This is a genomic window from Lentzea sp. NPDC058436, from assembly GCF_042721515.1.
Taxonomy (GTDB): domain Bacteria; phylum Actinomycetota; class Actinomycetes; order Mycobacteriales; family Pseudonocardiaceae; genus Lentzea.
The window spans coordinates 115,344-171,624 of record NZ_JBHXLF010000003.1; the positions used below are offsets into that span (position 1 = coordinate 115,344).

Here is a 56,281-nt window from a genome sequence, read left to right on the forward strand (position 1 = left end):
CGAGGAGGTCGGCGTGACGGGGCGTGAAGCCGCCGTTGCCGCCCACGTAGAGGTTCCAGCCGTTCTCGGTGGCGATCACGCCGAAGTCCTTGCCGCGCGCTTCCGCACACTCACGAGCACAACCGGACACAGCCGACTTGAGCTTGTGCGGCGACCGCAGCCCCCGGTAGCGCAGTTCCAGCTCGATCGCCAGGCCGACGGAGTCCTGCACGCCGTAACGGCACCAGGTCGTGCCGACGCAGGACTTCACCGTGCGCAACGACTTGCCGTACGCGTGCCCGGACTCGAACCCGGCGTCGACGAGCCTGCGCCAGATCTCGGGCAGCTGGTCGACGGTCGCGCCGAACAGGTCGATGCGCTGGCCACCGGTGATCTTGGTGTAGAGCCCGTAGTCGCGGGCCACCTCACCGATGACGATCAGCTTCTCCGGCGTGATCTCGCCGCCGGGGATGCGCGGCACGACCGAGTAGGTGCCGTTGCGCTGCAGGTTCGCCAGGAACCTGTCGTTGGTGTCCTGCAACGACACCTGCTCGGTGCCGAGGATGTGCCCGTTGCCCAGCGACGCCAGGATCGACGCCACGGCGGGCTTGCAGATGTCGCAGCCGCGTCCGCTGCCGTGCTTCGAGATCAGCTCGGAGAACGTCGTGACGCGCGTGGCCTGGACGATCTCGAACAGCTCCGCGCGGGAGTGCGTGAAGTGCTCGCACAACGCCTTGGACTGCTCGACACCGCACTCGGACAACAGCTTCTTGAGCATCGGCACGCACGAACCACAACCGGTGCCGGCCTTGGTGCACGCCTTCAGCTCGGCGACGTCGCACGCCACCCCGGACCCGATCGCGTCCGTGATCGTCTGCTTGGTCACCGCGTGGCACGAGCACACCTGCGCGTCGGCGGGCATCTCGACGTCCACGGCTCCGCCGGGCTGCAGGAGAGCGGCCGGAACCTCCTTGCCCACCAACGGTCGTAGCGACAGGTACGACGACGCGTCACCGACGAGCACGCCGCCCAGCAGGATGCGGGCGTCGTCCGACACCACGAGCTTGCTGTAGGTGCCGGCGACGGCGTTGTTCACGACGACTTCCAGCGCGCCCTCGGTCACGGCGTGCGCGTCGCCGAACGACGCCACGTCCACGCCGAGCAGCTTGAGCTTCGTCGACACGTCGGCGCCGGGGAACACCCGCGCACCACCGGAAAGCTGGTCAGCGACCACCTCGGCCATCGAGTAACCAGGAGCGACGAGACCGTAGGTAACGCCCTCGACAGCGGCGCACTCACCGATCGCGAACACGTGCGGGTCGGCCGTCCGGCAGGCCGCGTCGACCAGGTAACCCCCGCGCGGGCCCAGCGGAAGCCCCAGGTCGAGGTCGGTGCGCGGCCGGATGCCGGCGCTGAACACCACCACGTCGAGGTCCAGTTCCAGGCCGGAGGCGAGCTTCGCGATCAGCCGCGACCCGTCGCGTTCGATCGAGGAGGCGGACGTCCCGGTGTGCACGGTCAGGTCGAGCTTCTCGACCAGCCGCTTCAGCAGCCCGGCGCCACCGTCGTCCACCTGGATCGGCATCAGCCGCGGCGCGAGCTCCACGACGTGCGGCGAGATTCCCATGCCGCGCAACGCGTTGGCAGCCTCCAGCCCCAGCAGGCCGCCGCCCAGCACCATGCCGGACCGCCTGCCGGGACGCGAGGCCGCCTCGACCGTCGCCCGGATGTCGTCCAGGTCGTCGATCGTCCGGTAGACGTGGCAGCCAGGCAGGTCGCGGCCGGGCACTGGCGGCACGAACGGCACCGAACCCGTGGCCAGCACCAGGGCGTCGTAGGACACCTCGACACCCGACTCACCCACCACGACCCGGCGTTCGCGGTCCACCGACACGGCCTTCTCGCCGAGGCGGAGCTCGCAGCCCGTCAGCGCGGGCAGCTCCAGGTCGGCGGAGGTCCAGGTGTCCACATAGGACGACAGCGCGACCCGGTCGTAGGCGGGGCGGTTCTCCTCGCCGAACACCACGATCCGCCAGGACGAGTCACGGAGGATCTCGACGAGCCGGTGGCCGACCATGCCGTTGCCGATCACGACCAATGTCTGGGTCATCGGGTATCCCTCCTTCGCCCGGTATGCTCACCGGGCGGCGTGTCATCCCCAGGTCCGCCACATTGCGCGGGTGTTAAAGGAAACTCTCTTCGCAGATCAAGCGGTGTGCGTCACACGCCGGCGTAGGCGAGCGACGGCCGTTCGGCGAACACGTTGCGCCGCAGGTAGAACCACCACGTCGTACCGAGGCACAGCCCGTAGAAGACGAGGATCGCGGTCAGCGCGGGCGTCAGGGTCTTCGAGCCCTCCAGCGAGAACTTGAAGACCAGGTTCACCAGCACCCCGCCGGCCGCGCCGATCGCGCCCGCGATGCCGACCACGGCGGCGGCCTGGCGCTTGGCGGACTTGTCGTCGTCGGACTGGGTGCGGAAGATCGCCGGGATCATCCGGTACGTCGAGCCGTTGCCCACGCCCGCCAGCACGAACAGCGCGATGAACGAGCCGAAGAACAGCGCGAAGTTCTTGGTGTCCACGCTGACGATCACGCCGAGCGTGCCTGCCGCGAGCCCGAGGAACGTCCAGAGCGTCACCTTCGCACCACCGACCCGGTCGGCCAGCCAGCCGCCGAACGGACGGGCGATCGACCCGATCAGCGCGCCGAGGAACGCCAGCGCCACCCAGCCCTTGTAGTCCACGAAGCTCAGCTTGATCAGCGACGGGAACGCGAACGAGTACCCGATGAACGACCCGAACGTGCCGATGTACAGGAACGACATCACCCACGTGTGCTGGTTGGACAGCGCGAGCTTGTACGACTGCCCGTCAGGCTTTGCCTGCGTCAGGCTGTTCATGAAGAACCACGCGAAGGCCGTCGCAACCACGATGAACGGCATCCAAATCAGCGCCGCGTAGGCCAGGTTGATCCCGGTGCCGAGGGTGATCACGAACGGCACGACGAGCTGCGTGATCGCGACGCCGAGGTTGCCGCCGGCCGCGTTCATGCCGAGCGCCAGGCCCTTCTTGCCCTCCGGGTAGAAGAACGAGATGTTCGCCATCGAGGACGAGAAGTTGCCGCCGCCCAGGCCCATCGCGGCCGAGGTGAGCAGGAAGAACCAGAACGGCGTGCCCGGCGTCGACACGGCGTAGGCGAGCATCGTGCACGGGATCAGCAGCAACCCGGCGCTGATCGTCGTCCACAGCCTCCCGCCGAACTTGGGCACCGCGAACGTGTACGGCACCCGCAGCACCGCGCCGACCAGGTTCGGCACGATCAGCAGCCAGAACTGCTCACCGACGCTGAAGTCGAAGCCGACGGAACCGAGGCTTACCACCACGATGCTCATCAGCACCCACACGCTGAACCCGAGGTTCTCCGCGAAGATGCTCAGCGCGAGGTTCTTGCGGGCGATCCGCTTGCCGGTGGACTCCCAGAACTCGGGCTTCTCCGGCTCCCAGTGGTCGATCCAGCTCATGAACGTCCTCCACAAGGGTTCGGCGACTGCCGAAGAAACTAGGAACCGCGCATTACCAAGGGGTTCTGGCCCGTGACGGCGGAGGCAACTCCGCCGCACATCACGCAGAGGCCGGCTGTGAGGCCCCGAGCCAGTCGAGCAGCCCGCACACCGCGTCCTTGCACCCACCACAGCCGGTGGTCGCCCGCGTGGCCTCCGCGAGCTGCGGCAACGACTCCGCACCCGCCCGCCAGGCCGACACGATCTGTCCTTTGGAGACGGTGTTGCAGCGGCAGATCACCGCGCTGGACGGCAGGTCGGCCGGCGACGCGGCCTCCGCGGGCAACGCCCGTCCGAGCAGCAGCGCGAGCCGGTCGGTCGGCGCGGGGATGCCGCGGTCGTAGAGCTGGGTGATCGTGGCGGCCGCGTCCGGCGCGCCGAGCACGATCGCGCCCGCCACCCGGTCGTCGCGCAGCACGAGCTTGGCGTACCGGCCGCGCGAGGGTTCCTGGAAGCACAGGACCTCCGAGTCGGGGCAGTCGACGTCGGTGTGCACGTCCCCCAGCGCCGCCAGGTCCACGTCCCGCGCCTTCAACCGCGTGACGACGGACGTCCCCCGGTAACGGGCGGCGGGGTTCGCGCCGGTCAGACGGTCGGCGAGCACGGCGGCCTGGTCCCACGCGGGCTGCACCAGGCCCGACACGGTGCCGGGGTGCTGGGCGCAGTCGCCGATCGCGTGGACGCGCGGGTCGCTGGTGCGCAACGCGTCGTCCACGACGATGCCGCGATCGACCGTCAGACCAGCTTTCACCGCCAACGACGTCTCGGCGCGCACACCTGCGGAGACCACGACGAGCTCGGCGGGCACGTGGCTGCCGTCGTCGAGGATCAGGCCGTCACCGGGGAGGTACTTGGCGGCCATGGCGTTCAGCCGGAACTCGATGCCGAGGCCACCGAGGGTGCGGGCGAGGACGCTGCCGGCACCGGGGTCGAGCTGGCGTTCCATCAGGTGGCCGACGGGGTGCACGACGGTGACGAGGCAGCCGCGCCCGGCCAGGCCACGTGCGGCCTCGATGCCGAGCAGGCCGCCGCCGAGGACGATGACAGGTGCGCCCCGGTGGGCTTTCGCCTCGATCTCGGCGCAGTCGTCGAGGGTGCGGAAGGCGACGACTCCGGGGGCGAGTTTCCCGTCTTCGAGGAGGCCTTCGGCGGGCGGGACCCAGGGGGTGCTGCCGGTGGCGAGGACCAGTGCGTCGTAAGGGATGGAGTCACCGGAGTCGAGCTTCACCGCTCGTGCGGCGCGGTCGATCTCCAGCACCGCACACCCCACCCGCAGGTCGACGTCGTGCTCCGCCGCCCACCTCTCGTCGTGCAGCCGCGTCGACTCCGGCGTCATCGTCCCCGCCACCACCGTCGACAGCAGCACCCGGTTGTACGCGGCGTGCGGCTCGGCGCCCACCACCGTCACCGACACGTCCGGGTCGCGGCGGCGCAGTTCGTCCGCCAGCCGTGCCCCTGCCATGCCGTACCCGACGATCACGACTCGCCTCATGCCGGCTCCAATCGCACAGCGCAGACCTTGAACTCGGGCATCCGGCTCGTGGGATCGAGCGCGGGGTTGGTGAGCAGGTTCGCCCGGCCGTCACCGGGGAAGTGGAACGGCAGGAACACCGCGTCGGGACGCATGCTCGGCACGCACCGGACGACCGCGGTCACCGTTCCGCGCCGCGACACGACGTGGGCCGGGGCACCGGCCACGAGGCCCGCGCGCACCGCCGTGTCCGGGTGGACCTCCACGTACATCTCGGGAACGGCGGCCACCAGCTCGCCGACGAGTCGTGTCTGCGCGCCCGACTGGTAGTGCTGCAACACGCGTCCGGTGGTGGCCTGCAACGGGAACTCGGCGTCGGGCGGTTCGGCGGGGCCGCGGTGGTCGACCGGGACGAACCGCGCCAGGCCGTCGGCGTGCGCGAACCGGTCGAGGAAGAGCCGTGGTGTGCCGGGGTGGTCCACCGAGGGAACCGGCCAGTGCAGCTGCTCGGATTCGAGGCGCTCGTAGGTGATGCCGGAGTAGTCGGAGAGCCCGCCGGCGGACGCGCAGCGCAGTTCCTCGAAGACCTCGACGGGTTTCACCGGGAACTTCTCGCCCACGCCGAGCCGGGAAGCCAGGCCGTGCAACAGCTCCAGGTCGCTGCGCACACCGGGAGGTGGGTCAAGTGCCTTGCGGCGCCGGATGATCCGGCCTTCGAGGTTGGTCATGGTGCCGTCCTCCTCGGCCCACTGCGTCACCGGGAACACGACGTCGGCCATCGCGGCGGTCTCGGACATCACGAAGTCCGCCACCACCAACAGGTCCAGCGCCTTCAACCGGTCCTGGACGCCGGACGCACGCGGCGCCGACACCACCGGGTTGCTGCCGAACACGAGCATCGCCCTGATGTCCTCGGCGACCAGCAGCTCGTAGGCGCTGCGACCTGGTCCGGGCAGCTCCGACACGCCCCAGACGTCCATGATGTGCCGCCGTGCCACGGGATCGTCGATCTTGCGGTAGCCGGGCAGCTGGTCGGCCTTCTGCCCGTGCTCACGCCCGCCCTGGCCGTTGCCCTGCCCCGTCAGGCAGCCGTACCCGGAACCCGCGCGCCCGGGAAGTCCCAGCGCCAGCGCCAGGTTGATCCACGCCGAGACGGTGTCGGTGCCGGACGCGTGCTGCTCGGTGCCGCGCCCGGTCAGCACGTACGACCGCCCGGCCAGCATGTGCACGGCGGCGCGTTGATCGGCGGCGGACACACCGGTGACGCGTTCGGTCTGCTCGGGCCACCACTGCGCCGCCACCCGCCACGCGTCGTCGAAACCCGTGGTGCGCGAGGTGATGTACTCCTTGTCGATCACGCCCTCGATGACCGCCGTGTGCAGCAGTCCCAGTGCCAGAGCCAGGTCCGTGCCCGGCGCGGGTTGCAGGTGCAGCGTCGCGCGTTCGGCGGTGGGTGTGCGGCGCGGGTCGATGACGATCAGCCGCGCGCCCTCCAGGTGCCGCAGGAACGGCGGCATCGTCTCGGCGGGGTTGGAGCCCGCCAGCAGCACGGTGTCCGCGGAACGCAGGTCCGTCAACGGGAACGGCAGCCCGCGGTCCAGCCCGAACGCCTTGTTGCCCGCGGCCGCGGCGGACGACATGCAGAACCGGCCGTTGTAGTCGATCTGCGAGGTCTTCAACGCCACGCGCGCGAACTTCCCGAGCGCGTAAGCCTTTTCGTTCGTCAGCCCGCCACCGCCGAACACGGCGACCTCGTCGGGCTCGTACGAGGAGATCCGCGACGCCACGAAGTCCAGCGCCTCGTCCCACGACACGGGCCGGCCGTGCAGCAACGGCGTGGTGAGCCGGCCGGGATGGCGCAGCAGCTCGCCCGCCGTCCAGCCCTTCTGGCACAGCCCACCGGGGCCAGGTGTCACCTGGCCGTCGATGACGCTCATGGAGCACTGCAGCGCGCAGTAGGGGCAATGGGTCACGCCGCTGACGCTAGGAAGCGCGCGTTAACCCGATGCTCCGCAATGTTTCGTACCTGCTAATTGGCCCGCTCAGAGCAGGGACGTGACGTGGTGAGCAGCACGTTCCAGACCGGCGAAGGACTGTGGCGTCGACAACGGGTGCAACGCGTGCACGGCCAGGCGGAACAGCATCGCGCGCAGCAGCGCCTGCTCCCACTCGGCCTGGTGGCTCCAGCGGTGGAACAGCCCGGAGTCCGCGCCGCCCCACGCGACGGCGTCCACCGCGACCACGGCCGCGGCCCACTCGGCGGGGCGCCAGTACGCGGTGAAGTCGATGACGGCCGGCGGCGCGTTGCCCGCGAACAGCACGTTGCCGAACAGGTCTCCGTGCACGACCTGCGGCTTGAGGTTGAGCGGCTTCCGCCGTTCCTTCAGCAGCTCGAACAGCCGTCCGCCGAGGTCGGCCTCCAGCGGCACGTCCTCCTCGCCCCACGCCTTGCGGTCGGCGACGGCGAACACGTCCGTGCGGGTTTCGAGGAACCGTGGCTTTGCGAGCTCGGCCGTGGCCTGGTGCAGGCGCTGCGCGACGGCGATGACCTCGTCGTGGCGCGCCTCGGCCCGGCCGGCGAGGAACTTGGTGGCGGACCAGCCGCCGACGACGTACCGGCCGTCGGTCGATCTGAGCGGCCTGCCGATGCGCAGGTGGTGCACGTCGAGGCCGTCGAGGGTCTTGGCGATCCAGGTGGCCTCGGCGGGCTTGGGCGCGGGCCGGATCGTGGCGTCGCCGCACCGCCAGGCGGGGCCGCCGTCGATGAGCTCTGGCTCGGCGTCACGTGCCCCGAACGCCGCACGCACGTGCGCTGGGGGCGGTTCGGGGGACCGGGTCACGGTCGGGCACGCTACCTGCTTAGACCGTCCGGGTGGTGGATCACGGCACGGCGTGATTCGCGCCGCCACCCGAAAAGCCGAACGAGTGATGGGTGCTTTCGGGGCCGAAAGCCTCCGAAAGCACCCATCGCCGTTAGTACGTCGGCAGGCTCGGGTCCACCTCGCGGGCCCACGCCAGCACGCCGCCACCGACGTGCACGGCGTCCTTGAAGCCCGCCTTGTGCAGCGCCGCGAGCGCCTCCGCGGAACGGGCACCGGACTTGCAGTGCAGCACCAGCGGCTTGTCCTGCGGCAGCTCCGAGAACGCCTCGCCCGAGAGGATCTTGTCCTTCGGGATCAGCACCGAGCCCGGGATCTTGACGATCTCGTACTCGTGCGGCTCGCGCACGTCCACCAGCAGGAAGTCCTCACCGGACTCCTGCTTGTGCTTGAGCTCGAGCGGCGTGATCGTGTTGCCCGCGGCCGCCTGCTGCGCGTCCGTGGACACGACACCGCAGAACGCCTCGTAGTCGATCAGCTCGGTGATCTTCGGGGACTCGGGGTCCTTGCGGATCTTGATGGTCCGGTACGACATCTCCAGCGCGTCGTAGACCATCAAACGGCCCAGCAGCGGGTCGCCGATGCCCGTGAGCAGCTTGATCGCCTCGGTCACCATGATCGAGCCGATCGACGCGCACAGCACGCCCAGCACGCCGCCCTCGGCGCACGACGGGACCATGCCGGGAGGCGGCGGCTCCGGGTAGAGGTCGCGGTAGTTGAGGCCCTGGCCGTTCGGGGCGTCCTCCCAGAAGACGCTGACCTGGCCCTCGAACCGGAAGATCGAACCCCACACGTACGGCTTGCCCAGCAGCACCGCGGCGTCGTTCACCAGGTACCTGGTGGCGAAGTTGTCGGTGCCGTCGAGGATCAGGTCGTAGTCGCGGAAGATCTCCAGCGCGTTCTCGGAGTTGAGGTGCGTCTGGTGCAGGTTCACCTTGACGAACGGGTTGATCTCGGCGACCGAGTCCCTGGCGGACTCCGCCTTCGGGCGGCCGACGTCGGACTGGCCGTGGATCACCTGGCGCTGCAGGTTCGACTCGTCCACGACGTCGAAGTCCACGACGCCGAGCGTGCCGACCCCGGCCGCGGCCAGGTACAGCAGTGCCGGGCTGCCCAGGCCGCCCGCGCCGACGACGAGCACCTTCGCGTTCTTCAGCCGCTTCTGCCCGTCCACCCCGACGTCCGGGATGATCAAGTGGCGGCTGTAGCGCGCGACTTCTTCCTTGGTCAGCTCCGCGGCTGGCTCAACGAGCGGCGGAAGCGCCATGCTGGTCCTCCTCGACGAATGTCTCCGTATCCGAGACAACGTCTACCCTGCCTCGACTCTTCCCGGTTGGAAAGCTGTCTCAGCCTGCGGGAAACGCGTTCGGCGTGCACACCTTGCCGTCGGCCGGCACCACGTCCTGCCCGGCGTTGAGCTGCGAGACGAAGTCGTTCGAGACGCCGAACGTCTGCTGCATCATCACGGGGGCCGGCGCGCCGTTCTCCGCGCAGGCCGCGTGGCCGCTGCCGAGGGCGTGCCCGACCTCGTGGTTGATCACGTAGGTCCGGTATCCGGCCAGGTCGGAGCCGTAGACCATGGCACCGCGCACCCAGCGGGCGACGTTGATGATCACGCGCTTCTGACCGGGGTTGAAGCAGGAGGTCTCGAACGGGATCTCCTTGCCGCAGAGCGTGTGCGTGGTCTTCGTGGTGGTGAGCGCCACGAAGAAGTCCGGGTTCTGGTTGGCCTCGACCCGCTGCAGCGCGACCTGCTTGGTGCCGACCCAGCTGCGCGGGTCGGACAGGATCCCCTCGACCGTGCGCGCGAACGCGGCCGCGTCGTCGTTGTAGTCGGACGGCTTCACGCCGTCCTCGATGGCGATCGCGTACTTGCGGAACTTCGGCGCGTTGCCCTCGCCGACCCTGGGCCCGCTGCCGCCGACCACCTTGAACGTGCCGACGCCGTCCTCCGAGAAGGCGGGGCCGCCCGGCAGTTCGGCGGTCGGGATCTTCAGGTCCGGCTTCTTGCCCGGCACCTCGGACGCGGGCGCCTCGGGCGTGCTCACGGGCGTCTCGGCGGCGTTCGTGCTGCCGCCGTCGCCCCCGGTCGCGGGCGCCTTCGGCTGCACCGTGTCGAGCACCACGAGGGCCGTCAGGACGAGCAGGACCGGGATCGCGTAGATCCGCCACCCGTAGTTGGCGACGAGCTTCTTCACACCGCGCTTCTTGCGGGGCCGCCGCATCGCCTGGGTGGCGTCCGGTTCCCACGCGGCCGCGAGCGGTTCCGCGCTGGTCCGGCGCTCGCCGCGGCGGTAGCGGTCAGCGGGCGGAGCAGGTCGTCCTCGCTCGGGGGCGCGATTCACGTGGTCCAGGGTCCCACATCCCCCGTATGGCCGTCGTTCATCACCATGTGTTGCGGTCGACCGCCTCCCACATGCCCAGGACGGCCCTCGCCACGGTGGCGGGCCGTTCCATCTGGGCGACATGGCCGGTCTTGGCGAGCACCAGCAGTCGTCCCTTCGGCAGGGCGCGCGCCGTCCGAGGACCCTTCTGCACGCTGACGAGCCTGTCGTTCTCGCCCCAGAGCACCAGCGTCGGCGCCTGCACCAACGGCAGCAGCCGCCACAGCGACTTCGCGCCGGGCGTGAGCCAGCTCTGCACGAGACCGACCGTGCTGCGGTTGAGCGCCTGACCCGCCCACTTCTGCCGGGCGCGCTCCTCGTTCTCCCTGATCGACTCCTCGATGCGGTTGTCCGGCACGACGCTCGGGTCGGCGAAGCACAGCTTCAGCATCTGCCGGGTGCGCTGGTGCGGGGTCAGCTTCGCGAGCTCACGGCGGACCCTGGCACCGACCAGCGGCAGCACGGCGAGCGCCATCCGCGGGTCGGACATGCGGTCGAGGCGCGGCCGGAAGTCGGGCACGGCCGGGGAGACCAGCGTGAGCGTCTTCACGAGGTCCGGCCTGCCCGCGGCGACGATGACCGAGATCGCGCCGCCCATCGAGTTGCCGAACAGGTGCACCGGCTGTGAGAGCGTTTCCAGGTATTTGGTGACGGTGCGCGCGTGCGTGGCGAGACTGAAGTCGTAGCCAGGAATCGGCTCCGAACGCCCGAACCCGGGAAGGTCGATCGAGTGGCCGGTGACGTGGTCGCGGAGCTGGGCCGCGAGATCTGTCCAGTTCGTCGCGGACCCGCCAAGACCGTGCACGTACACGGCCTCCGGACCGTCACCCGGAGTGTGCCTCACATGCACCTCGTGACCGTCTAGCTGCTGAAACTCTCCTGGCCACGGCGTCTGCGACGTGTCCAGCGGCGGCAGCGCGACGGTGGACAACGGGGCGGGAATGAACGTGCTCACCAGACCAGGATGCGGGAAATCGGGCCGAGATGGTTCCCGCATGTGGGCTACCAGCGAGTAAGGTTGCTCTCAGCCTCGGTCAGGCAACCCCTCTCCGACGGCGCATCACTCGTGCTGGAGGCACCATGACGGAGACGGCGCAGAGCGCACCCGCTGGAAGGGGCGTTCGACTGCCGCGCACCGCCCGCCGCGCGCAACTGCTGGCAGCGGCGCAGGACGTGTTCGTCGCCAACGGCTACCACGCCGCGGCGATGGACGAGATCGCCGAGCGTGCCGGCGTGTCCAAGCCTGTGCTGTACCAACACTTCCCGGGCAAGCTCGAGCTCTACATGGCACTGCTGGAGTCCCATGTGGACGAGCTGGTCGGCCGCGTCCGCACCGCCATCGGCTCCACCACGGACAACAAGCTGCGCGTGCGTGCCGCCGTGGCCGCCTTCTACGACTTCGTGGACGGCGAGGGCCAGGCGTTCCGCATGGTGTTCGAGTCGGACCTGCGCTCGGAACCGTCCGTGCAGTCCGCCGTCGAGCGCGCCACGACGGACTCCGTCGACGCGATCACCGACACCATCACCGCGGACGCCGGCCTCGACGCGGAACGCGCGCGGCTGCTGGCCGTCGGCCTCGTCGGGCTGTCGCAGGTCACCGCCCGGTCGTGGCTCGCGGACAACCGCAGGGTGCCGAAGGAGGAGGCGGTCGCGCTGATCTCCAACCTGGCGTGGCGCGGCATCGGTGGCGGTTTCCCGCTGCAGCACTGACCGCGTGGCGTCCAGGGCTTCCCCGATCGACGACGAAGCCCTGGACGCGCCCTCTACAAGCGGCGGCGTTGCCGCCGTTGGCCTTCGCTCACGAGCAGCCGTCCTCGCGAGACCTGGCCCGCCAGGACGAGATCGACCTTCATCGCACCCGCGCCCATCGCGTCGTGCTTGTCGACGAACTTGTCGTATTTCTCCAGGAACCGTGCCAGGTCCCTTTCGAAGACCGACGACGGTCCCGTCGACGAACCGTCACGCAGGTCGGCCCACAGCTTGACGAGCACGTCGACCTGACGGACGGACAGGCCGCACGCCGTCGCGAACGCCCGCACCTGTCCGAGCTTGGTCGGCAGGCCGGCGCGACCGTTCCTGACCAGTTCGTACGCCTGACTGCGCGGCAGTTCCGGTCCCGCCCGCTTCGCGAGAACCGCCGGACTGACCCCGGAGCGCTGGTGCAGAAGCTTCAGCAGGGCGTTGAACCCCCGAGGTGTCGCCGCGTGCAGTTCCCCGTCCGATGTCGGCCGCGCCGGCCTGTGCTCAGCCGATTCCTCCCCCTCGGCCGGGTGCTCCCGATGAAAGGCCGCCTTCAGCTGCTTCCTGGTTCCCACCGAAATGTCGAGGTCGAACATTTGGGCCGCGAGCCAGGACCAAGACGCATCACGGCGGACGAGCATCGATTTCACCTGAGCTGGAATCTTTTCGCCCGCTTCGCGATATGCCGCGGCCACGATCACCGACAGCGGCGCGAACCGGCCGCTTCTTTCCGGACCAACTGGCCTCACCGCACCTCCAGCGCCCGGCCGAGAGCGGCGCGGAGGTTCGGCGCGGGACGTGTCACCACGGAGACCAGCACGAGCAGGACGGCCACCATTGCTGCCACCACCTGCGGCTCGTGACCTGTCGAGAGCATCGACACGACGAAGATGTATGCCATCGCCATCTGCGAGAGCTGCAGCAGGACGGCTGAACGACAAGAAGTGCGTGGCGCGCACGCCAAAGAACGAGCGGTTCCCAAAGGAGCTTCCTATCCGCATGAAGGTCACGGTTGCCGGGCTCAGCCGAGGCTGTTGAACGCTTGTGCCCGGATCTGCGCAGTTGGCGCTGCTTCGATCCGGATCAGGACCTGCCTGATGGCACACGATCTTGGCACTAATAGGAGCGGTTCACAAAACACACGACACCGTCACGCAAGTACAGAATCGTCCAGAATCATCCAGGACTATCCAGCAGGCCCGATAAACGCAGGTCCCGCCATTGCACTTGGAGCACGTCCAATCTGCGGCCGGAGTCCACAAGCGTCCAGAACCCGCACCCTCTGGTTTTGCCTACCGCGAAAACAGCACTATCGTAAGTAAGCGGTTTGTTTTGGCACCAAAACGAACCGCATGGAACAGAGCTTCCCCAGGCACGCTGAGGGCTCAGCCGAGCACGGGGATCAGCGGCCTCCTGTTGGCGCAGGAGGCCGCACACAAGTTGAAATGAGGCAAGCGAACGGGCCCCCGCCTGCAGGCGAGGGCCCGTTCGCTCAGTCAGTTCTCACGTCGGCCCCGTCACATCAGGGCGGCGATCCGTCTCGCCACGTCCTCGGACCGTTCGAGCGGCAGCATGTGCCCGGTCTTCGGGTAGATCACGAACCGCGCCGACGGCAGCGCGTCCGCCAGCACCCGCGAGTGCCGCATCGGCGTCAGCACGTCCCACGACCCGGCCATGACCACGGTCGGGATCTCCGACAGCACCGCGAGCGCCTCCCGCCGCTGGTGCAGCGTCAGCTCCTCGCGGATCCCGACGAACGCCTCGCCGGACGTGTTCCCCGCCATCGCCGCCGCTGCCCGCACGTCGGCCCAGCGCGGACGCCGCCCGAACGTCACCCGCAGGCCCGGCGCGAGCACCCGGCCGAACCCGACCTTGGGCCGTTTGACCAGCCACTTCCCCGCGAGTCGCTCCACGCCGCTCTGCCGGGGCAGGTTGCCGCACGACGTGGCGATCAGCGCCACGCCGGACACGCGCGCGAACAGTTCTGGGTGCTGCTCGGCCAGCGCCATGATCGTCATGCCGCCCAGCGAGTGGCCCGCCAGCACGATCCGCCCGGTGGGCACGTGCTTCTCCAGCACCGCCGCCAGGTCGTCCGCGAGCTCCGCGATCGTCCCGGTGCCGGTGCCCGCCGACAGCCCGTGACCCCGCACGTCGTAGCGCACGACCCGGCCGGGCAGCGCGGCGGCGACGCGGTCCCACGTCGTGAGGTCCATCGTCCAGCCGTGCAGCAGCACGGCGGTCACGTCGGAGGACGAAGGCCCCGACGTGACGACGTTCAGCCGAGCAGGAACGAGCGACGCCATGAGCGCATCCCCGGCCTTCCCACGAGTCCGGCCTCGTCGAGGAACGACATGATCCGCTCCCCCGACCAGCGGATGGTCTCCTGGAACTTCTGGTTGCCGAGCGCCTGGCGGTGGGCCTCGCGCACGTCCAGGCCGACGGCCGCGTACACGTCGGGGTTGATGATCGCGCGGGTGATCATCATCGACACGTACCCGATCAGCCACTTCTGGTACGGCTTCTCGTAGCCCTTGAGCCCGTGCATGCCGCGCTGCAGCTCCTCGCGGGCGAACCGCACGTGACGTGCCTCTTCCAGCACGTGGATGCGGTTCACCATCCGCACGATCGGCTGGATGGTGTCGTCGGTCATCGCCTCGCGCTGCAGCCGGTCGAGGATCTCCTCGGCGACCAGGATCGAGCCGTACATCGCGGGGCCGTAGCCGATGACCGGCAGCAGCTTGCCCATGCGGTGCGTGTGCTTCGTCGGCCCGTAGGCCGGGCAGCCGATCCGTTCGACCAGGCGCGCGAACATCGTCGAGTGCCGGCACTCGTCGGCGACCTCGGTCAGCGCGTACTGGGCGTGCCGCGAGGTCGGGTCGGTGTTGTAGACCATCTTGACCAGCATCTGCATCAGCAGCAGCTCGAACCACAGGCCCACCGACGCGATGGACGCCAGCTCGTGCTTCGACAGCTCGATCCGCTGCTCCTGCGTGAGCGTGTCGTACAGCGGGGTGCCGTAGAGCGAGATGCGCTTTTCAGGGATGTAGAAGAGGCCGTCCACCAGAGGTGCGGACCAGTCGATGTCCACCTCGGGGTCGTAGAACTTCTCGGCGGACGACTTGAGCAGCCGTTCCGCGGTCTTCTCCCGATCGGCGACCCTCATCGATTGCCCTCCCCGGTAAGTGTTACTTGAGGTAACGGTTACTTCTGGTAGCGTGCGTCACATGGCACGTACTGTCAAGGGGCCGGACGCGCGACGTGAGCGGTGGAAGGGTCATCGCGAGCAGCGCAGGGCGGAGTTCGTGGAGGCCACGATCGCCGCCGTGGCGAAGAAGGGCCCGGACGTCGGCATGGACGACGTGGCCGCGGAGGCCGGCGTCAGCAAACCCGTGCTGTACAGGCACTTCACCGACAAGTCCGACCTGTACCTGGCGGTGGGCCAGAAGGCGACCGAGGTGCTGATGGACCGGATGGGTCCCGCGCTCGTCGCCGAGGGCTCGATCCGCGACCGCATCGAACGGATCGTGGACGCCTACCTGTCGGTCATCGAGGAGAACCCGAACCTCTACCGGTTCGTCGTGAAGGGCTCGTTCGTCGACCGGCCGGTCGAGAAGGACGTGGTGGCGGAGGACAAGAACCTCATCGCCGCCACCCTGGCCCGCATCATCGGCGACTACCTGCGCGCGTTCGACATGGACTCCGGCGGCGCCGAGCCGTGGGCGCACGCGCTCGTCGGCATGGTGCAGAACGCCGGCGACTGGTGGCTCGACCGCCAGACGATGTCGCGCGCCAACCTGAGCGACTACCTGGCCACGATCATCTGGCACGCCCTCGACGGACTGCTGCGCGCGGCAGGGGTCGAGATCGATCCCGCAACGCCACTCACCCCTCTCAGATTGGTGGACTGATGAGCGAGCACGACGAAGAGGGCTACAGCGGCTCCGCGGTCCTGGTGTTCGGTTCCGACGAGGTCGCCGTCGAGGTCGACCTGCGGGGCTACTTCCAGCCGATCGACGGCCGTTACCACTGGTACGGCCGCGTGAAGGCGAACGACGACGTCACGAGCCGGGTCGAAGGAGGCGCGCGGTCCGCGCTGCTGCGCACCCCCACCGGCGAGGCGGAGGGGACGCTCACCGACCAGGACCCGTGGGGCCGCTACCGGGTCGGTGGCACGTCCACTCCGCCTTACAAGATCGAGGAGCCGGTCGAGCACTAGGCCCGGCGCCTGATCAACACACCCGCCAGCAGCAGGACCAGGCCGAACGCCACCAGTGGCAGCGCAGGGAAGCCGGTCCACGCAATCGGCGAGTCCTGCCGCACCTTCACGGTCGCCGAGCACCTCGGGTCGGAGCCGCCGGGCTTGCAGTTCGAGCCCGGCACGTCCGAGGTCACGACGTTGCGCAGCTCACCGGACCCGGTCGCGGTCACCCAGTACGTGACCGTGGCCGTGGCACCGACCGCCAGCTCACCGGACCAGGTCAGCACCGGTGCCGCGAACGTGCCCGCGTCGGTGCCGCCCCAGTTCGCGTGCTTCAGCACGTCGGCCAGCGAGTCGGTGAACGACGCGTCGACCGGCGTCTGACCCGTGTTCCTGACGGTCACGGTGTAGGTGATCCGGTCGCCCGGCTTCGCCTCGGCGCGGTCCGCCTTCTTCACGATCTCCACGCCCGACACCGGGGTCTCGGTGCCGCACTCCTCACCGGGGCAGTTCGACGGCGTGTCGGACGTGACCACGTTGCGCAGCACGAAGTCGCCGGTCGGCGGGTCGTTCACCCGCACCCGGTAGGTGACCGACTTCGTGGCCCCGATCGCGAGTTCGCCGGTCCACGTCAGCTTCGGCTTGGAGAACACACCGGCACTCGTGTCCACAAAGGACGCGTCGTCGAGCACGCCGCTCAGGTCGTCCACGAAGCTCGCCGCCGGCAACGCCGTCTGGCCGGTGTTCGTGACCGTCACGGTGTAGGCGACGAGGTCACCGGGCTTCGCGGAGGTCGTGTCGGCCTTCTTCACGATCTCCAGCCGCGGCACCAGCACCTCGACCGCGCAGCCGTCGCGGCAGTTCGAGCCCGGGGTGTCGGACGTGACGACGTTCTTCAGCCGCAGGTCGCCCTTGCTCGTGACGGTCACCGAGTACCTGACCGTCGCCTCCGCGCCCTGGCCGAGCGTGCCCTTCCACGTCAGCTTCGGCTCGGCGTAGGTCGCGAAGCCCGAGGTCGACGCCGCGTCACCGTTGTAGGTGGCGTCGTCGAGCACCTCGGTCATGTCGTCGACGAACGTGGCGTCCTGCAGCACCGTGGCGCCGGTGTTCTTGACGGTGATCGTGTAGGTGACCTTCTCGCCGGGCCTGGCCTCGGTCCGGTCGGCCTTCTTCACGATCTGGAAGCCGGCGACCGGGGTGTCTGTGGTGCAGCCGTCCGAGCAGTCGGTCTCCGGCACGTCCGACGTCACGGCGTTCTTGAGCCGCTTGTCGCCGTCACCGGTCACCTTCACCGAGTACGTGATCGTCACCGACTCGCCGACGGCCAGGTCGCCCGTCCACGTCAGCACGGGCGAGGTGAACGTGCCCGCGCTCGTGCCGATCCACGTGGCGTCGTCCAGCACACCGGACAGGTCGTCGGTGACGGAGATTCCACTGTGGACCGTCTTGCCGGTGTTGGTGACCGTGAGGGTGTACGTGACGGTGTCACCCGGCTTGGTCATCTCCGGTTCGGCCTTCTTCACCAGCTTCAGCCCTGCGATCGGCGTCACCGTCGTGCACTCGACGCACTTGCCGCCCGGCGTCTTCGTCGTCACGACGTTGTCCAGGCTGAAGTCGCCGCCCACCGGGTTGTTCACCTTGACCTTGTACGTCACGGTCACCGAGGCGCCGACCTTGAGATCACCGGTCCACGTCAGCACGGGCGAGGCGAACGTGCCCGCACTCGTGCCACCCCAGGTCGCGTCGTCGAGGACCTTGCTCAGGTCGTCGGTGAACGAGGCACCGATCAGGTCGGTCTGACCGGTGTTCACGACCTCGATCTTGTACGTGACCGTGTCACCGGGCCCGGCCGACTTCACGTCGACCGACTTGCGGACCTCCATGCCCGGCAACGGCGTCGAGGTCGAACACTTCGGATCATCAGACCCCGGCGGGCAGTTGCCACCGGGCGCGTCCGAGGTGACGACGTTGTTCAGCCGGTGGTCGCCGGCCGCGGTCACCTTCACCGAGTAGGTGATGACGGCCTCGGACCCGATCGGCAGGTCACCGGTCCACGTCAGCTTCGGCGCCGCGTAAGCGACTTCGCCCACCGTCGTCGCCGCGTCGTCGTTCCACGTCGCGTCGTCCAGAACACCGGTCAGGTCGTCGCTGAACGAGGCCTTCTGTGCGGTCTGGCCGGTGTTCTTCACCGTCACCGTGTAGGTCACGACGTCACCCGGCACCGGCTTGTCCGGCGAGACCTTCTTCTCGATCGCGAGGCCCGCCACCGGGGTGTCGGTCGTGCAGCCCTCCGAGCAGTCCGTGCCCGGGGTCTCCGACGACACCACGTTCTTCAGCCGCTTGTCCCCCGCACCCGTGACCTTCACCGAGTACGTGACCGTCACCGACGCGCCGACCGCGAGATCACCGGTCCACGTCAGCTTCGGCGCCGCGAACGACACCGAACCCGCTGAAGCGGCCTGATCACCGGTCCAGGTCGCGTCGTCCAGCACACCGGACAGGTCGTCGGCCACAGAGATTCCACTGTGGACAGTTTGACCGGTGTTGCTGATCGTCACGGTGTACTTGACGGTGTCACCGGGTTTCGTCGTGGCCGGCTCGGACTTCTTCACCAGCTTCAGCGCAGCGACCGGGGTGTCCGTCGTGCAGCCGTCGGCGCAGTTGTTGCCCGGCGTCTCGGACGTGACGACGTTCTTCAGCCGCTTGTCGCCGTTGCCGGTGACCTTCACCGTGTACGTGATGGTCGCCGTCTCGCCCACCGCGAGCTGTCCCGACCAGGTCAGCACGGGCGAGACGAACGTGCCCGCGCTCGTGCCGACCCACGTGGCGTCGTCCAGCACGCCGGTCAGGTCGTCGCGGAACGACGCGTCGAGCACGGTCTTGCCGGTGTTTCGCACGGTCACCGTGTACTTGACGGTGTCGCCGGGCTTGGTCGACGTGGGCTCCGCGGTCTTCTTGATCTCCACACCGGACACCGGCGTGGTGGTCGTGCAGTTCGGCACGCAGTTGTTGCCGGGGGTGTCGGACGTGACGACGTTCGTCAACTGGTGATCACCCTTGCCGGTCACGACGACCGTGTACTTGATGGTCGCGGAGCCGCCGATCGGCAGCACCCCGTTCCACGTCAGCACGGGCGAGGCGAACGTGCCCGCGCTCGTGCCGCCCCAGGTCGCGTCGTCGAGGACCTGGGTCAGGTCGTCGCGGAACGACGCGTTCAGCTCGGTCTGGCCCGTGTTCCGGACGGTCACGGTGTAGGTGACGGTGTCGCCGGGGTTCGCCGACTTCCGGTCGACCTCCTTCACGATCTCCATGCCGGGCAACGGGGTCGTCGTGCCGCAGCGGGGATCCGTCGAGCCCGGCGGGCAGTTGCCGGGAACCTCGGTGCTGACGCGGTTGACCAGCTTGTGGTCACCCTTGATCGGGTCGTTGACGCGGACCACGTACGTCACCGTGGCCGTGGCCCCGATCGCGAGGTCACCGGTCCACGTCAACGTCGGTGCCACGAGCGCGACCGTGCCCGGAGTCGCCTGCCCGGACACCCAGGTGGCGTCGTCGAGCACGCCGGACAGGTCGTCCGTCACCTTCGCGCCGGTCAGCGGCACCTGGCCGGTGTTGGTGATCGTCACGGTGTAGGTGACCGAGTCACCGGGGTTCGCGGACTTCCGGTCGGCCTTCTTCTCGATCGTCAGTTCACGGCCGGGCGTCTCGGTGCTGCACGACGGGTCCTTCGACCCCGGCGGGCAGTTGTTGCCGGGCGTGTCCGAGGTGATCCTGTTGTTGAGCCGCTTGTCGCCGGGGTTCGGGTCCTTGACCGTCACCGTGTAGGTGATCGTGGCGACGGCCCCGATCGGCAGGTCGCCCTTCCACTCCAGCCTCGGCCACACCAGCGTGACGGCGCCGATCGTGGCCTGCGCGTCGTCGTTGTAGCGGGCGTCGTCCAGCACCTGCGTCAGGTCGTCGGTGAACGACGCTCCCGTGTGGACGGTCTGGCCGGTGTTGGTGACCTTGATCGTGTAGGTCACGGTGTCGCCGGGCACGACCTGGTCGCGGTCGTCGGACTTCTCGATCCGCAGCCCCGCGATCGGCGTGCTGGTCGAGCACTTGTCGCCACCGGGGCAGTTCGCGCCGGGCGTGGTCGAGGTGATCACGTTGTCCAGCTTGAAGTCCGCCGGGTCGCCGACCTTCACGGTGTAGGTGACGGTCGCCGTGCCGCCGGCCGCGAGGTCACCGGTCCACGTCAGCTTCGGTGCCGTGAAGGACGCGGAACCCGTCGAGGCCTCTGCGGACACCCACTCGGCGTCGTCCAGCACCTTCGTCAGGTCGTCGATGAAGGTCGCGCCCTGCAACGGAGTCTTGCCGGAGTTCCGCACGGTCACCGTGTACTTGACCGTGTCGCCGGGCTTGGCGGACTGCCGGTCGACGGCCTTCTCGAACTCGACACCGGACACCGGAGTCGTGGTCGTGCAGTTCGGCACGCAGTTGTTGCCGGGCGTCTCCGAGGTGACGACGTTCGTGAGCTGCTTGTCGCCCTTGCCGGTCACGACCACGGTGTACGTGACCGTCGCCGCCTCGCCGGGCGCCAGCGCACCGGTCCAGGTCAGCGTCGGGGCCGCGAAGTTCGCCGTACCGCTCGACGCGGTGACCGAACCCCAGGTCGCGTCGTCGAGCACCTGCGTCAGGTCGTCGGCGAACGACGGGGTCAGCGCCGTCTTGCCGGTGTTCCGCACGGTGACCGTGTACTTCACGGTGTCGCCGGGGTTCGCCGACTGCCGGTCGACCTCCTTCTTGATCTCCACCCCGGAGACCGGCGTCGAGGTGCGGCAGTCGGCGTCGGTCGAGTCCGGCGGGCAGTTGGTGCCGGGCGTGGTGGACGTGATCACGTTGTCCAGCAGGTGATCGCCCTTGCCGGTCACCTTCACCGAGTACGTGATGGTGGCCGAGCCGCCGACCGCGAGCGAACCGGTCCACGTGAGCACGGGCGAGGTGAACGTGCCCGCGCTGGTGCCGATCCAGTCCGCGTCGTCCAGCACCTTCGCCAGGTCGTCGGAGAAAGTGGCGTTCAACGAGGTCTTGCCGGTGTTGGTGACCTTGACCGTGTACGTGACGGTGTCACCGGGGTTGGCGGACTGCCGGTCGACGGACTTCTCGATCTTCAGGCCCGCGACCGGTGTGGTCGTGCCGCACTTCGGATCGGTCGACCCCGGCGGGCAGTTGCCACCCGGTGTGGTGGACGTGATCGCGTTGTCCAGCTGGAAGTCGCCCTTGACGGGGTTGGTGACGCGCAGCGTGTACGTGACGGTCGCGGAGCCGCCGATCGGCAGGTTGCCGGTCCAGGTCAGCTTCGGCGCGACGAACTCCGCGGTGCCCGAGGAGGCCTGCGCCGACACCCACTGCGCGTCGTCCAGCACCTTCGCCAGGTCGTCGGTGAAAGTGGCGCCCTGCCAAGGAGTCTTGCCCGTGTTCGTGACGGTGACGGTGTACGTCACGGTCTCGCCGGGGTTCACCGACTGCTTGTCGGCCTTCTTCTCGAAGGTGATGCCGGAGACCGGGGTCTCGGTCGTGCAGGACGGCACGCAGTTGTTGCCCGGCGTGTCCGACGTGACGACGTTCGTCAGCTGCTTGTCGCCCTTGCCTGTCACGACCACGGTGTAGGTGACCGTCGCCGACGCGCCGACGGCCAGCGCGCCCGTCCAGGTCAGCTTCGGGGAGACGAAGTTCGCGGTACCGCTGGACGCCGTCGCGGAGCCCCAGGTCGCGTCGTCGAGCACCTTGGTCAGGTCGTCGGCGAACATCGCGTTCAGCTGCGTCTTGCCGGTGTTGGTGACCTTGACGGTGTACTTCACCGTGTCACCGGGGTTCGCGGACTGCCGGTCGACGGACTTCTCGATCTTCACGCCCGGTGTGTTCACCGTGGTCGAGCAGTCGGGGTCGGTCGAGCCGAGCAGGCAGTTGCCGGCGCTGCTGACGACGACGTTGCGCAACTGGTGGTCGCCGGTGATCGGGTTCGTGACCGTGACGGAGTACGTCAGCGTGACGGTCTTGCCCTTGCCGATGTCCCCGGACCACGTCAGTTTCGGTGCGGTGTAGGAGATCGAGCCCGAGGTGGCGGCCTGGTCGTTGTTGAACGTCGCGTCGTCCAGGACCTGCGTCAGGTCGTCCGAGACGCTCAGGCCGGTGATGTCGGTGGCGCCGGAGTTGGTGATGGTGACCGTGTACGGCACCTGCTCGCCGGGGTTCGCCGTGGTCTTTGTCGTGGACTTCTTGATGTCCAGGCACTCGACCGGCAGGCGGTAGTCCTCGACCTCACCGCTGTCCGCGAGGCCCTTCTCGTTGCGCACCTGGTCGACGTTGTAGCTCGCCCGGAAGCGCGCGTAGGTGTTGCCGCACCTGATGCTCCCCGGAATCTTCCACGTGACCGTGACCGAGGTGGCACCGGCCGGGAAGTCCGTGCAGGCGCGTTCGTTGCCGCTGTCGAACGTGTCGTTGCCGTTGAAGTCGATCCATGCGCAGGTTCGACCTGGTTGCGAAGCGCCGGACAAGGCCACCCGCACCGAGTAGTCCTCGCCCGCGTCCGACCTGGCGAGGCGCGGGAACGCCGCCACGCCGTCGTCGAGGTCGTCGCCGTTGGGCAGGTTGTTGTCCGCGCCGGCCGCCACCGCCTTGGGGCTCGGCGTCGTGTTGCCGGTGTTGATCGTCGCCGGGTTGTCGGCCGACACGCCCGAGCCCATCACCAGATCGCTGATGGTGTGGCTCGCGGCGGAACCGGCGTCGTAGCTCGCGGGCGCGTCGCCGAAGTCCTCGTCCACGGAGACGCCCGCGACGTAGAAGTCGTCGGTCGCGGTGCTGCTGTTGGTGAGCATGTCGACCTGGAAGCTCACGGAGCTGATCGTGCCGTTGAGCTTCACGCTGCCGCACGACGCGGGCGCCAGCCTCGCGCCGTTGGAGTTGCACAGCACGTTGAGGTTGCGGTTCGGGGCCTCGATGCGGGTGCCGTTCTGGCCGATCGTCATGTTCGTCGCGCCCGCGAGCGGCCCGTCGAGCGTCACTCCCGGCGTGGTCAGCGTGTGGGCGACGTGCGTGCTGCCGGTGTTGCCGACGGTCGCGCCACTGCCGGCGATGTGCAGCACCGGGTCGCGCACCGGCCGGTTGAACGAGAACGTCAGCGTGCCGCGGTTGAAGCAGTCGACGAACCCCGCGCAGCCCGCTGACGCCGCCGTCAGGCCGATGAGCGCCGTGTTCGCCGGGATCTGCGGCCGGAAGTTGCCGGGCACCGCTCCCCGGTCACCGGGTGGCGAGTTCAGCGTGGTCAGCCGCAGGTTCGCCCCGGACACCGAGGCCGTGACCTGGGTGCCGGACGACAGCGTGGAACGCGCGGAGGCGTTGGCCGCGGGCAGCGCCGAGGACGTGGACCACGACCCGGCGGCGTGCGACTGGTAGGCCTGCGCGGGCAGCGAGAACGTGGTCGCCGAAACCACGAGCAACAGAGCCAGCAGGGCGGCGCGCATAGCACTCCTCAGCAGCGTGACGACTCCGTCACGCTAGGTGCATGCAAACGCTCCTACCAGCGCATTCACCGCTTCAGGCGACCTCGACGCATGGCCGGAATGCGGGTTCGCCGACCTTGTCCGATACTGCGCCGTTCTCGAAATGGGAAGGGCCCCGGTCGTGGTGACCGGGGCCCTTCTCCGCTCTGACGACTCAGGCGCCGAACCCGACCCTGCGCGAGTCCTGCGGGCCGATCTCCACGTACGCGACGCGGCCAGCGGGCACGACGAAACGCGCGCCCTTGGCGTCCACCAGCGTCAGCACGCTCGACTTGCCGGACACCGCGTCCGCCACCAGGGACTCGACCTCGGACGGGTTGAGCTCACTGGTCACGACGAGTTCGCGCCCGCTGTCCGCGACGCCGATCCTGACCTCCACGCTGACCTCCGTGCTCAAGAGAAAAATCTAGGGCCGAGCCTACCTAGCCGAGACCCAGCTGCGTCATGCGCCGCGCGTGCGACTGCTGAAGCCGGCGGAACAGCTGACCGATCCCCGCGAGGTCTCCCGACCCCCGCACGATGAGCTCCGAGAGCCCGTCCCGCTCCGCCACCACGTACTGGGCCTGCGTCAACGCTTCTCCGAGGAGCCTGCGGCCCCACAGCGCGAGCCGGTCGCGGACCCGCGGATCGGACTCGACGGCGGCCAGGACTTCGCGTTCAGCGAACGCCGAGTGTCCCGTGTCGGCGAGCACGTGGAGCACCAGCTCCTTGGTCGGCTCGTCGAGCCAGTTCGCCACCTCGCGGTAGAAGTCGGCCGCCAGCCCGTCGCCGACGTACGCCTTCACGAGCGACTCGAGCCACGACTTGGGGCTCGTCGACTCGTGGAACGCGTCGAAGCCCTTCACGAACGGCGCCATCGCGTCCTCGACGGCGATGCCCTCGGCGGCGAGGTGCTTCTGCAGCAGTGTGAAGTGCCCGATCTCCGCCGCGGCCATCTGCGCGAGCGCGGCACGGCCCGCCAGCGTCGGCGCCGTGCGCGAGTCCTCCGTCATCCGGTCGAAAGCCGAGAGCTCGCCATATGCAAGCGCTCCCAGAAGATCGACAACACCCTCCGCAACACCCATGAGACCGAACTCTAGTGGTCAAATGTGTCTTGCCAGGTAGAATGGGCCCCGGACGCCCGGCGTGACGAGTGTGACGACCACGCTGCGCGGCGTTGAAATGGTGCGCGTACACCTTTCCCGCAGCTGATTTCGGAGCGCGGTCGAGAGGCCCGGCCAGGGCTCGTACGCGCTTGGTACGAGAGAGGCTGATCACCCTGACCGCTGAAGTAGAAGCACATCTGGACCCGGTTCTCCTGGAACACAGCGAGGCCGGCGCCACCGAAGAAGACACGTCGCACCCGCTGCTGGCAGACGCCCCGGTGCAGACCGAATCCCCCACGTTCGCCGAGCTCGGAGTGCGCGACGAGATCGTCAAGGCGCTCAGCGAGGCCGGCATCGAGCGCACCTTCGCCATCCAGGAGCTCACGCTCCCGATCGCGCTCGCCGGTGACGACGTCATCGGCCAGGCGCGCACCGGCACCGGCAAGACCCTCGGGTTCGGCGTGCCGCTGCTGCACCGCGTCGACCTGCCCGGCGACGGCACCCCGCAGGCCCTCGTGGTCGTGCCCACCCGTGAGCTGTGCCTCCAGGTCGCGCACGACCTCACCGACGCGTCGAAGCACCTCGACCTGAAGGTCGCGGCGATCTACGGCGGTATCCCCTACGAGCGGCAGATCGCGCAGCTCCGCAAGGGCGTGGACGTCGTCATCGGCACGCCCGGCCGCCTGCTCGACCTGGCCGAACAGCGCCACCTGGTGCTCGGCAAGGTCCGCATGCTCGTGCTGGACGAGGCCGACGAGATGCTCGACCTGGGCTTTCTGCCCGACATCGAGCGCATCCTGAACATGGTCCCGGACGAGCGGCAGACGATGCTGTTCAGCGCGACCATGCCGGGCCCGATCATCACGCTGGCCCGCACGTTCCTGAACCAGCCGACGCACATCCGTGCCGAGGAGAACGACGCCGGCCAGACGCACGAGAACACCTCGCAGTTCGTCTACCGCGCGCACTCGATGGACAAGCCGGAGATGCTCGCCCGTGCGCTGCAGGCGCGTGGCCGGGGTCTGACGATGGTCTTCGCGCGGACCAAGCGGACCGCGCAGAAGGTCGCCGACGACCTGACCGAACGCGGGTTCGCCGCGGCCGCCGTGCACGGTGACCTGGGCCAGGGCGCGCGCGAGAAGGCGCTGCGGGCGTTCCGCGCCGGCAAGGTCGACGTGCTGGTCGCCACCGACGTCGCCGCGCGCGGCATCGACATCGACGACGTGACGCACGTCATCAACTACCAGTGCCCCGAGGACGAGAAGACGTACGTGCACCGCATCGGCCGCACGGGCCGTGCCGGGCGCACGGGTGTCGCGGTCACGTTCGTCGACTGGGACGAGACGAACCGCTGGCAGGTCGTCAACGACCTGCTCGGCCTCGGCGCGCCGCTGCCGGTGGAGACGTACTCCACGTCCGACCACCTGTTCTACGACCTGGACATCCCGTCCGGGTCCACGGGCAGGTTGCCGCTGAGCCACCGCACCCGCGCGGGCCTCGACGCCGAAGAGGAGGAGCAGCTCGACACGGGCAAGCGCAAGCGCCGCACCCGTCGTCCCGGCTCCTCCCGTTCCGACGGCGAGCAGGCCGCGGAGGCGAACGAGGAGACCAGGCCGAAGCGGAGCCGTTCGCGCACGCGCAGCCGTGCCGGCGTGACGCAGGAGGGCGGTGAGCAGGCGCAGTCGGCTCCCGAGGGCGCCGAGAAGTCCGCCTCCGACAAGCCGCGCAGGCGCCGTCGTCGCCGAAGCTCTGCCGAACAGGCCGCTCCTTCGGCAGACTGATCACCATGTCGTCCCCCGGTTCCGACGTCACCGACGTCGAGGACGTCCTCGACGAGCCCGCGCACGAGACCGCGCCGCCCGTCGAGGAACGTCCGCCCGCCCGGTCCTGGCGCACCCGCGCCGACTTCATCGCGGTCGCCTTGATCGCGGTGGTGTCGGTGGTGGCGTCGGTCCTGACGTGGGCTTTCAGCGATGCTCGCGCCACGACGTCGGTCACCGGGCCGTCGTCGTGGGCGCCGCTGCCCGAGGTGGCCACGCTGCCGCCGTCGCTCGCCGAGGTGTGGCGCGCGAAGAGCGGCGCGTCGCTGTCGCCCGTGGTCGTGCAGACGCCGTCGAAGGACACCGGCGAGGAGAAGCCCTCGACGGTCGTGACCGGGGACGGCGGCGAGGTCAGCGGGCGCGACCCGTTGACCGGCGACGTGCGGTGGACGTACAAGCGCGATCTGTCGTTGTGCGTGGTCAGCTCGGCGTGGGGCCGGGCGATGGCCCTGTACTCCAAGGGCGAGAACTGCTCGGAGCTCACGTCGCTCGACGGCGTGACCGGCGAGCGGCGGGCGCAGCGCAACGGCGACGCGGAACCGGGCACGGCACTGCTCAACGAGGGTTCGCACCTGATCACGACCGGCTCGAAGTTCGTCGAGGTCTACCGGCGCGACGACCTGGTGCGCTCGCTCGAGTACGGCGCCCTGCGGGCGATCGTGAACCCCGGCAAGCAGCCGCGCGTCGGCTGCGCGTACGGCTCGGTGGCCGTGGCGTCCGGGAAGTTCGCGATGGTCGAGCGCTGCCCCGACGACTCGTCGGACCGCGTGACGATCCTCAAGCCGAACCCCGACAAGTCCGACGAGCCCAAGGTGTTCGGCAGCGCCATCACCGGCGCGAGGAACGCGCAGATCGTGGCCATCACGGAAAAGCTCGTCGCCGTGGCCGTGCCGAACCCGAGCCGGCTGCTGATCTACGACGCCGAGACCGGCAACCAGGTGAACGAGGCGCAGATCGACGTCCCCGCCGCCGACTTCACCGACCCGCCGAACCACGTGGCGCGCGTCTTCACGACCAAGACGAACGCCTTCTGGTTCACCGGTTCCCGCACGATCTCGCTGTCGCTGGAGACGCTCACTCCACTGTGGACGGCCGAGGGCACCCTGGGCGCCGGCACGACGCTGGCGGGCCGCGCGGTCATCCCGGTGCAGGAGGGACTGCGCGTGTACGAGCAGGCCACCGGCGCCGTGGTCGGCACGATCCGCCTGGACCGCGAGGGCCACACGGGCCCTGTGCAACTCGCCACAGCCGGTCCGGTCGTGCTCGAGCAGCGTGGCGAAACCCTGATCGCGCTGCGATAGTTCAGCTCGTGTACTCGCAGATCAGCCCGCACCGGGCGCAACGCGTCGACTTCCAGGGCCGCTACGGCACCATCGCGGCGCTGCGCGCACCGGCGGTGGGCGACGACGCGATGCGCACGACCGTGCTGCTCGTCCCGGGCTACACGGGGTCCAAAGAGGACTTCGCCCCGATGCTCGACCCGATCGCGGACGCGGGCTTCGAGGTCCTGGCCCTGGACCTCCCCGGCCAGCAGGACTCGGCGGGCCCGGACGACGAGGCGCTCTACCGCCCAGGCCCGCTGGGAACGGTGATCGCCGAGCTGATCGGCAAGATCGCGGCGGACGGCCGCAAAGTGCTGCTGCTGGGCCATTCCTACGGCGGCCTCGTCTGCCGGGCCGCAGCCTTCGCGGGAGCCCCGATCGCGGGCCTGACGCTGATGTCGACGGGCCCGTCGGAACTCCCGGCAGGCGAACGCCGCACCGTCCTGGAGGTCGGCGAACACGTGCTGGCCGAGCAGGGCGTAGAAGGCACCCAGAAGCTGAACGAACTGCGCTCCCAGCAGAACCCGGCGTACGCGGTCCTCCCGCAGGAACTGAAGGACTTCTACCGCAGCAGGTTCCTCAAGTCGAAGGCGGCGTCGCTCCTCGGCATGGGCAACGGCCTGCGCTTCGAACCGGACCAGGTGGCCAAGCTCGCCCGCACCCTCCGCTCGTCCGGCACCCCGTGCCTCGTGGTGTGCGGCGACGCGGACGACGCCTGGACCCCCGCCGCCCAGCGCGACATGGCGGAGCGGCTGGACGCGGACTTCGCCGTGTTGCCGGGCGTGATGCACTCCCCGAACACCGAGGCTCCGCTGGACCTCATCGCCACTCTGCTGCCCACGTGGAGGGCTTGGCTCACGTCGTGAGCGGACGCGTCCTGAGCGGGAGCACGTCCCGAGCGGGTGCGGTCGCCTTGTGGGCGGGCGCGTGCTGGGCGGGCACGTCCCGAGCGGGCACGTCCCGAGCGGGCACGTCCCGAGCGGGCACGTCCCGAGCGGGCACGTCCCGAGCGGGCACGTCCTGAGCGGGCACGTCCTGAGCGGGCACGTCCCGAGCGGGCACGTCCTGAGCCGGAGCACGTCCCGAGCGGGTGCGGTCACCTTGTAGGCGGGCGCGCCAACGGCCTCGGCCTCAACGGCGGGCTAGGCCCACCAGAACGTCCACAGCGTCACGCCGGTGACCACGAGCACCGCGAACGAGGCGACCGGCGCCTTCCAGTCCGCGTACCGGTCGGCCACGATCTGCGCCGCCACCACCAGCAACGCCGCCACCACGTGCGCGACCACGGACAACGTGCCGGGCCCCGGCAGGTCGCGGGAGTTCGCGTAGAACTGGACGCCGATGTTCCCCAGGGCGAGCAGCACCAAGCCCACCGCGAGCACACCGCTCACGGCGCGCAGGATTCCGTAGGTCCGCGGCGGCCGCTTTGCTGCTTCCACTTCCACTCCCGCCACCCTACGGGTCCAGGGGTGCGCGGGCAGTCATGACCCGGACGGCCCCTGCCACGGCTACGGCAAAAGCCGCACCCCGGGCACCCTTCCGGGCCAGGCGGCCGAGCCGGGGACGGACGGCAAGCCGAGCCGCCGGCAACCTGGGGCCCGCAAGAGACAGCAGCGGCAGCGGCGAGAGAGGCAGCGGCAGCACGGCCAGGCTCCCCCGCGCGCTTCCTTGTCACGCAACGATCGAAACGCATCTTCGGTTCCCGGCTGTCCACAGGCTACCGATCGCACGGTAACCGCAGGTCAGAAAGCCGCAGCCTGTGGACAACTCGCGATCATGACGACGAGCCCGCCGTCCCAGATCCCCCGGCGCCCTCGAACCGAGCCAACACCAGCGACCAGGCCCCTACGGAGCCAGCAACGCCCACGGGTCCAACGAAGGCGCAGCCGCCTGCCCCTCCGCACAGCTCCGCCGAAAATCGCACCACTGACACTGCCGCCCCGTGACCGGCGGAAAAAGTACCTCCCGGTCCCCACCGGCCTTCAACGTCTCGGTGGCGAGGTCGATCTCGTCCGCGGCCTCCTCCGCCCGCCGCACGTGCCGCGCCAGCGACTCCTCCGTGTGCTCCCACACGGCGATCGAGCCGGACGGCAGGTGGTGCAGTTCGACGCGGCGGCACGGCTTGCGCAGGGTTCGGCGGGCTGCGAGCGCGTAGAGGGCGAGGGCCTGGGAGCCTCGGGCGTCGTCGGAGGTGAGGACGTGGCGGCCGGTCTTGTAGTCGACGATGACCAGTTCGCCGTCGCGGTGGTCGATGCGGTCGACGCGGCCCTCTGCGACGATGCGCTCGGTGGGTGAGGACACCCAGCGTTCCACGCCCAGCGGTTCGAAGTCGACGTCCAGCGACGAGACGTACTCGTGGACCCAGCCCTGGGCTCGGGTGCGGTATTCGGCGGCCTGGTCGACGTCGCGGAAGCCCTCGGACTTCCACTGGCGCGTCACCAGTGCCACGGCCTGGTCCGGGGTGCGGCGGTCAGGTGGCAGGTCGAACAGGGCCTTCAGGGCGTTGTGCACCACGGCGCCCAGCGTGTTGTGCGCCCAGGCGCCGCCTCGTGGTGGTGAGGGGCGGTCGAGGTACGTCATCCGGAAGCGGCGCGGGCAGTCCGTCCACGTCGCGAGCTTCGCGGGCGTGACGCGCACGAGCCGGCGTGGAGCGGCGGTGCCGAAGTCGAAGCCGAGTTGTTCCACCCCGGCCAAGTTACTCAGGCACCCTGACAGAAAATGCACCGCATGGAGATCTGGCACAACCCGCGCTGTTCCAAGAGCCGCGCGGCCAAGCAGCGCCTGGACGACAGCGGCGTCGAGTACACCGAACGGCGCTACCTCGACGACGCGCCCACCGCCGACGAGCTCGACCACGTCCTCACCCTGCTGGACAAACAGCCCTGGGAGATCGCGCGCACCAAGGAAGCCGCGTACCCGAAGGGCCTCGAACACGACCGCGCGAAGTGGATCGCGCACATGGTCGCCAACCCGAGCCTCATCGAGCGCCCGATCATCATCGACGGCGACCAGGCGCGCATCGAGCGTTAGACGCCCGAGGTGATGAACCCCTGCACGGACGACGCGACGAGCTGCACGGCGATCGCGGCCAGCAGCAGACCGGCGATCTTGGCCATCAGCAGGATCCCGCTCTCCTTGAACACCTTGATCAGCAGGCCGGCGGACCGCAGCGTCCCCAGCAGCACGAGGTGCACGGCCACGATCGCGGCGGCCAGGGCGAAGTAGGAGCCCCAGCCGTCGGCCTGGCGCACGAACACGATCGTCGCCGCGATCGCACCGGGCCCGGCCAGCAGCGGCGTTCCCAGCGGCACGAGGGCGATGTTCACGTCCTCGACCTCGGGATGCTGGGTGGCGCCCTTGCCGGTCAGCAGGTCCAGGGCGATCAGCAACAGCAGCAGCCCGCCCGCGCCCTGCAGCGCGGGGATGCCGATGTGCATGTACGCCAGGATCGAGTTGCCGGCGACGGCGAACAGCGTGATCACCAGGAACGACACCAGCACGCCCTGCCGCGCCGCCCTCTTGCGGGCCTCGCGCGACTTGCGACCCACCAGGCCCAGGAAGACGGGCACGGTGCCCGGCGGGTCCATGATCACCAGCAGGGTGATCGACGCCTCGATGAACAGCCGCAGGTTGAACACGCCGAGCTCCGCCCTATCCGACGAGGATCTTGCAGCCTGTCGCCCTCTCGGCCAGAGCATCCAGCATCTCCGGTGCCGTCGTCTCCGCGCCGAGCCGCACCGTCTTGTTCGTGCCGTGGTAGTCACTCGACCCGGTGACGACCAGGCCCAGCGAGTCGGCGAGCGAGCGCAGCGACCTGCGCGTCTCCTCGTCGTGGTCGGGGTGGTCGACCTCGACACCGGCCAGGCCGATCGAGGCCAGCGACTGCACGACCGACGGCGCCACGACGGGGCCGCGGGAGCGGGCGAACGGGTGGGCGAGCACGGTCACGCCGCCGGCCTCGGTGATCATCTCGATGGCGCGCTCGACGGGGGTGTCGGTGCGGCCCACGTAGTACTGGCCGCCGGTCAGGAACGTCGCGAACGCCTCGTCGACCGACGTCACCACGCCGGCGCGGATCAGTGCCTGGGCGAGGTGCGGGCGTCCGGCCGGCGCGTCGAACGGCAGGCGGGACATCAGGTCGACAGGGTCGATCGGGAAGCCGTCGGCCTGCATCATCTCGGCCATCTTCTGCAGTCGCGAACGCCGCTCTTCACGCAGGCGTGACTGCTCCTTCATCAACATGGCGTGCGTCGGGTCGTACAGGTACGCCAGCAGATGAACGGTGATGGTGCGGCCGTAGCCGTCGGCGGAGGAGCACGAGAGCTCCGCGCCGCGCACGAGGCGCAGGCCCGACGGCAGCGCGGCCTCGGCCTCCGCCCACCCGGCCGCCGTGTCGTGGTCCGTGATGGCCACCGCGTCGAGTCCCGCGAGGGCGGCTGCCCTCACGAGATCCGCGGGGCTGTCGGTGCCGTCGGACTCGGACGAATGGGTGTGCAGATCGATGACCACGTCGTCCAGTGTGGACGACGTGGTGAACGACCGGTGTTACGGGACCATCTTCTTGCCGCGCGCGGCGCGCTGGGCCTTGATCATCGAGAACCGCTCGGCCTGGGCCTTCTTGTCGCCGAAGGTCAGCTCCGAGATGGCGTCGTAGACCTCTTCGGGGTTCGGCAGGAACTCCAGGCGGTTGAGCGCCTGGATCTGACCCGCCGACTCCACGATGAGCGTGCCGTAGCCGAACATGCGGCCGGACACGGTGCGCTCGTAGGTGAGGTCGGTGACCTTGGTGATGGGCATCATCGCGACCTTGGTCTCGAAGACGCCCGAGGTCAGCATGAAGCGCTTGTCGGTGACGACGATGCGCTCCACCCACCACTCGATGATGAAGTACGCGACGCGCAGCAGCACGAGGAGCGCCCCGTACCAGAGCACGTTCTGGATCACGCCCGCGTTCGCCGGGAGCAGGTAGGAGATCATCATGAAGCCGGCGAGCAGCGCCGCCGCCTCCAGGACGTCCCAGATCAGGTAGGACCAGTGCCTGCGCACACGGATGACCCGACGCTCGCTCGGCAGGAGGTAGTCGTCCGGATCACGTGGTGCGAACATGCGCTACCAGCCCTTTCCCGATGCCAGCCAGTGCTCAGTCCTGCCCCGGGCGAACCCGTGGGGCCTAGAACAATTGTCGCACGAAGGTGATCAGGGCCTCAGCGGCAGTTCGCAGCGAGTTGAGGATGTTCTGCACGAGTTGGGCCGCCTGCTGGGGCTCCGCGATGAGGAAGAAGAGCAGCAAGGCGATTCCAGCGAAAGTGAGAATCTTCTTCAAGTTCACGGTGTCCACCCCGTCCGCGTCGCACCCGTTTGGCGCCGTTCGTGACCGTTGTACAGCACGATTCAGCACCTTGGGAGATTTGTACCGCAGCCGGGGTAGCGAACTGCACCGCCGTTCCGGTGTGACTACGCTTCGTGATCGTGACGGCCAGCAGCAAGCGCACGATCCGTTGCGTCGGAGCCATCGTTCATGACTCGTTCGGGCGAATACTGCTCGTGCGACGCGCCAATCCGCCTGGTGAGGGCATGTGGTCGATACCGGGCGGTCGCGTGGAGCCGGGTGAGGCCGATGAGGCTGCAGTGACCAGGGAACTGATCGAGGAGACGGGACTCTCCGTCACCGTCGGGCGCCTAGTCGGCCACGTGGAGCGACCGGCCCCGAACGGGGTTTTCCTGATCTTCGACTACGAATGCCAGGTCACGTCGGGTGTGCTCCGAGCGGGCGACGACGCATCGGATGTCGCTTGGGTCGACGGTGCGACCTTGGACACACTTCCGACCACCGACGGGCTCGTGGAAGCGCTCTCCGACTGGAACTGCCTGCCCACGGCCTGATCAGGGTTCACGCGATCGAGGCGAGCGTTCAGTGCCAAACGAGACGGGCTCCGTGGGCCTCGGTGGTCGCCAGGACGGACGTCTCCACGCCTGAATCACCGATGTGGACCAACCGCAGCTCACCGGCCTCGTGCGCGGCCCACCAGACAGGTCGGCCCAAAGCCGACAAAGCAGGCACGAGGTCGAGGCCGGACCCGCTCGTGATGACGACGAGCGGCGCCTCGATCGACTCGACGGCCTTGGCGAGGTCCGCGACCGGGTCACCGGTCACCAGGCGCGGCGGGTTCTTGCGCAGGACCCCGGACGCCACCCCGAACAGGCGCAGCCGTTCCGGTTGGTCGGCCCACACGCAGGCCTCCAGCCACGCGTAGGCGTCCTCGTCGGCCAGGTCGGCGGGCGCGACCCCGATGCCGGCCTTCGCGGCGACCTTGACCGTCTTGGGCAGCTTCGGCAGCACGGCGCCCGGAGCGAGCTCCAGCGCGCAGTGCAGCCCGAGGGCGGCCTTGGTGGGCCCGGCGGCGATCTGCCCGGCCTCCGCGGTCTGGTAGCGGTACGAGTACTGGTCGAGCCCGAGCAGCAGGCCGGCCGTCGTCGCGACCTCCACGAGACCGATCGGAGCGCCCGCCTGCTTCGCCGCCGCCGCGACGGCCGGGTAGAGCAGGGCCGCGCGCCGCACCTCGTTGCTCTGGACGACGTGCGTGCCGACCAGTGCCCGCACGCGGTCGGCGCGCTGCAGCAGGAAGTCCCGGAACAGCGGCCAGGTGCTCTCGTCCGCGCCGTTCGTCCCGCCGAGCGACGGGTAGTAGTTCGAGAGCTGGTGGAACGGCTCCGCCTGCACGAGCCGGTGCGCCGCCGCCAGCAGGAGTTCGCCCGTGGCGTCGTCCTCACCGGCGGCGGTCAGCAGGCCGGCGACCTCCGGATCCCCGGCGGCACGCGACGCGAGGTGCTCGTAGAGCGGGGAGATGGCCGAGGCCTCCTCCGCGAACGCCCTGAGACGCTGCTGTGCCAGGTCCAGAGAAGTCACATCACTCCTTGGGTTCAGGGCGCCCAGGCTGCTCGCCGCCACGGGCCTCGCCGTAGGACTGCTTCGGCACCATGACCTTGCGCCTGAAGATGCACACGACCGTGCCGTCCTGCTTGTAACCGCGAGTCTCCACGTAGACCACGCCCCTGTCGTCCTTCGACTTGGACGGCGTCTTGTCGAGCACCTCGGTCTCACCGTAGATCGTGTCACCGTGGAACGTCGGCTTCACGTGCCGCAGCGACTCGATCTCCAGGTTGGCGATGGCCTTGCCGGAGACGTCGGGCACGGACATGCCCAGCAGCAACGAGTAGATGTAGTTGCCGACGACGACGTTCTTGCCGAAGTCCGTCGTGTTCTCCGCGTAGTTCACGTCCATGTGGAGCGGGTGGTGATTCATCGTGAGCAGGCAGAACAGGTGGTCGTCGTACTCCGTCACCGTCTTGCCAGGCCAGTGCTTGTAGACCGCTCCGACCTCGAACTCCTCGTAGTACCGACCGAACTGCACCGCGCCTCCAACTACGTGTGATCGAGATCTGACTCAGGTGGGGAGACAGTCTTTACGCGGAGGGAGTACCCTCGGCAACCGGTGTGTGAGGATTTCCACCACCCGTGCCTTTCGCCCTTAGGAGGTGAGGACCCCGAAATGAGCAAGGACCCCCACCCTGCCAGTACCAAGCGCGTCCTCACCGAGGTGGCTTTCTAGATCCATCTAGAAGTTCCGTTCCACCGGTCAGGACGCCCGTCGTGCATCAGCACGTTCACGCCGGCGTGTGTACCTGGAGGAACCCACCATGCCCAGCCTGCCCTCGATCCGCGGACGCGGCGCCCAGCAGCGCCCAGCGCCGCACATCGCCGTGCCGTTGTCGCACTACGTGGTCGACTGCGCGGTGTACGTGGACGGCAAGCGCTTGCCCGGCCGCTGGACGCACACCGACGCCGTCAAAGAGGTGCGCAAGCGCAAGGACGGGTTCGTCTGGATCGGCCTGCACGAGCCGGACGCCGAGCAGATCGAGGGCATCGCCGAGACGTTCGGGCTGCACGAGCTCGCGGTCGAGGACGCGGTGCACGCGCACCAGCGCCCGAAGCTGGAGCGCTACGACAACACGCTCTTCATGGTCTTCAAGACCGTCCGCTACGTGACGAACGAGCACCCGGACGCCGCCAACGAGATCGTCGAGTCCGGCGAGATCATGGTGTTCCTGGGCAAGGACTTCGTCATCACCGTGCGGCACGGCAACCACTCCGGCCTGTCCAAGCTGCGGCACGTGCTGGAGGCCGACCCGGAGCGGCTGGAGATCGGCCCGTCCGCGGTGATGCACGCGATCGCCGACCAGGTGGTCGACAACTACCTCGAGGTCACCGACCACATCGAGGACGACATCGACCGCATGGAGGAACGGGTCTTCGCGCCGCGCACCGAGGTGAGCGCGGAGCAGATCTACATGTTCAAGCGCGAGGTCGTGGAGCTGCGCCGCGCGGTCATGCCGCTCGCGAACCCGTTGCGCCGCTTGGCCGAGGGCTACACGCCGCTCATCCCCGAGCAGGTGCGGGCGTTCTTCCGCGACGTCGACGACCACCTCACCGAGGTCTCCGAGCGCGTCACCGCGTTCGACGAACTGCTGACGACGCTGGTCGACGCGACGCTCGCGAAGATCACGCTGCAGCAGAACACCGACATGCGCAAGATCACCTCGTGGGTCGCGATCATCTCCGTGCCCACCATGGTCGTCGGCGTGTACGGCATGAACTTCGACTACATGCCCGAGCTGAAGTGGAAGTTCGGCTATCCCCTGGTGATGAGCCTGGTCCTCATCGCCTGCCTCACGCTCTACCGAATACTGCGCCGAAATCGCTGGCTGTAGCCCGTTTTCGCTCGCTTTGCTCGTTGTAGAAGAGGTTTGTCATGACCAGAATCCTGACCAACATCCGCTTCTGGATCCTCGCGTTCCTGCTCTGCTGGATCACCACCGTCTTCGTGCTGATCAGCGGGACGCCCTGACGTGCACCGGCAGCTGACCAACCTGCGGTTCTGGATCATGGTCTTCGCCGTGGGCTGGTTGCTGATGGTGTTCGTGTCCATCGCCTTCTGGCCGGAGCCCGGCGAGGAGTCGCCGGACGAGCTGGCCGTAGAAGTGACGAACGCGTTGCGGGCACACGACTTCCACCGGCTGGAGCCGTTGCTCGCGGTCGGCGGTGAGGACGTCGCCAAGTCGACGGTCGAGTACTTCCGCACCGCACAGGTGGAACGCGGCGCCTACCGCGACGGCGCGATCGTCGTCGAGTACACGCACGCCGGTACTCGCGCGGAGTTCCGGCTGCCCGTGGAGTCGCAGGACGGCCGGTACGTCGTGAACCCGGTGGTCACTCCCAGGGGGTGACGTTCCAGGTGAACGGCGTGCCGTGACCGGCGCCGTGGCCGAGGTTCAGCGAGAGCCCTGCCGGCCAGAGCTTGAGCAGCAGCTCGAACCGGTAGTCGCCGTCGGTCCTGCGGGGTTCGAAGACCAGCAGTGCCAACGGTGTCGTGGGTGTCGCCTTCGCGGCCGCGTCGGCCAGCACCGCCCTGCCCATCGCCCGGTCCGCGGGCGAGACGTACTGCCACACCACGGAATGCCACACGACGGTCAGCACGTCGCGTTCGGCGCGGCCGAGCTGTTTCGCGAGCCACTCCGGTCCCGGTGACCGCTCGACGCGGACCGGGTCGGTCGCGGCGAGGTCGAGGGCGTCGCGCAGGCGGTTCCACCGGTCGAGCTGGTCCGCCCAGACGAACGAGCTCAGGTGCAGCCGTCCGTCCTCTGTGGACACGTCGACCGGGTTCAGGTCGCAGCCGGCCCTCCCGACGACGCGCAGCCGGTGCCCGAGGTCCGCCGGCGGCCTGCCGGTCCACCCAGGGTCGAGCACCAGGAGGCTGTCGGGGTCGCCGAGAACCCTGTCGTCGAGCTGGTAGCCGACGTGGTGCGGGCGCAGGTTGAGCCCGCCGCTGGCGCCGATCTCCAGCAGCCGCACGCAGAACGGCACCTGCCTGCCCGCGGCCTTCGCGGCCTCCTGAGCGGCGACCACCAGGCCGCCGTAGAGGGGCGCGCTGCGGCCGGGTTCGTTGGTCTGCACGACCGTCGCCTGGACGCGGTGCCGGAGCAGGTCGGCGTGCTCGGTGAGGGCGGGCAGCGCGTCGTCCCACAGCGTCGGCAGGTTCGGCTGACCGCCGACGGACGGGTAGTGCTTCGCGAGGCCCGGCGCGCGCCCTTCGAGCACGAGCCGGTGGACGGCGCCCGCGAACCGCAGACCGGGCACGGCGCCGCCCCGGTCGCGTTCGGAGCCCGCCATGATCGTGGTCGTGACGCCGCCACGCCCGAGGTCGGCGGCGGCGTCGTCGAGGAGTCGCTGGGTCAGCGGACTGCGGTCACGGCATCCGTGAGCGGCCGCGGCGAACAGCTCGGCAAGCACGGTGTTCACGCTAACGGCCGCGCTGCCGCCCGTCATGTGGTGAAAGACCTCATTAGGCTGCGGGAATGGCACGGATTCTGGCTGTCGCGGACGAGGTGGTCGAACAGCTGTGGACCGACCAGGTGCACCAGTACGCGAACGTGGACCTGGTCCTCGCGGCGGGCGACCTGCCGTTCGACTACCTGGAACACCTGGCCAACGCGCTGGAGAAACCCGTCGTGTTCGTCCCCGGCAACCACGACGCCGACCTGTCGGGCTACTCGAACGTGCGCGGCCTGTGGACCAAGGCGGGCGTGCCGGTGCGCTGGCCAGGTCCAACCGGTGCGGTGAACGCGGACGAACGCGTGGTCGACGTCGCCGGGCTGCGGATCGCCGGTCTCGGTGGTTCGATCCGCTACAACAAGGGCCCGAACCAGTGGACGGAACGGCAGCAGGCCCGCCGCGCCCGCCGGACGTCCCGGCTGGCGGGGTGGCGCAGGCTGCGGGACGGACGTGGCGTGGACGTGCTGCTGACCCACTCACCGCCGCGCGACTGCGGCGACGAACCCGACGCGCCGCACCGCGGTTTCGACTGTTTACGCGGACTTGTCACGCGGTTGCAGCCGTCGTTCATGCTGCACGGCCACATTCATCCGCACGGCCACGTGCGGCCCGACCGTTCGCTGGGGGCCACGCGCGTGGTCAACGTCGTTCCGTTGAAGGTGCTCGACATCCCGGGAGGCCGCGATGAGACGTGACACGGGTTTCCCCGCGGCCGACGCCGAGAACGACTTCCAGCGCGCCCGCCGCAGCCAGGTGATGTCGCGCCTCGCGACCTGGCTGCGCCGCGAGCCCGACGACGTCAACATCATGCTGCCGTTCCACGAGGTCGTGGAGGCGCTCGGCATGGCGTCGGAGAAGCGCCTGGGCCTGCAGTCGATCCGGCTCGACTCGATCGTGGGCAGCGTCGACCGCACCCGCGACTTCGACCGCCGCTTCCGCCCGACCTCAAGCCGCGTCCGCGAACGCTGGCAACGCCTCGCCCTGGCCGCGCGCAGGGGCGAGAGCGTGCCGCCGATCGAGGTGTACCGGGTCGGCGAGCTGCACTTCATCATCGACGGCCACCACCGCGTGTCCGTGGCGCACGCCCTCGGGCTGGAGGTGATCGACGCGTACGTGACGCAGGTGATCACCCGGCTCAACTCGTCCGGCATCCGCTACCGCGGCGACCTGATCGTGAAGGACTACCGCCGCCTCTTCCTGGAACGCGTGCCGCTCTCGGGCGAGGCCCGTGCCGCCGTGGTCCTGTCCGACCCGTGGCACTACGCGCAGCTGGGCGAGCACGTCGAGGCGTGGGGGTTCCGGCTCATGCAGGACACGGGCCAGTTCCTCGACCGCGCCGACGTCGCGCGCCGCTGGTACGCCGACGAGTACAAACCGGTCGTGGCGATGCTGCGGCAGGCCGACATGGTCAGCGACAGGACCGAGACCGAGGCCTACATGTGGGTGGCGGCGGAGCGGTACCGGCTGATCCGCACGCACCGGTGGGACGCCGAGGTCATCAACGCCGTGCGCGAGGAGACGTTGGGGCAGGGGAAGGGCGGCCGCGGCTGAGGCTGAGGCGAGTTGGGCAAGGCCGGCGAGGTTCGCGGGGCTGGCGGGTTCGCGGGGCTGGCGGGGTTCGCGGGCTGGCGGGGTTCGCGGGCTGGCGGGGTTCGCGGGGCCAGCGCGATCCGCACGGCTCGTGCAGTCCGCACGGCCAGGACGGTCCACACGGCTGGCACGGTCCGCGGAGCTAACGGGGTTCGCACGGCTGGCACGTGCGCGCGGCCAGCGAGGTTTCCGGTGGCTAACGCGATCCACACGGCCAGCGCGGTCCGCCGGAAACTCGGTCGCGACGCCACCCAGCACGTGGCTAGCGTGCCGGGGTGACTGATCTCGTGACCGCACGCCTGATCCTCCGCCCGTGGACCGACCCCGACGTGAAGGCCGTCGTGGAGGACGCACGCCAACCGTCGTGGGCCGCCGACTTCCCGTCCGAGGGCGACACCGTGATCGCCGGCGTGCTCGTGGAGAACCCGTCGTGGCTCTCGCCGTTCGGCCACCGCCTGATCATCGAGCGGTCGACGGATGAAGTCGTGGGATCGCTGGGCCTGTTCTGGCCTCCTTCCGACGGTCGTGTCGAGATCGGGTACGGCGTGGTGCCCTCACGCCAGGGACGCGGCTACGCCTCGGAGGCGACCGCCGCCCTGACCGCGTTCGCGCTGCAGTGGGACGACGTGCGCGCCGTCCACGCCAACGTCGAACCGTCCAACCCGGCCTCCGCCCGCGTGCTGGAGAAGGCGGGGTTCAGCCGGTACGCGAGCACCGACGAGCTGATCAGCTACCAGCGCACGAGCTGACCCGTCACCGGGGCGCCACCCGCGGCGCGTCCGCGTCCGGCAGCGGGCGCGCCTGGTCCAGCACCTCGTCGGTGTACTTGTCGAGCAGCCGGGTGCCGATCTGCTGCGCGTAGCCGAAGATGACCGCCCACAGCAGCAGGGCCGCCGCCGACGGGATGCCGATCAGGCCGCTGGTGACGCCGGCGCCCAGCGCCAGGATCCCGACCACCGCCAGTGCCGCGCCGAGCATGATCTTGATGAGGGCCTGGTACCCGATCATCACGTACGGCGAGAGCGATGGCCGGCGGCGTAAGAGCAGCACCACGGCGGCCAGCACCGCGCCGAACGCGCCGAGCACCTGCACCAGCCAGACGTCCACACCGGACGCCTTCGACGTGCCGCCAGGGCACACCGTCGGCAGCGGGTTCTCCTTCGGGTCGACGCAGAGCGGGATGATGCCCGGCTTCACGATGCCGACGACGCCGAGGACCGTGTTGATGACGAACAGCACCAGGGACGCGGCGATGAGCTTGTTGCGCAGCGCGCGGGAGCCCGCGTGTGCGAAGTCCGAGTTGTCGTAGGCCGCGCGCAACGCGTCCACGACGATCGCGCGCTCCACCGCGGGCGTGAACTCCCCCGGCCGCAACGATTCCAGCGCGCGGCGGCGCGGATCGTCGTCGTCGAGGTACTGCGCGACCCGTGCTCGCAGGCCCGGCAGCCTGCCCAGGAACCCGCGCTCCGCCGAGATCGTCGCCACCTCGGCCTCGTGCAGGGCGCGCCAGGCCCGTTCGATGTACCAGCCCGACCACCACGACGGCAGCATGCGCCACCACGGCTCGCGACTGGCCAGCATCTCCTCGACCACGGCGGCCTGCGATTCGGCCGTGCGACGCCACACGTCGCCCTCCGGATCGACCGGATCGGACGGGCCGAGGGCAGCCAGATCCGCGCGGACCCGGTCCAACCGGGACTGCACGACGAGTCTCCAGTCGGTGACTCTGGGTTTGCGCTCGGCCATGTCCCGATGGTGACAGGCACCCCTGACAATTTCGGCGGCCATCCGTGTGACGTGCGGAAACGTCACCAGAACGCCATATATGCTTGCGCTTATATACGCATTGAGTTATACAACTACCCGTGGATGTCTTCGAGGCCGTGGCCGAACCGAACCGCCGGCACCTGATCACGCTGCTGGCCGAACGCGAGCGCACCGCGGGCGAGCTCGTGGACAGCCTGCCGTCGCTCACGCAGCCCGCCGTGTCCCGTCACCTCCGCGTCCTGCGGGAGACGGGACTGGTCGAGGTGAGGCCGGACGGCCAGCGCCGCGTCTACGCGCTCAAGCCGGACGGCCTGCGGCGCATCGACGACTGGATCACGCCGTACCGCCGCTTCTGGCGCTCCCACCTCGACGCACTGCAACAGCACCTGGAGAACCGATGAACCTCGGCACCATCACCGTCGAAGGCGCGCACGCCACCCTCACGTTCCACCGCAGGTTCCCGTTCCCGATCGACCGCGTCTGGGCGGCCCTCACCGACGACGCCGAGCGCAAGGCGTGGTTCGGCGAGGGAACCGTTGACCCGCAAGGCGAAACGGTCGTCATCGAGCCGGAGGACCCGCCCGCGCCGATGGACGCCAAGCGAGTCACCGGCCGCATCCTGACGTGGCAGCCGCCGGAGAACGGCCACGCCGTCTTCGAACACGAGTGGCACCAGCGGATCGTCGAGGACGGCGTCGTGCGCTACGAGCTCACGGCCGACGGCGACGAGACCCTGCTCGTGTTCACCCACACGGGACTGTCCGAGCGCAACGCCAAGGGCTTCGCGCCGGGCACGCACGCGTTCTTCGACCGCGCGGACGCCTTCCTGCGCGACGAGACCCCGCCGGCCTGGAGCGAGCGCTACGCCGAGGTCGCGCCGAACTACCCGTCCTGGCGCTGAGGTACCGCGGCCGAACAGCAGGGGAGGCGCCGACAGGGCACCGAACGACGCCTCCCCCACCTGCTCAGGCGGTCTGCGAAGGCTCCACCAGCGCACGGAGCCGGGGAGGCATCCTCTTCTCCAACCCGTACGGTTCGAGGTGCGCCTGCAGGACGCCCGTGAACGCCCGCTCCACGGAAGCGGTGTCCCAGTTGTCGCTCTCCAGGATGGGCTGCTTGAAGTACGGCTGGCCGACGATGTGCAGCTGCCTGCCGTTGCACCGGATGACCTGCCCGGTGATGCCCTCGGCGCGGTCCGAGAGCAGGAACAGCACGAGCGGCGCCACCTTGCCGGGCGTGCGGTCGGCGGGGATGGCGCGCAGGGAGCGTTCGGACTTCCACACCATCCGCGTGTGCGCGACGGGGCACACGGCGTTGACGCGGATGCCTTCCGATTCGAGGTCGAGGGCCCACGAGTAGCTCAGCGAGGCCACCGCGCCCTTGGTCGCCGAATAGGTCGCGAGTTTGCGTTGGCCGAACGAGGCACCGGACGAAATGTTGATGATGGAACCGCCGCCGGTCGCGCGCATCGCCCGCATGGCCGCGATTCCGGTGTAGATGACACCGAGGACGTTCACCTCGACCACCTGCCTGATGGTCTCGGGGTCGTCCTCCCACGGCGCGGTCTCGTAGTTCAGGCCCGCGTTGTTCACCAGGCCGTCGACGCGGCCGAACTCGTCGAGGCACAGGTCGACGATCTTGGCCGCCTCGCTCGGGTCCGCGACCGTGTGGCTCGACGCGACGGCGCGGCCGCCGAACTCGCGGATGTGCTCGGCCACCCGTTCCGCCAGGTCACCGTCGTTGTCGTTGACCACGACCGAGGCGCCGGCGAGGGCGGCGTGCATGGCGTAGGCCTCACCCAGTCCTCGGCCCGCCCCGGTGATGACGACAGCTTTTCCGTCCAGGATCCCCATTGCACGCTCTCTTTCACTCGGGCGGCGGTTCCCCTGACCCCCCTGTGGCCCTGTAGCCGCCTTCGACAAGCGTGCGGATGTTCCGGAGCGGCGCGTTGCACGTTTCGATGAGATGTCGCTGCCGAGCGCCCAATGGTCGGGGTGAGTTCGGCCCGGCAGTTTCGCCGGACTGATCGGCCCAACAGGACAGAGGCCTTTGTGCCTCACTCTTTCGAGTGACGCGAACGGGCCGCCTTCCCGCGTGGGGAAGACGGCCCGTGAAACGAGAATTCACCGTTCCGTGTAGGTCAGGTTCCTGCCGCTGGACGGGTCGAAGAGCTGCACCTTGTCCGCGTCGAACCAGATGTCCGCCGAGGCGCCTTCCACCGCGCCGGACGCCGAGGACAGTCGCGTCACGAGCGAGATGCCGTCACCCGGCACGTCGTCCGATCCCGCGTCCGCCGCGAGCTCCTGGAGCTCGGCCGAGGCCGCCTGCTCTCCCGTGAGGTTGAAGTAGGCGTACTTGTCCGAGCCCATCGACTCCAGCACGTCCACCTGGGACGTGAACTTGCCGCCCGCCGACAGCTTCGCCGGCTCGACCAGTGACGCGTCCTCGAAGTGCTCAGGGCGGATGCCGAGGATCACCTCGCGGGGCGCGTCGGCGCCCTCGATCAGCTGCCGCACCCGGTCCGTCAGCGTGACGTCGCCGATGACCGACCGCAGCGCGCCGTTCTCCAGCGTCGCCGGCACGAAGTTCATCGACGGGGAGCCGATGAAGCCCGCGACGAACAGGTTCGCCGGCTGCTCGTAGAGGAACTGCGGTGCGCCGATCTGCTGCACGACACCGCCGCGCATGACGACGACCCTGTCGCCGAGGGTCATCGCCTCGGTCTGGTCGTGCGTCACGTACACCGTGGTCGTGCCGAGCTGCTTCTGCAGGCGCGACACCGAGGTGCGCATCTGCACGCGCAGCTTGGCGTCCAGGTTGGACAGCGGTTCGTCCATGAGGAACGCCTTGGGGCTGCGCACGATCGCGCGGCCCATCGCCACGCGCTGCCGCTGGCCACCGGACAGGTTGGACGGTTTGCGGTCAAGATGTTGCGAGAGATCCAGGATCTCCGCGGCTTCCTTGACCTTCTTCTCCACCGTGGCGTTGTCGACCTTGGCCAGCCGCAACGGGAAGGCCATGTTCTCCTTCACCGTCATGTGCGGGTAGAGGGCGTAGGACTGGAACACCATCGCGATGTCGCGGTCCTTGGGCGCCTTCTCGTTGACGCGCTGCCCGCCGATGCGCAGCTCGCCGTCGGTGATGTCCTCCAGGCCCGCGATCATGTTGAGCGTGGTGGACTTCCCGCAGCCGGACGGTCCGACCAGGATGATGAACTCGCCGTCGGCGATCTCGAGGTTGACCTCCTGGACGGCCAACGCGCCGTCCGGGTACCGCTTGGTCACCTTGTCCAGAACGATCTCTGCCATTGGTCAACTCACCCCTTGACGGCGCCGGAGGTCAGGCCGGCGACGATCCGGCGCTGGAAGAACAACACGAAGAGGATGATCGGGATCGTGATCACGACGGCGGCCGCCGCGATCGACCCCGCCGGGTCCTCGAACTGCGAGCTGCCGGTGAAGAACGACAGCGCCACCGGCACGGTCCGCGACTGCTCGGTCGAGGTGAGCGAGATCGCGAACAGGAAGTCGTTCCAGCAGAAGATGAACACGAGGATCGCCGTCGTGAACACACCCGGCGCCGCGAGCGGCGCGATGACGCGACGGAACGCCTGCCCCGGCGTCGCACCGTCCATCTTGGCCGCCTTCTCGAGCTCCCAGGGGATCTCGCGGAAGAACGCCGACAGGGTGTAGATCGCGAGCGGCAGCGCGAACGTGATGTACGGCAGGATCAGGCCGGGCCACGTGTCGAAGAGGCCGAGCGAGCGCTCGATCTCGAACAGCGGGGACACCAGCGAGACCTGCGGGAACATCGCGATCAGCAGCGAGACGCCCACCAGCAGGTTCTTGCCGGGGAAGTCGAGCCGCGCGATGGCGTAGGCGGCCATCGTGCCGAACACCACGGCGATCGCGGTCGCGATGACCGCGATGCCGATGGAGTTGAACAGCGCCCGCGTGAACTCGGTCGTCGAGAAGATGTTCTGGTAGTTCTCCAGACTCCACTCGCGGGGGATGAAGTTGCCGTCCGACAGCGTCGCCGAGGACTTGAACGACAACGACACGATCCACAGCACCGGGATCAGCGCGTAGATCACGACGACCGTGTTGAGCACGCCCCAGCCCCACTTCTTGGCCGGGGTCTCCGCTCCTCCGATGCCCGCCATCAGCGCTTCCCTCCGTCGTCACTGCCGGGGGCAGCGGTGCCGAAGAGCTTGATGAACACGAACGCGATGATCGCGACCATGATGAAGATCAGCACGGACATGGTGGATCCGATGCCGAGGTTCAAGCCCTTGATGAGGTTGTTGTAGGTCAGCATCGACACCGACGACGTGCCCTGCGAACCCGCGGTGAGCACGAAGAGGTTGTCGAAGATGCGGAACGCGTCGAGCGTGCGGAACAGCAGCGCCACCAGGATCGCCGGCTTCATGATCGGCACGGTGATCTTGATGAACCGCTGCCACCCGCTCGCGCCGTCCATCGCCGCGGCCTTGAGGAGGTCGTCCGGCACCAGCGCCAGGCCCGCCATCAGCAGCAGGGCCATGAACGGCGTGGTCTTCCAGATCTCCGCGAGACCCACGACCATCAGCGCCGGGATCTTCTCCGTCAGCACCGGGTCGCCACCGAGCGCCTCCGCGAGGTAGCCGGTGCCGGGCGTCCAGGCGAAGCGCCAGGAGAACGCGGCCACGACCGTGACGATGCCGTACGGGATCAGCGTCGTCGTGCGGACGATGCCGCGGCCGACGAGCGCCCGGTGCATGATCAGCGCGAGCGACATGCCCAGCACCAGTTCGACCGCGACGGTGACGACGGTGAGCAACACCGTCACCCACACCGCGTTCCACCAGTACGGGCTGCTGAGCACCGTGACGTAGTTGTCGAACCAGATCCACTCGGTGCGGTCCGGGAACTTCAGGTCGAACCTCTGCATCGACAGCAGCAGCGAGTAGAGGATCGGCCAGCCGGTGACCGCGACCATGGTGAGCGCGGCGGGCGCGCAGAGCAGCCAGCCGAGCCTGCGCTCGGCCCGCTTGCCCTCGCTCAGCACGGCCTTCTTCTTGGGGGCGGCCGGCGCCGGTGAGGCTCCGGTCGCCGTCGTGTCCTCTGTGGTCGTCTGGCTCACGGCAGCACTCCCTTGGAGTCGAGAGCGTCCTGCAGCTCCTTGCGCAGCCGGTCCGCCGTCGCCTGCGGGTCGATGCTCGCGGGCGGCGACAGGATCGTGGAGATCACCGTCGAGACGTTCTGGTAGGCGGGCGTGCTCGGTCGCGCGCTCGCGTTCTCCAGCGTCTTCTTGATGTCGTCGCGCATCGGGTACGCCTCGGCCATCTCGGGTTCGTCGTAGACGGCCCTGATGGTCGGCGGCACACCGTCCTTGAGAGCGGCGAGCTTCTGGCTCTCCGCACTCCGCAGGCACGTCACGGCGTCGAACGACTCCGCCGTGTGCCTGGTGTAGTTGCTGACGGCGTAGTTGATCCCGCCGACGGTGACCTTGGCCTGGCTACCGCTCAGCGCGGGGTACGGCGCCCACTTGAAGTTCTTCGCGAAGTCCGGCTTCTTCTGCGCCGCCGCGTAGACGTACGGCCAGTTGAGCTGGAACGCCGCGTTGCCGTTCTCCATGGCGAGGCGCGCGTTGTCCTCGGCCGCGTTGGAGAACGACGGGTCGATCGCCTTGGACGTAGCGAGCTTCTTCAACGCCGCCAACGCTTCCACGGCCTTCTCGTCGACGATGGCCTTGGTGCCGTTCTCGTCGAGGATGGTGCCGCCGTTCGAGTTGACGAGGGTGTTGTACAGCACGACGAGCCCCTCGTACTGCTTGCCCTGCGCGACGATCTGACCGGGCTTCCCCTCCGCCACCAGCGCCTCGGCCATGGAGATCATCTCGTCCCACGTCTTCGGCGGCGTGGGCACGAGGTCCGAGCGGTACCAGAGCAACTGGACGTTCGTGTTGTCCGGAGCCCCGTACAGCTTGCCCTCGTACGTCGCCGTCGCCAGCGGCGCCGGCAGGGTGTCCTCGGACACCTGGGACTTCACCGAGCCGGTGAACTCCTTGATCCAGCCCGCCTTCGCGAGCTCCGCCGTCCACGTGACGTCGAGCCCGAGGACGTCCATGCTGTCGTCCTCTGCCGCGAGTCTGCGCACCATCTGTTCGCGCTGACCGTCAGCCTCACGTGGGAGCTTGTTGTAGACGATGTTGTACCGCCCGCCGGCCTTCGCGTTGCAGCTGTCGACGATGGCCTGGAAGTTCTCCTGGGGGTACTTGTAGACGTTCACGGTGATGCCTTGGTCGCCAGACCCGCACGCCGTCAGAGTTCCTGCCGCGAGCACCGCGGCTCCCACTCCGGCCGCGAGTCGATAGCGCCTTGTCGCACCCATCGGCCCTGCCTCCTTCCCGACTGCACGGAGGAGCCAGACCGCAGCGCCCGGCACCTCGTCGTGCCACCGTCCGCACCGGGCGGACCGGTCAACCGAACCTAGGCCCGGTGATCAGGAGCCGCAACCAAGGGAAGCAACGATTCAGAACCAATGGCCTTATGTGAGCCTTAAGAACTCGGGTTCGCGGGCCGCATCGCGAGCCTCGCGAGCAGGTCACGGCCCTTCTCGGCCGACTTCGGGTGGCAGAGCACGTCATACCGGTTGGCGACCAACTGGCTGGCCGACTGAAAATCGCGCTTGCCCTTCGCCGACCCGTACCCGACGGCGGCGAACACGAGCCCGAAGAACACACCGGTGATCAGACCGGTGAGCACCGGCCCGATCGTCACGCCCGGTTCGGGGCTGAAGAGGGTGAGCAGCAGCCCGACGAACAGACCGAACCACGCACCGCTCGCCGCACCCGTCATGAGCACCCGGCTCCACGTGAGCTTGCCCGTGATCCGTTCGACGAGCATCAGGTCCACACCGACGATCATCACGTCCTGGACCGTGAAGTCCTCGACGGCGAGATGGTCGACCGCGCGCTGCGCCTCCTCGTACGTGGCGTACGAGCCGATCGGCCACCCCGTGGGCGGGGTGGGCAGGCGCGGAGGGACGCCGGGCCGGTTCGGGTTGGCGAACGGACTCGTCACAGGGACCACCTCTGTCGCGACGCGCTGATCGTTCCATCCTGCCAGTGCCCGGTCCGGGATGCCGAGACGCCTACGGGTGTTTTGCCGGAATCAGCCCGAAGGCCGATCGGACCACTGACCCGACCGGCCTTCACCGCCCCCACTCCGCAGGTCACGGCGGGATCACCAACCTCTGATGAAACCGCTCCAGAGCGAGGACTCCACAGCAGGATCGAGTTGGACGGCGAACGCGAGGAAATCCTCCAGCAGGTACTGCTGAGCCCTTCCGTCCGACAGGACCGGGATGATGATCTGCCAGGTGGCGTACCACCGCCACATCGTCTCGACGTACTTCTCGACGGAGGAGTTGACGAAGACCTCGGGAAAATCCTCCGGCAACGGCAGCCCTCGAACTTCGCCGGATCCAGCCAACGCACCGATCTCGTAGTTTCCCCAAAGCCCAAGACCGTAAGCCTCGCCTCTCGACCCGATGAGCTGAGGGACACCCTCTTCCTGGATGTGCGGAACCATGCGGTTCTCCTCGATCAGAGGCAGTCCACATCGGAGGAGAACCTCTCGCCCAGCCTCAGGAAGTGACCACCCAGCAACCTCTTCCGCACCCGCCTCGGCGCGGTCGGCCGCTACCACGAGCGATGTGAGCGGCCTGGACAGCACCTCGGCCAGAGCCAGACGAAGCTCGTCCACCGACATGATCACGACCTTCTCCCCACCAACCCGTGAAATCGTTGATTCGTTCATGAGCGGCCGGTGAACACGGTCTTCCCCCCAGAGTGAGACCGGCGCCGCCCCGCAGAACGCCGACCGTTTCGTCAGGAGGAGTTTGAACCACACGCAGGCTTCACCCAAGAGAGCGCATGAAGGACAGCTCGAACCGGTGCGCGAACGCGCGGTACGAGCGGGCGTACACGTCACGGCTGTCCGCGACCCGCTCACGTTCCTTCTTCAACACCTCACCCGCCGCGCCGACGTTGCCGTTCAGCACGTGGATGATCGCCAGCTTCCGCGCCCGTTCGAAGTCGAGCAACGACTCGGGCTTCGCGACCAGCTCGCGGGACAGCGCATCCCACTTCGCGTGCTTGTCGATGTACGGCTTGCCGTGCTTCAGGAACGTTGCCACCAAAGCGGAAGCGACGGAGGCGTGGTCACCACCCGGCGCGAAGTTCCAGTGCCAGACGGGTTTCTCCGGCATCAGCGCGCCGAGTGGCGTGGAAACCATTGGCATGGTGGGGATTCCGAAGCCGAGCGCGCGGCAGACTTCGTCGTAGCGCTGGAAGCGGACGCCGACCAGCGGGGTGAGGTCGACCTCGCCCACGCGGCCGAAGCCGAGCCAGCCGGAGACGCCGTCACCGCGTTCCTGGAGCCAGACGTGGCCTCGGCGGACGAAGCCTGTGGGGCGCAGGGCGGTGTCCACGGCTACGAGCGCGTCGGTTTTCGGTGAAGGCCTCACGAACGACAGGGTCCCAAACGATGGCGCATCCCGCCCGTCAGTGGAGCACCGGCGTCAGGAACTCGGCCAGCTTGCGCACGACGTCCGGTGGCACCTCGTCGAGGTGCTCCGTCAGCTGCAGGAGGATGCGGCCGCCGCCGAGGTGCTCGACGGCGAAGCACGGCGCCGTCGCGGTCACCTCCTGCACGCCGCCCAGCGCGGCGACCTGGCGCGGTCCCAGCAGCGTTGCCCAGTGCGGGCCGCGCGACAGCTCCGCTGCCATGAAGAGGCACTCGTCCAGGCCCACGCCGGCGGCGACCTCGTGCGCGGTGCGCACGCCCACGCGGTCCAGCGTGATCCAGCCGCCGCTGGCCCGCACCAGGGTGGCGCCGGAGCGGAAGGCGGACATCCAGTCCTGTTGCACGACGTGGGAGATCCAGCCGCCGAACAGCGAACGCGAGGCCGTTACCACGATCTGGTGCGGGAACGCCGGGTCGTCCTTCAGCAGGATCTCGGCGGTCCAGCCGTCCTCGACGAGGGGAAGGCCCTGGGAGTCGAGCTGGACGAGCTGCACGCGCAGGAACGACGGCAGGTCCTCCAGGGCGGCCGACCACGACGGGAGGGTGAAGTCACCCGAAGAGAGCAGCAGGCGCGCGTAGCCCGGCGGGCCCCACGGCGCCATGTCGGAGGGCTTGTAGTCGCGGGCCACGGACACGAGCTCCTCGACCGAGGCAGGGCACAGGGGTGCGAGCAGGTCGGTGAACAGCGCGCCGAACCACGTGGCCAGCGCCGGACGGTCGACACCGGAGAACGTGTCCAGCTCCAGGCGGACGACGTGCGGCGGCGACACGGGTCTCGGGAGAGTCAGGTCTGAGCTCAAAGTGAGCGAACCTTATGACTTGCGGAGGCGATCCGTTAGGGGCCAGTCCCGTGAAAGATTGGCCCCGAACGGGCGAACCACCAGGTTCGTCTAACCGCGTGACTGGTAGTCGCGGAGCAGGCCGCGCGAGATGATCGTCTTCTGGATCTCCGAGGTGCCCTCGCCGATCAGCAGGAACGGGGCCTCGCGCATCAGGCGCTCGATCTCGTACTCCTTGGAGTAGCCGTAGCCGCCGTGGATGCGGAACGACTCCTGCGTCACCTCGGCGCAGTACTCGGAGGCGATGAGCTTGGCCATGCCGGCCTCGACGTCGTTGCGCTGCCCGGAGTCCTTGAGCCGCGCCGCGTTGACCATCATCAGGTGCGCCGCCTCGACCTTGGTGGCCATCTCGGCGAGCTTGAACGCGATGGCCTGGTGCTCGGCGATGGCCTTGCCGAACGTCCTGCGCTGCTGCGAGTAGTCGATGGCGAGCTCGAAGGCGCGGATCGCGATGCCGCACGCGCGGGCGGCCACGTTCACGCGACCCACCTCGACGCCGTCCATCATGTGGCGGAAGCCCTGGCCCGTGACGCCGCCCAGCACCTGGTCCGCGGCGATCTCGAAGCCGTCGAACACCATCTCGGTGGTGTCGACGCCCTTGTAGCCCATCTTGTCGATCTTGCCGGGGATCGTGAGGCCCGGCAGGACCTCGCCGTAGCCCTCCGGCTTCTCGACCAGGAACGTCGTGAGGTTCTGGTGCGGCTTCTCGGCGCCCTCGTCCGTCTTCACGAGCACGGCGGTGAGGTTCGACGTGCCACCGTTCGTCAGCCACATCTTCTGGCCGTTGATCGTGTAACCGTCGGCGCCCTTGACCGCGCGGGTGCGGATCGCGGCGACGTCGGAGCCGAGCTCGGGCTCGGACATGGAGAACGAGCCGCGCACCTCGCCCGCGGCCATGCGCGGCAGGTACTTCTGCTTCTGCTCGGGCGTCCCGTGCTGCTTGAGCATGTGCGCCACGATGAAGTGCGTGTTGATGACACCGGAGACGCTCATCCAGCCGCGCGCGATCTGCTCGACCACCAGCGCGTAGGTCAGCAACGACTCGCCGAGACCACCGAACTCCTCGGGGATCGTCAGGCCGAAGAGACCCATCTCCTTCATGCCGTCGACGATGTCGGCGGGGTACGTGTCGCCGTGCTCCAGCGTCTGGGCGTGCGGGATGATCTCCTTGTCCACGAACGTGCGCACGGTCGCGAGGATTTCTTCCTGGATGTCCGTGAGACCCGCGGTCTGGGCGAGGCGCGCCATCGCACTTCCCTTCCAACGCTTTGGTTACCGGCGAGTATGGACCGGTTAACGCTCGTTTGCGACCGGGGTGTGCTCTCCGCAACAACACAGGTGCCCGCTGTACCGAAACAGCAGCGTTGGCCAGTGGAATCGCGCACCCGCACGCGACGAACCGCTGGACAGGACCTTAAGATCCCGCTCACACGTCTAGGGGGATCGCGATGACATACGACCCGTACAACCCGAAGCAGTCAGGCGATCCGTACGGCCAGCAGCCGCCTTACGGTCAGCCGTACGGCCAGCAGCCGATGTACGGCTACGGCTACCCGGTCGTGCCGAAGTCCCAGACGAACGCGATCGTGTCGCTCGTGCTGTCGGTGGTGGGGTTCGCGACCTGCGGCGTGACGTCGATCGTCGGCATCATCTTCGGCCACATCGCGATGAAGAAGATCAAGCGGGGCGAGGAGGACGGCTACGGGATGGCGCTCGCCGGCATCATCATCGGCTACGTCGTCACCGTCGGCTACCTGCTGTTCGTGCTGTTCTACCTCGGCATCATGGTCGCGGTGATCAGCGGGAACACGTACTAGCGGGACCTTCAGCCCGCGAGAGCGATCTCCAGGGCGCCACCGCAGTGGCGGCAGACGTCGGCGAACACGTGGACGTCGGCGGCGCAGCCGGGGCAGCTGCGGAAGCTGCGTTCGAGCAGGTCGTCCTCGCGGCGTTTGAAGAGCCGCAACCGTCTGCTCGCCTTGGCGTTACTCGAACGTGACATGCCGATGAGCATGCGCCCACCCCGGGGTCGCAGCGCAAATCCCGGTGACGGATTGTGCGCCACTTCACCAGTTTTGAACGCAACCCGTGACGGTCGAACACGTCGAGTGACATTCAGGGTGAAGTAGCGCACAATCCGTAACGGAAATCAGTCCTCCGGCGGCGTCCACACGTTCGCGCGCGCCATGCCAGCGGCACGCCCCTTGCCGGAGATCACCAACGCCATCTTGCGCGACGCCTCGTCGATCATCTCGTCGCCGAGCATCACCGCGCCGCGCTTCCCGCCCGCCTCCGAGGTGTAGAACTCGTACGCGTCGAGGATGTTCTCGGCGTGGTCGTAGTCCTCCTGCTTGGGGCTGAACACCTCGTTGGCCGCCTCGATCTGGCCGGGGTGCAGCACCCACTTGCCGTCGAAGCCCAGCGCCGCGGAACGGCCGGCGACGCGCTTGTAGCCGTCCACGTCGCGGATCTGCAGGTACGGGCCGTCGATGGCCTGCTTGTCGTGGGCCCGCGCCGCCATCAGGATCCGCATGAGGATGTAGTGGTAGGCGTCGCCCACGTCGTAGCCGGGCGGCTGCTCGCCGACGACCAGGGACTTCATGTTGATCGACGCCATGAAGTCGGCAGGGCCGAAGATGATCGTCTCGACGCGCGGGGACGCGGTGGCGATCGCGTTGACGTTGTTCAGGCCCAGGGCGTTCTCGATCTGCGCCTCGATGCCGATCCTGCCGACCTCGTAGCCCATCGTCTTCTCGATCTGCGTGATCAGGAAGTCGAGCGCCACGACCTGCTCCGGCGTCTGGACCTTCGGCAGCATGATGCAGTCGAGGTTCGCGCCGGCGCCTTCGACGACCTCGGTGACGTCGCGGTAGGTCCACTCCGTCGTCCAGTCGTTGACGCGCACGACGCGGGCCTTGTCGCCCCAGCCGCCCTCGTTGAGCGAGGCGACGATGGTCTTGCGGGCGTCCGGCTTGGCCAGCGGGGCGCAGGCGTCCTCCAGGTCCAGGAACACCTGGTCCGCCGGCAGCGTGCGCGCCTTGTCGATCATCTTCTGGCTGGAGCCGGGCACCGCAAGGCACGAGCGACGGGGACGCTGCTGGTCGACCACTGGAGTACCTCCTCGTACCGGCCGGTAACTGTGGCGCCACAGTGGCACGCATCAACCAGGGGCGCATATCCGCTGAGTCCGGTCTCACAAACCCTGGCAGTCTGAACCGGTGGAGATCACCCGAGTCCTCGACGCGGCACTGCGGAAAGCGGCGGCCGTCTGGATCACCTCACCCGGCCACGGGCCCCGTCTCGTGCACGCACACTGGCGTGCCGACGCGCTGTGGGTCATCTCCGGTGGCACCGAACCGGAAGCGCCCCTCACCGACGGCGCGGAGGTCACCGTCACGGTCCGCTCCCCCAGCACGCACTCGCACCTCGTCGACGCGCCCGCCGTCGCGCACCTCACCGAGCCCGACGACGAGACCGCTCAGGCGCTCAGGACCGCGCGGCTCAACACCAGGCCGGAGTGGGAAGCCGTGTACCGCCTGGAGTTCAGCTCGTGATCACCGTCCCGGAGGGCTTCGGCGAGGGCCTCGGTGACGGCGCCGACGAGTGGGTGGCGAAGCTGCCGAAGCTCGCCACCAAGGCGTGCGCGCGCTGGCGCCTCACCCCGGACGGCGCGCTGATGAACGGGTTCTGCGCGGTCGTGCTGCCCGTTCGCCAGGCCGACGGGCACCCCGCCGTGCTCAAGCTGACCTGGGTCGACACCGAGACCGAGCACGAACCGCTCGCGCTGAAGCTCTACGACGGCAACGGTGCCGTGCGGCTGCTGGACCACGACGCCGAACTGGGCGCGTTGCTGCTGGAACGCCTCGACCAGCACTCGCTCGACGACGAGCCGATCGACCTGGCGGTCGGCGTGATCGGCGGGCTGCTGCGCCGCCACCGCGCGATCCAGGCGCCGGACGGGTTCCGCCGGTTCGCCGGCTCGCTGGACGACCATCCCGCCGTGCCGCGCACGCTGCTCGACGCGGCCCGTGAGGCCGGCACCAGGCCGATGGGCACGACGCTGGTCAACGAGGACCTGCACTACGAGAACGTGCTGCGCGGCGACCGCGAACCGTGGCTGGTGATCGACCCGAAGCCGCTCTCCGGTGACCCCGAGTACTGCGTGATCCCGTTGCTGTGGAACAGGTTCGACGAGCTGGACGGCCGCAGGGGCCTGACCGACCGGTTCCTCGCGATCTGCGACGCGGGCGAGCTGGACGTCGAGAAGGCGCGGGACTGGACGCTGCACCGCGCCGTCGCCAACTGGATCTGGTCGCTGGAGGAAGATCTCGACGACATGGCGGTGATCTGCGCCGACATCGCCGGGTGGGCGGCCCTGACCTGATCTAGCCTGGTGATGTGGTTGCTGTGAACCGGGTCTTCATCGCTCAGCTGGCCGGACTTCCCGTCTTCGGCCCCGACGGCGAACCCATCGGCAAGGCCCGTGACGTCGTGATCAGCCTCCGCATCGACCGGCAGCCGCCGCGCGTGCTCGGCATGGTCGTCGAGCTGGTGACGCGCCGGCGGATCTTCGTGCCGATGCTGCGGCTCACCTCGATCGAGCCGAACGCCGTGACGCTCGCGACCGGGTCGGTCAACCTGCGGCCGTTCCACCAGCGCGTCAACGAGGTGCTGGTGATCGGCGAGCTGCTCGACGCGCGGATCCAGCTCGACGACGGCGGCACCGCGGCCGTCGTGGACGCCGCGATGGAGCTGACCCGCACCCGCGACTGGCGCATGGTCCGCGTCGCCGGCCGCGAGCGCACCGGCCGGTTCAGCCTCAAGGGCCCGGTGCAGGTGTGGGACTGGGAGGACGTCCGCGGCCTGAGCGTCAACGAGATCGCGAGCCAGCCGCAGGGCGCGCAGCAGCTCGTCGCCGTCTTCGAGGGCATGCGCGCGGCGGACGTGGCGCACGCGCTGCACGAGCTGCCGCCCAAGCGCCGCCACGAGGTCGCGGACGCGCTGGACGACGAGCGGCTCGCGGACGTCATCGAGGAACTGTCCGAAGAGGACCAGAAGGACGTGTTGTCGCACCTGGACGAGGAACGCGCCGCGGACATCCTGGAGGCGATGAACCCGGACGACGCGGCGGACCTGCTGGCAG

At 68.8% G+C, this 56,281-nt stretch carries 57 protein-coding genes (2 of these 57 only partly in view); 19 read left to right on the forward strand and 38 right to left on the reverse strand.

Annotation, left to right across the window (positions count from 1 at the left end; all coding sequences use genetic code 11):
- The 8 genes from nirB to ACFWN2_RS14240 all read right to left on the reverse strand — a co-directional run.
- Window positions 1-2,089, reverse strand: partial view of a nitrite reductase large subunit NirB gene (gene nirB, locus ACFWN2_RS14205; protein WP_382427612.1) — the 5' portion only. 368 nt of this gene lie to the left of the window's left edge; the window shows 2,089 of its 2,457 coding nt (coding positions 1-2,089); the start codon lies at window positions 2,087-2,089; its stop codon lies off the left edge, out of view.
- A gap of 110 nt (window positions 2,090-2,199) precedes the next feature.
- Window positions 2,200-3,501 (reverse strand): MFS transporter, encoded by a 1,302-nt coding sequence (locus ACFWN2_RS14210; RefSeq protein ID WP_382427613.1) that lies wholly within the window; start codon window positions 3,499-3,501, stop codon window positions 2,200-2,202.
- A gap of 100 nt (window positions 3,502-3,601) precedes the next feature.
- Window positions 3,602-5,032 (reverse strand): FAD-dependent oxidoreductase, encoded by a 1,431-nt coding sequence (locus ACFWN2_RS14215; protein ID WP_382427614.1) that lies wholly within the window; start codon window positions 5,030-5,032, stop codon window positions 3,602-3,604.
- Complete coding sequence (locus ACFWN2_RS14220) at window positions 5,029-6,948, reverse strand: molybdopterin oxidoreductase family protein (protein WP_382428723.1); 1,920 nt, start codon at window positions 6,946-6,948, stop codon at window positions 5,029-5,031. Before ACFWN2_RS14220 ends, ACFWN2_RS14215 begins: the two co-directional genes overlap by 4 nt.
- Window positions 6,949-7,053: 105 nt before the next feature.
- Window positions 7,054-7,851, reverse strand: a complete 798-nt coding sequence (locus ACFWN2_RS14225) for a TIGR02569 family protein (protein WP_382427616.1) — start codon at window positions 7,849-7,851, stop codon at window positions 7,054-7,056.
- A 133-nt stretch (window positions 7,852-7,984) separates the two neighbouring features.
- Window positions 7,985-9,157, reverse strand: coding sequence for an adenylyltransferase/sulfurtransferase MoeZ (gene moeZ, locus ACFWN2_RS14230; protein ID WP_382427618.1), 1,173 nt, complete (start codon window positions 9,155-9,157; stop codon window positions 7,985-7,987).
- A 79-nt stretch (window positions 9,158-9,236) separates the two neighbouring features.
- Window positions 9,237-10,235 (reverse strand): DUF3152 domain-containing protein, encoded by a 999-nt coding sequence (locus ACFWN2_RS14235; protein WP_382427619.1) that lies wholly within the window; start codon window positions 10,233-10,235, stop codon window positions 9,237-9,239.
- Window positions 10,236-10,275: 40 nt separating this feature from the next.
- Complete coding sequence (locus ACFWN2_RS14240) at window positions 10,276-11,229, reverse strand: alpha/beta fold hydrolase (RefSeq protein ID WP_382427622.1); 954 nt, start codon at window positions 11,227-11,229, stop codon at window positions 10,276-10,278.
- Window positions 11,230-11,354: 125 nt separating this feature from the next.
- On the opposite strand from ACFWN2_RS14240, the gene ACFWN2_RS14245 reads away from it, so the two are divergent.
- Window positions 11,355-11,984 carry a TetR/AcrR family transcriptional regulator gene (locus tag ACFWN2_RS14245; RefSeq protein ID WP_382427624.1) on the forward strand — a complete coding sequence of 210 codons (630 nt, stop codon included), beginning with the start codon at window positions 11,355-11,357 and terminating at the stop codon, window positions 11,982-11,984.
- Between the two features lie 53 nt (window positions 11,985-12,037).
- Here ACFWN2_RS14245 and ACFWN2_RS14250 read toward each other — a convergent pair whose 3' ends face one another.
- The 4 genes from ACFWN2_RS14250 to ACFWN2_RS14265 form a co-directional block, all read right to left on the reverse strand.
- Window positions 12,038-12,715, reverse strand: coding sequence for a hypothetical protein (locus ACFWN2_RS14250; protein ID WP_382427625.1), 678 nt, complete (start codon window positions 12,713-12,715; stop codon window positions 12,038-12,040).
- Window positions 12,716-12,759: 44 nt separating this feature from the next.
- Window positions 12,760-12,915, reverse strand: coding sequence for a hypothetical protein (locus ACFWN2_RS14255; protein WP_382427626.1), 156 nt, complete (start codon window positions 12,913-12,915; stop codon window positions 12,760-12,762).
- Between the two features lie 616 nt (window positions 12,916-13,531).
- The gene (locus tag ACFWN2_RS14260) at window positions 13,532-14,317 is read right to left on the reverse strand and encodes an alpha/beta fold hydrolase (protein WP_382427628.1); all 786 of its coding nucleotides are present in this window, start codon (window positions 14,315-14,317) and stop codon (window positions 13,532-13,534) included.
- Window positions 14,290-15,177 carry a diiron oxygenase gene (locus tag ACFWN2_RS14265; protein WP_382427630.1) on the reverse strand — a complete coding sequence of 296 codons (888 nt, stop codon included), beginning with the start codon at window positions 15,175-15,177 and terminating at the stop codon, window positions 14,290-14,292. The genes ACFWN2_RS14260 and ACFWN2_RS14265 overlap by 28 nt, the downstream gene beginning before the upstream one ends.
- 61 nt (window positions 15,178-15,238) lie before the next feature.
- Here ACFWN2_RS14265 and ACFWN2_RS14270 point away from each other — a divergent pair, with 61 nt between their 5' ends.
- Both ACFWN2_RS14270 and ACFWN2_RS14275 read left to right on the forward strand, forming a co-directional pair.
- A complete protein-coding gene (locus ACFWN2_RS14270; RefSeq protein ID WP_382427631.1) occupies window positions 15,239-15,922 on the forward strand; it encodes a TetR/AcrR family transcriptional regulator in 684 nt (227 codons plus the stop codon).
- Window positions 15,922-16,230: a DUF4873 domain-containing protein gene (locus ACFWN2_RS14275; protein ID WP_382427632.1), complete on the forward strand. Its 309-nt coding sequence runs from the start codon at window positions 15,922-15,924 to the stop codon at window positions 16,228-16,230. The genes ACFWN2_RS14270 and ACFWN2_RS14275 overlap by 1 nt, the downstream gene beginning before the upstream one ends.
- Here ACFWN2_RS14275 and ACFWN2_RS14280 read toward each other — a convergent pair.
- From ACFWN2_RS14280 to ACFWN2_RS14290, 3 genes are all read right to left on the reverse strand, one after another.
- A complete protein-coding gene (locus ACFWN2_RS14280) occupies window positions 16,227-23,717 on the reverse strand; it encodes a GEVED domain-containing protein (protein ID WP_382427633.1) in 7,491 nt (2,496 codons plus the stop codon). The two genes, ACFWN2_RS14275 and ACFWN2_RS14280, sit on opposite strands and share 4 nt — an antisense overlap.
- A gap of 193 nt (window positions 23,718-23,910) precedes the next feature.
- Window positions 23,911-24,135, reverse strand: a complete 225-nt coding sequence (locus tag ACFWN2_RS14285; RefSeq protein ID WP_089910556.1) for a DUF3107 domain-containing protein — start codon at window positions 24,133-24,135, stop codon at window positions 23,911-23,913.
- Window positions 24,136-24,178: 43 nt separating this feature from the next.
- Window positions 24,179-24,820 (reverse strand): ferritin-like fold-containing protein, encoded by a 642-nt coding sequence (locus ACFWN2_RS14290; protein ID WP_089909890.1) that lies wholly within the window; start codon window positions 24,818-24,820, stop codon window positions 24,179-24,181.
- Between the two features lie 170 nt (window positions 24,821-24,990).
- On the opposite strand from ACFWN2_RS14290, the gene ACFWN2_RS14295 reads away from it, so the two are divergent.
- From ACFWN2_RS14295 to ACFWN2_RS14305, 3 genes are read left to right on the forward strand one after another with little or no spacing between them, the layout of a single operon-like run.
- Window positions 24,991-26,622, forward strand: a complete 1,632-nt coding sequence (locus ACFWN2_RS14295) for a DEAD/DEAH box helicase (protein ID WP_382427634.1) — start codon at window positions 24,991-24,993, stop codon at window positions 26,620-26,622.
- 5 nt (window positions 26,623-26,627) lie between these two features.
- Window positions 26,628-27,962, forward strand: coding sequence for a hypothetical protein (locus tag ACFWN2_RS14300; protein ID WP_382427636.1), 1,335 nt, complete (start codon window positions 26,628-26,630; stop codon window positions 27,960-27,962).
- 8 nt (window positions 27,963-27,970) lie between these two features.
- The gene (locus ACFWN2_RS14305; protein WP_382427637.1) at window positions 27,971-28,849 is read left to right on the forward strand and encodes an alpha/beta fold hydrolase; all 879 of its coding nucleotides are present in this window, start codon (window positions 27,971-27,973) and stop codon (window positions 28,847-28,849) included.
- On the opposite strand, the gene ACFWN2_RS14310 is transcribed toward ACFWN2_RS14305, so the two are convergent.
- The 3 genes from ACFWN2_RS14310 to ACFWN2_RS14320 all read right to left on the reverse strand — a co-directional run bounded on the left by ACFWN2_RS14310 (window position 28,839) and on the right by ACFWN2_RS14320 (window position 30,668).
- Window positions 28,839-29,045: a hypothetical protein gene (locus tag ACFWN2_RS14310; RefSeq protein WP_382427638.1), complete on the reverse strand. Its 207-nt coding sequence runs from the start codon at window positions 29,043-29,045 to the stop codon at window positions 28,839-28,841. The genes ACFWN2_RS14305 and ACFWN2_RS14310 overlap by 11 nt on opposite strands.
- 80 nt (window positions 29,046-29,125) lie before the next feature.
- Window positions 29,126-29,422, reverse strand: coding sequence for a hypothetical protein (locus tag ACFWN2_RS14315; protein ID WP_382427640.1), 297 nt, complete (start codon window positions 29,420-29,422; stop codon window positions 29,126-29,128).
- 406 nt (window positions 29,423-29,828) lie between these two features.
- On the reverse strand, window positions 29,829-30,668 hold the full coding sequence (locus ACFWN2_RS14320) for a RecB family exonuclease (protein WP_382427642.1): 840 nt from the start codon (window positions 30,666-30,668) through the stop codon (window positions 29,829-29,831).
- Window positions 30,669-30,710: 42 nt separating this feature from the next.
- On the opposite strand from ACFWN2_RS14320, the gene ACFWN2_RS14325 reads away from it, so the two are divergent.
- On the forward strand, window positions 30,711-31,013 hold the full coding sequence (locus ACFWN2_RS14325) for an ArsC/Spx/MgsR family protein (RefSeq protein ID WP_382427643.1): 303 nt from the start codon (window positions 30,711-30,713) through the stop codon (window positions 31,011-31,013).
- Here the strand turns inward: ACFWN2_RS14325 and ACFWN2_RS14330 are convergent.
- From ACFWN2_RS14330 to ACFWN2_RS14345, 4 genes are all read right to left on the reverse strand, one after another.
- Window positions 31,010-31,681: a MarC family protein gene (locus ACFWN2_RS14330; RefSeq protein WP_382427645.1), complete on the reverse strand. Its 672-nt coding sequence runs from the start codon at window positions 31,679-31,681 to the stop codon at window positions 31,010-31,012. The two genes, ACFWN2_RS14325 and ACFWN2_RS14330, sit on opposite strands and share 4 nt — an antisense overlap.
- Window positions 31,635-32,492 (reverse strand): PHP domain-containing protein, encoded by an 858-nt coding sequence (locus tag ACFWN2_RS14335; RefSeq protein ID WP_382427647.1) that lies wholly within the window; start codon window positions 32,490-32,492, stop codon window positions 31,635-31,637. The genes ACFWN2_RS14330 and ACFWN2_RS14335 overlap by 47 nt, the downstream gene beginning before the upstream one ends.
- A 36-nt stretch (window positions 32,493-32,528) precedes the next feature.
- On the reverse strand, window positions 32,529-33,089 hold the full coding sequence (locus ACFWN2_RS14340) for a PH domain-containing protein (protein WP_382427648.1): 561 nt from the start codon (window positions 33,087-33,089) through the stop codon (window positions 32,529-32,531).
- A gap of 64 nt (window positions 33,090-33,153) precedes the next feature.
- Window positions 33,154-33,312, reverse strand: coding sequence for a hypothetical protein (locus ACFWN2_RS14345; RefSeq protein WP_170067890.1), 159 nt, complete (start codon window positions 33,310-33,312; stop codon window positions 33,154-33,156).
- Window positions 33,313-33,452: 140 nt separating this feature from the next.
- Between ACFWN2_RS14345 and ACFWN2_RS14350 the strand changes: the two genes are divergently transcribed.
- Window positions 33,453-33,866, forward strand: a complete 414-nt coding sequence (locus tag ACFWN2_RS14350) for an NUDIX hydrolase (protein WP_382427651.1) — start codon at window positions 33,453-33,455, stop codon at window positions 33,864-33,866.
- Window positions 33,867-33,894: 28 nt separating this feature from the next.
- On the opposite strand, the gene ACFWN2_RS14355 is transcribed toward ACFWN2_RS14350, so the two are convergent.
- Together ACFWN2_RS14355 and ACFWN2_RS14360 are read right to left on the reverse strand one after the other, a co-directional pair.
- Window positions 33,895-34,890 carry a DUF2332 domain-containing protein gene (locus tag ACFWN2_RS14355; RefSeq protein ID WP_382427652.1) on the reverse strand — a complete coding sequence of 332 codons (996 nt, stop codon included), beginning with the start codon at window positions 34,888-34,890 and terminating at the stop codon, window positions 33,895-33,897.
- A gap of 1 nt (window position 34,891) precedes the next feature.
- Window positions 34,892-35,395 (reverse strand): MaoC family dehydratase, encoded by a 504-nt coding sequence (locus ACFWN2_RS14360; protein WP_090099673.1) that lies wholly within the window; start codon window positions 35,393-35,395, stop codon window positions 34,892-34,894.
- Window positions 35,396-35,681: 286 nt separating this feature from the next.
- Here ACFWN2_RS14360 and corA point away from each other — a divergent pair, with 286 nt between their 5' ends.
- Entirely contained in the window at window positions 35,682-36,752 is a 1,071-nt protein-coding gene (corA, locus tag ACFWN2_RS14365) for a magnesium/cobalt transporter CorA (protein WP_382427654.1), read from the forward strand.
- A gap of 138 nt (window positions 36,753-36,890) precedes the next feature.
- Entirely contained in the window at window positions 36,891-37,268 is a 378-nt protein-coding gene (locus ACFWN2_RS14370; RefSeq protein ID WP_382427655.1) for a hypothetical protein, read from the forward strand.
- Here the strand turns inward: ACFWN2_RS14370 and ACFWN2_RS14375 are convergent.
- Complete coding sequence (locus ACFWN2_RS14375) at window positions 37,252-38,331, reverse strand: DUF2332 domain-containing protein (protein WP_382427656.1); 1,080 nt, start codon at window positions 38,329-38,331, stop codon at window positions 37,252-37,254. The two genes, ACFWN2_RS14370 and ACFWN2_RS14375, sit on opposite strands and share 17 nt — an antisense overlap.
- A 65-nt stretch (window positions 38,332-38,396) precedes the next feature.
- Here ACFWN2_RS14375 and ACFWN2_RS14380 point away from each other — a divergent pair, with 65 nt between their 5' ends.
- From ACFWN2_RS14380 to ACFWN2_RS14390, 3 genes are all read left to right on the forward strand, one after another.
- The gene (locus ACFWN2_RS14380; protein WP_382427657.1) at window positions 38,397-39,068 is read left to right on the forward strand and encodes a metallophosphoesterase; all 672 of its coding nucleotides are present in this window, start codon (window positions 38,397-38,399) and stop codon (window positions 39,066-39,068) included.
- Window positions 39,058-39,924 (forward strand): chromosome partitioning protein ParB, encoded by an 867-nt coding sequence (locus tag ACFWN2_RS14385; RefSeq protein ID WP_382427658.1) that lies wholly within the window; start codon window positions 39,058-39,060, stop codon window positions 39,922-39,924. Before ACFWN2_RS14380 ends, ACFWN2_RS14385 begins: the two co-directional genes overlap by 11 nt.
- Window positions 39,925-40,238: 314 nt before the next feature.
- Entirely contained in the window at window positions 40,239-40,712 is a 474-nt protein-coding gene (locus tag ACFWN2_RS14390) for a GNAT family N-acetyltransferase (RefSeq protein WP_382427659.1), read from the forward strand.
- A gap of 4 nt (window positions 40,713-40,716) precedes the next feature.
- Here the strand turns inward: ACFWN2_RS14390 and ACFWN2_RS14395 are convergent, their stop codons facing one another.
- Entirely contained in the window at window positions 40,717-41,709 is a 993-nt protein-coding gene (locus ACFWN2_RS14395; RefSeq protein WP_382427661.1) for a hypothetical protein, read from the reverse strand.
- A 119-nt stretch (window positions 41,710-41,828) separates the two neighbouring features.
- Between ACFWN2_RS14395 and ACFWN2_RS14400 the strand changes: the two genes are divergently transcribed.
- Window positions 41,829-42,131 carry an ArsR/SmtB family transcription factor gene (locus ACFWN2_RS14400; RefSeq protein ID WP_382427662.1) on the forward strand — a complete coding sequence of 101 codons (303 nt, stop codon included), beginning with the start codon at window positions 41,829-41,831 and terminating at the stop codon, window positions 42,129-42,131.
- Window positions 42,128-42,631, forward strand: a complete 504-nt coding sequence (locus ACFWN2_RS14405; protein WP_382427663.1) for an SRPBCC domain-containing protein — start codon at window positions 42,128-42,130, stop codon at window positions 42,629-42,631. Before ACFWN2_RS14400 ends, ACFWN2_RS14405 begins: the two co-directional genes overlap by 4 nt.
- Before the next feature lie 64 nt (window positions 42,632-42,695).
- On the opposite strand, the gene ACFWN2_RS14410 is transcribed toward ACFWN2_RS14405, so the two are convergent.
- The 10 genes from ACFWN2_RS14410 to ACFWN2_RS14455 form a co-directional block, all read right to left on the reverse strand.
- Window positions 42,696-43,583, reverse strand: coding sequence for an SDR family NAD(P)-dependent oxidoreductase (locus tag ACFWN2_RS14410; protein ID WP_382427665.1), 888 nt, complete (start codon window positions 43,581-43,583; stop codon window positions 42,696-42,698).
- Between the two features lie 270 nt (window positions 43,584-43,853).
- Window positions 43,854-45,038 (reverse strand): ABC transporter ATP-binding protein, encoded by a 1,185-nt coding sequence (locus ACFWN2_RS14415; RefSeq protein ID WP_382427667.1) that lies wholly within the window; start codon window positions 45,036-45,038, stop codon window positions 43,854-43,856.
- An 8-nt stretch (window positions 45,039-45,046) separates the two neighbouring features.
- On the reverse strand, window positions 45,047-45,892 hold the full coding sequence (locus ACFWN2_RS14420) for a carbohydrate ABC transporter permease (protein WP_382427668.1): 846 nt from the start codon (window positions 45,890-45,892) through the stop codon (window positions 45,047-45,049).
- Window positions 45,892-46,851, reverse strand: coding sequence for a carbohydrate ABC transporter permease (locus ACFWN2_RS14425; RefSeq protein WP_382427669.1), 960 nt, complete (start codon window positions 46,849-46,851; stop codon window positions 45,892-45,894). The genes ACFWN2_RS14420 and ACFWN2_RS14425 overlap by 1 nt, the downstream gene beginning before the upstream one ends.
- Window positions 46,848-48,101: an ABC transporter substrate-binding protein gene (locus tag ACFWN2_RS14430; protein ID WP_382427670.1), complete on the reverse strand. Its 1,254-nt coding sequence runs from the start codon at window positions 48,099-48,101 to the stop codon at window positions 46,848-46,850. The genes ACFWN2_RS14425 and ACFWN2_RS14430 overlap by 4 nt, the downstream gene beginning before the upstream one ends.
- A 167-nt stretch (window positions 48,102-48,268) precedes the next feature.
- Entirely contained in the window at window positions 48,269-48,793 is a 525-nt protein-coding gene (locus ACFWN2_RS14435) for a general stress protein (protein WP_382427671.1), read from the reverse strand.
- Between the two features lie 162 nt (window positions 48,794-48,955).
- A complete protein-coding gene (locus ACFWN2_RS14440; RefSeq protein WP_382427673.1) occupies window positions 48,956-49,624 on the reverse strand; it encodes an SUKH-4 family immunity protein in 669 nt (222 codons plus the stop codon).
- Window positions 49,625-49,631: 7 nt separating this feature from the next.
- Entirely contained in the window at window positions 49,632-50,240 is a 609-nt protein-coding gene (locus ACFWN2_RS14445) for a hypothetical protein (RefSeq protein WP_382427674.1), read from the reverse strand.
- A 37-nt stretch (window positions 50,241-50,277) separates the two neighbouring features.
- Window positions 50,278-51,099, reverse strand: coding sequence for a hypothetical protein (locus tag ACFWN2_RS14450; protein WP_382427676.1), 822 nt, complete (start codon window positions 51,097-51,099; stop codon window positions 50,278-50,280).
- A gap of 90 nt (window positions 51,100-51,189) precedes the next feature.
- Complete coding sequence (locus ACFWN2_RS14455; protein ID WP_382427677.1) at window positions 51,190-52,386, reverse strand: acyl-CoA dehydrogenase family protein; 1,197 nt, start codon at window positions 52,384-52,386, stop codon at window positions 51,190-51,192.
- Between the two features lie 200 nt (window positions 52,387-52,586).
- Between ACFWN2_RS14455 and ACFWN2_RS14460 the strand changes: the two genes are divergently transcribed.
- A complete protein-coding gene (locus ACFWN2_RS14460; RefSeq protein ID WP_382427678.1) occupies window positions 52,587-52,955 on the forward strand; it encodes a DUF4190 domain-containing protein in 369 nt (122 codons plus the stop codon).
- 8 nt (window positions 52,956-52,963) lie between these two features.
- Here ACFWN2_RS14460 and ACFWN2_RS14465 read toward each other — a convergent pair whose 3' ends face one another.
- Both ACFWN2_RS14465 and ACFWN2_RS14470 read right to left on the reverse strand, forming a co-directional pair.
- Window positions 52,964-53,140, reverse strand: coding sequence for a hypothetical protein (locus tag ACFWN2_RS14465; protein ID WP_382427680.1), 177 nt, complete (start codon window positions 53,138-53,140; stop codon window positions 52,964-52,966).
- A gap of 147 nt (window positions 53,141-53,287) precedes the next feature.
- A complete protein-coding gene (locus ACFWN2_RS14470; protein ID WP_382427682.1) occupies window positions 53,288-54,247 on the reverse strand; it encodes an HpcH/HpaI aldolase/citrate lyase family protein in 960 nt (319 codons plus the stop codon).
- 109 nt (window positions 54,248-54,356) lie between these two features.
- Between ACFWN2_RS14470 and ACFWN2_RS14475 the strand changes: the two genes are divergently transcribed.
- The 3 genes in view from ACFWN2_RS14475 to ACFWN2_RS14485 are tightly spaced (at most 14 nt apart) and all read left to right on the forward strand, a layout consistent with a single transcriptional unit that may run on beyond the window.
- Window positions 54,357-54,692, forward strand: coding sequence for a hypothetical protein (locus tag ACFWN2_RS14475; protein WP_382427684.1), 336 nt, complete (start codon window positions 54,357-54,359; stop codon window positions 54,690-54,692).
- The gene (locus ACFWN2_RS14480) at window positions 54,689-55,522 is read left to right on the forward strand and encodes an aminoglycoside phosphotransferase family protein (RefSeq protein ID WP_382427686.1); all 834 of its coding nucleotides are present in this window, start codon (window positions 54,689-54,691) and stop codon (window positions 55,520-55,522) included. Before ACFWN2_RS14475 ends, ACFWN2_RS14480 begins: the two co-directional genes overlap by 4 nt.
- A gap of 14 nt (window positions 55,523-55,536) precedes the next feature.
- Window positions 55,537-56,281, forward strand: the 5' portion of a protein-coding gene (locus tag ACFWN2_RS14485) for a magnesium transporter MgtE N-terminal domain-containing protein (protein ID WP_382427687.1). The gene runs 509 nt beyond the window's last position; 745 of the gene's 1,254 nt are visible here — the first part of the coding sequence; the start codon lies at window positions 55,537-55,539; its stop codon lies beyond the right edge, outside the window.

Bases quoted from the DNA above. Each gene is read 5' to 3' on its own strand.
- ACFWN2_RS14415 (WP_382427667.1), bottom strand. From the start codon at position 45,038: ATGGCAGAGATCGTTCTGGACAAGGTGACCAAGCGGTACCCGGACGGC.
- ACFWN2_RS14220 (WP_382428723.1), bottom strand. From the start codon at position 6,948: ATGAGCGTCATCGACGGCCAGGTGACACCTGGCCCCGGTGGGCTGTGC.
- ACFWN2_RS14380 (WP_382427657.1), top strand. From the start codon at position 38,397: ATGGCACGGATTCTGGCTGTCGCGGACGAGGTGGTCGAACAGCTGTGG.
- ACFWN2_RS14265 (WP_382427630.1), bottom strand. From the start codon at position 15,177: ATGAGGGTCGCCGATCGGGAGAAGACCGCGGAACGGCTGCTCAAGTCG.
- corA (WP_382427654.1), top strand. From the start codon at position 35,682: ATGCCCAGCCTGCCCTCGATCCGCGGACGCGGCGCCCAGCAGCGCCCA.
- ACFWN2_RS14395 (WP_382427661.1), bottom strand. From the start codon at position 41,709: ATGGCCGAGCGCAAACCCAGAGTCACCGACTGGAGACTCGTCGTGCAG.
- ACFWN2_RS14275 (WP_382427632.1), top strand. From the start codon at position 15,922: ATGAGCGAGCACGACGAAGAGGGCTACAGCGGCTCCGCGGTCCTGGTG.
- ACFWN2_RS14410 (WP_382427665.1), bottom strand. From the start codon at position 43,583: ATGGGGATCCTGGACGGAAAAGCTGTCGTCATCACCGGGGCGGGCCGA.
- ACFWN2_RS14245 (WP_382427624.1), top strand. From the start codon at position 11,355: ATGACGGAGACGGCGCAGAGCGCACCCGCTGGAAGGGGCGTTCGACTG.
- ACFWN2_RS14325 (WP_382427643.1), top strand. From the start codon at position 30,711: ATGGAGATCTGGCACAACCCGCGCTGTTCCAAGAGCCGCGCGGCCAAG.
- ACFWN2_RS14280 (WP_382427633.1), bottom strand. From the start codon at position 23,717: ATGCGCGCCGCCCTGCTGGCTCTGTTGCTCGTGGTTTCGGCGACCACG.
- ACFWN2_RS14430 (WP_382427670.1), bottom strand. From the start codon at position 48,101: ATGGGTGCGACAAGGCGCTATCGACTCGCGGCCGGAGTGGGAGCCGCG.
- ACFWN2_RS14210 (WP_382427613.1), bottom strand. From the start codon at position 3,501: ATGAGCTGGATCGACCACTGGGAGCCGGAGAAGCCCGAGTTCTGGGAG.
- ACFWN2_RS14255 (WP_382427626.1), bottom strand. From the start codon at position 12,915: ATGGCATACATCTTCGTCGTGTCGATGCTCTCGACAGGTCACGAGCCG.
- ACFWN2_RS14420 (WP_382427668.1), bottom strand. From the start codon at position 45,892: ATGGCGGGCATCGGAGGAGCGGAGACCCCGGCCAAGAAGTGGGGCTGG.
- ACFWN2_RS14385 (WP_382427658.1), top strand. From the start codon at position 39,058: ATGAGACGTGACACGGGTTTCCCCGCGGCCGACGCCGAGAACGACTTC.
- ACFWN2_RS14405 (WP_382427663.1), top strand. From the start codon at position 42,128: ATGAACCTCGGCACCATCACCGTCGAAGGCGCGCACGCCACCCTCACG.
- ACFWN2_RS14290 (WP_089909890.1), bottom strand. From the start codon at position 24,820: ATGGGTGTTGCGGAGGGTGTTGTCGATCTTCTGGGAGCGCTTGCATAT.
- ACFWN2_RS14260 (WP_382427628.1), bottom strand. From the start codon at position 14,317: ATGGCGTCGCTCGTTCCTGCTCGGCTGAACGTCGTCACGTCGGGGCCT.
- ACFWN2_RS14330 (WP_382427645.1), bottom strand. From the start codon at position 31,681: ATGCTCTGGCCGAGAGGGCGACAGGCTGCAAGATCCTCGTCGGATAGG.
- ACFWN2_RS14300 (WP_382427636.1), top strand. From the start codon at position 26,628: ATGTCGTCCCCCGGTTCCGACGTCACCGACGTCGAGGACGTCCTCGAC.
- ACFWN2_RS14460 (WP_382427678.1), top strand. From the start codon at position 52,587: ATGACATACGACCCGTACAACCCGAAGCAGTCAGGCGATCCGTACGGC.
- ACFWN2_RS14215 (WP_382427614.1), bottom strand. From the start codon at position 5,032: ATGAGGCGAGTCGTGATCGTCGGGTACGGCATGGCAGGGGCACGGCTG.
- ACFWN2_RS14465 (WP_382427680.1), bottom strand. From the start codon at position 53,140: ATGTCACGTTCGAGTAACGCCAAGGCGAGCAGACGGTTGCGGCTCTTC.
- ACFWN2_RS14270 (WP_382427631.1), top strand. From the start codon at position 15,239: ATGGCACGTACTGTCAAGGGGCCGGACGCGCGACGTGAGCGGTGGAAG.
- ACFWN2_RS14340 (WP_382427648.1), bottom strand. From the start codon at position 33,089: ATGTTCGCACCACGTGATCCGGACGACTACCTCCTGCCGAGCGAGCGT.
- ACFWN2_RS14455 (WP_382427677.1), bottom strand. From the start codon at position 52,386: ATGGCGCGCCTCGCCCAGACCGCGGGTCTCACGGACATCCAGGAAGAA.
- moeZ (WP_382427618.1), bottom strand. From the start codon at position 9,157: ATGGCGCTTCCGCCGCTCGTTGAGCCAGCCGCGGAGCTGACCAAGGAA.